The organism is Tsuneonella sp. CC-YZS046, assembly GCF_035581365.1.
GTDB lineage: Bacteria > Pseudomonadota > Alphaproteobacteria > Sphingomonadales > Sphingomonadaceae > JAWKXU01.
The window spans coordinates 112,911-168,884 of record NZ_CP141590.1 but is presented as its reverse complement, the minus strand read 5'-3'; the positions used below and the strand labels follow the sequence as shown (position 1 = coordinate 168,884).

The 55,974-nt window shown below is 62.4% G+C and carries 57 protein-coding genes (2 of these 57 running past the window's edge); 15 read left to right on the top strand and 42 right to left on the bottom strand.

Going from position 1 to position 55,974, the window contains the following annotated elements; genetic code table 11:
* The 5 genes in view from U8326_RS00870 to U8326_RS00850 are tightly spaced (at most 18 nt apart) and all read right to left on the bottom strand, a layout consistent with a single transcriptional unit that may run on beyond the window.
* Positions 1–13: the 5' end (the start) of an AMP-binding protein gene (locus U8326_RS00870; protein WP_324741784.1), read on the bottom strand. 1,499 nt of this gene lie to the left of the window's left edge; the window shows 13 of its 1,512 coding nt (coding positions 1–13); the start codon lies at positions 11–13; its stop codon lies off the left edge, out of view.
* Positions 13–1,191, bottom strand: coding sequence for an acyl-CoA dehydrogenase family protein (locus tag U8326_RS00865; RefSeq protein ID WP_324741783.1), 1,179 nt, complete (start codon positions 1,189–1,191; stop codon positions 13–15). The genes U8326_RS00870 and U8326_RS00865 overlap by 1 nt, the downstream gene beginning before the upstream one ends.
* Positions 1,192–1,209: 18 nt before the next feature.
* Complete coding sequence (locus U8326_RS00860) at positions 1,210–2,052, bottom strand: 3-hydroxyacyl-CoA dehydrogenase family protein (RefSeq protein WP_324741782.1); 843 nt, start codon at positions 2,050–2,052, stop codon at positions 1,210–1,212.
* Positions 2,049–2,819 (bottom strand): crotonase/enoyl-CoA hydratase family protein, encoded by a 771-nt coding sequence (locus tag U8326_RS00855; RefSeq protein WP_324741781.1) that lies wholly within the window; start codon positions 2,817–2,819, stop codon positions 2,049–2,051. The genes U8326_RS00860 and U8326_RS00855 overlap by 4 nt, the downstream gene beginning before the upstream one ends.
* Positions 2,816–4,036 (bottom strand): LLM class flavin-dependent oxidoreductase, encoded by a 1,221-nt coding sequence (locus U8326_RS00850; RefSeq protein WP_324741779.1) that lies wholly within the window; start codon positions 4,034–4,036, stop codon positions 2,816–2,818. Before U8326_RS00850 ends, U8326_RS00855 begins: the two co-directional genes overlap by 4 nt.
* A 266-nt stretch (positions 4,037–4,302) precedes the next feature.
* Between U8326_RS00850 and U8326_RS00845 the strand changes: the two genes are divergently transcribed.
* Positions 4,303–4,953: a TetR/AcrR family transcriptional regulator gene (locus U8326_RS00845; RefSeq protein ID WP_324741778.1), complete on the top strand. Its 651-nt coding sequence runs from the start codon at positions 4,303–4,305 to the stop codon at positions 4,951–4,953.
* Between the two features lie 48 nt (positions 4,954–5,001).
* Here the strand turns inward: U8326_RS00845 and U8326_RS00840 are convergent, their stop codons facing one another.
* The 6 genes from U8326_RS00840 to U8326_RS00815 all read right to left on the bottom strand — a co-directional run bounded on the left by U8326_RS00840 (position 5,002) and on the right by U8326_RS00815 (position 10,957).
* Positions 5,002–6,978, bottom strand: a complete 1,977-nt coding sequence (locus U8326_RS00840; protein WP_324741777.1) for a flavin-containing monooxygenase — start codon at positions 6,976–6,978, stop codon at positions 5,002–5,004.
* 75 nt (positions 6,979–7,053) lie between these two features.
* Positions 7,054–7,827: a cyclase family protein gene (locus tag U8326_RS00835; protein WP_324741776.1), complete on the bottom strand. Its 774-nt coding sequence runs from the start codon at positions 7,825–7,827 to the stop codon at positions 7,054–7,056.
* Positions 7,824–8,753 (bottom strand): 3-keto-5-aminohexanoate cleavage protein, encoded by a 930-nt coding sequence (locus tag U8326_RS00830; RefSeq protein WP_324741775.1) that lies wholly within the window; start codon positions 8,751–8,753, stop codon positions 7,824–7,826. Before U8326_RS00830 ends, U8326_RS00835 begins: the two co-directional genes overlap by 4 nt.
* A gap of 21 nt (positions 8,754–8,774) precedes the next feature.
* Positions 8,775–9,191 (bottom strand): nuclear transport factor 2 family protein, encoded by a 417-nt coding sequence (locus tag U8326_RS00825; RefSeq protein WP_324741774.1) that lies wholly within the window; start codon positions 9,189–9,191, stop codon positions 8,775–8,777.
* A gap of 60 nt (positions 9,192–9,251) precedes the next feature.
* Positions 9,252–10,052 carry an SDR family NAD(P)-dependent oxidoreductase gene (locus U8326_RS00820; protein WP_324741773.1) on the bottom strand — a complete coding sequence of 267 codons (801 nt, stop codon included), beginning with the start codon at positions 10,050–10,052 and terminating at the stop codon, positions 9,252–9,254.
* Entirely contained in the window at positions 10,049–10,957 is a 909-nt protein-coding gene (locus U8326_RS00815) for an alpha/beta hydrolase (RefSeq protein ID WP_324741772.1), read from the bottom strand. Before U8326_RS00815 ends, U8326_RS00820 begins: the two co-directional genes overlap by 4 nt.
* Before the next feature lie 562 nt (positions 10,958–11,519).
* Between U8326_RS00815 and U8326_RS00810 the strand changes: the two genes are divergently transcribed.
* Together U8326_RS00810 and U8326_RS00805 are read left to right on the top strand one after the other, a co-directional pair.
* On the top strand, positions 11,520–12,605 hold the full coding sequence (locus U8326_RS00810; protein ID WP_324741771.1) for an LLM class flavin-dependent oxidoreductase: 1,086 nt from the start codon (positions 11,520–11,522) through the stop codon (positions 12,603–12,605).
* A 17-nt stretch (positions 12,606–12,622) separates the two neighbouring features.
* Positions 12,623–13,630, top strand: coding sequence for an NADP-dependent oxidoreductase (locus U8326_RS00805; RefSeq protein WP_324741770.1), 1,008 nt, complete (start codon positions 12,623–12,625; stop codon positions 13,628–13,630).
* Positions 13,631–13,683: 53 nt separating this feature from the next.
* Here the strand turns inward: U8326_RS00805 and U8326_RS00800 are convergent, their stop codons facing one another.
* From U8326_RS00800 to U8326_RS00785, 4 genes are all read right to left on the bottom strand, one after another.
* A complete protein-coding gene (locus tag U8326_RS00800) occupies positions 13,684–13,941 on the bottom strand; it encodes a cytochrome C oxidase subunit IV family protein (RefSeq protein WP_324741768.1) in 258 nt (85 codons plus the stop codon).
* On the bottom strand, positions 13,941–14,537 hold the full coding sequence (locus tag U8326_RS00795) for a cytochrome c oxidase subunit 3 (protein ID WP_324741767.1): 597 nt from the start codon (positions 14,535–14,537) through the stop codon (positions 13,941–13,943). The genes U8326_RS00800 and U8326_RS00795 overlap by 1 nt, the downstream gene beginning before the upstream one ends.
* A 74-nt stretch (positions 14,538–14,611) precedes the next feature.
* Positions 14,612–15,346, bottom strand: a complete 735-nt coding sequence (locus U8326_RS00790; RefSeq protein ID WP_324741766.1) for a hypothetical protein — start codon at positions 15,344–15,346, stop codon at positions 14,612–14,614.
* A 37-nt stretch (positions 15,347–15,383) separates the two neighbouring features.
* Entirely contained in the window at positions 15,384–16,526 is a 1,143-nt protein-coding gene (locus tag U8326_RS00785) for an LLM class flavin-dependent oxidoreductase (RefSeq protein WP_324741765.1), read from the bottom strand.
* A 166-nt stretch (positions 16,527–16,692) separates the two neighbouring features.
* Between U8326_RS00785 and U8326_RS00780 the strand changes: the two genes are divergently transcribed.
* The gene (locus tag U8326_RS00780) at positions 16,693–17,340 is read left to right on the top strand and encodes a helix-turn-helix domain-containing protein (protein ID WP_324741764.1); all 648 of its coding nucleotides are present in this window, start codon (positions 16,693–16,695) and stop codon (positions 17,338–17,340) included.
* Here the strand turns inward: U8326_RS00780 and U8326_RS00775 are convergent, their stop codons facing one another.
* The 7 genes from U8326_RS00775 to U8326_RS00745 form a co-directional block, all read right to left on the bottom strand.
* Positions 17,341–17,748 carry a nuclear transport factor 2 family protein gene (locus U8326_RS00775; protein ID WP_324741763.1) on the bottom strand — a complete coding sequence of 136 codons (408 nt, stop codon included), beginning with the start codon at positions 17,746–17,748 and terminating at the stop codon, positions 17,341–17,343.
* Entirely contained in the window at positions 17,745–18,860 is a 1,116-nt protein-coding gene (ribB, locus tag U8326_RS00770) for a 3,4-dihydroxy-2-butanone-4-phosphate synthase (protein ID WP_324741762.1), read from the bottom strand. Before ribB ends, U8326_RS00775 begins: the two co-directional genes overlap by 4 nt.
* Complete coding sequence (locus tag U8326_RS00765) at positions 18,857–19,555, bottom strand: DUF2889 domain-containing protein (RefSeq protein ID WP_324741761.1); 699 nt, start codon at positions 19,553–19,555, stop codon at positions 18,857–18,859. Before U8326_RS00765 ends, ribB begins: the two co-directional genes overlap by 4 nt.
* Positions 19,556–19,668: 113 nt before the next feature.
* On the bottom strand, positions 19,669–20,439 hold the full coding sequence (locus U8326_RS00760; protein WP_324741759.1) for an enoyl-CoA hydratase-related protein: 771 nt from the start codon (positions 20,437–20,439) through the stop codon (positions 19,669–19,671).
* Positions 20,432–21,271 (bottom strand): enoyl-CoA hydratase/isomerase family protein, encoded by an 840-nt coding sequence (locus U8326_RS00755; RefSeq protein WP_324741758.1) that lies wholly within the window; start codon positions 21,269–21,271, stop codon positions 20,432–20,434. Before U8326_RS00755 ends, U8326_RS00760 begins: the two co-directional genes overlap by 8 nt.
* On the bottom strand, positions 21,272–21,748 hold the full coding sequence (locus U8326_RS00750) for a nuclear transport factor 2 family protein (RefSeq protein ID WP_324741757.1): 477 nt from the start codon (positions 21,746–21,748) through the stop codon (positions 21,272–21,274).
* A gap of 33 nt (positions 21,749–21,781) precedes the next feature.
* Positions 21,782–22,309 (bottom strand): nuclear transport factor 2 family protein, encoded by a 528-nt coding sequence (locus U8326_RS00745; protein ID WP_324741756.1) that lies wholly within the window; start codon positions 22,307–22,309, stop codon positions 21,782–21,784.
* 94 nt (positions 22,310–22,403) lie between these two features.
* Between U8326_RS00745 and U8326_RS00740 the strand changes: the two genes are divergently transcribed.
* Positions 22,404–23,063 carry a carboxymuconolactone decarboxylase family protein gene (locus tag U8326_RS00740; protein ID WP_324741755.1) on the top strand — a complete coding sequence of 220 codons (660 nt, stop codon included), beginning with the start codon at positions 22,404–22,406 and terminating at the stop codon, positions 23,061–23,063.
* Between the two features lie 103 nt (positions 23,064–23,166).
* Here U8326_RS00740 and U8326_RS00735 read toward each other — a convergent pair whose 3' ends face one another.
* The 5 genes from U8326_RS00735 to U8326_RS00715 form a co-directional block, all read right to left on the bottom strand.
* Positions 23,167–23,964, bottom strand: a complete 798-nt coding sequence (locus U8326_RS00735) for an SDR family NAD(P)-dependent oxidoreductase (protein WP_324741754.1) — start codon at positions 23,962–23,964, stop codon at positions 23,167–23,169.
* A gap of 14 nt (positions 23,965–23,978) precedes the next feature.
* Complete coding sequence (locus tag U8326_RS00730) at positions 23,979–25,262, bottom strand: cytochrome P450 (RefSeq protein WP_324741753.1); 1,284 nt, start codon at positions 25,260–25,262, stop codon at positions 23,979–23,981.
* A gap of 22 nt (positions 25,263–25,284) precedes the next feature.
* On the bottom strand, positions 25,285–26,370 hold the full coding sequence (locus U8326_RS00725) for a zinc-binding dehydrogenase (protein WP_324741752.1): 1,086 nt from the start codon (positions 26,368–26,370) through the stop codon (positions 25,285–25,287).
* 77 nt (positions 26,371–26,447) lie between these two features.
* A complete protein-coding gene (locus U8326_RS00720; RefSeq protein ID WP_324743654.1) occupies positions 26,448–27,542 on the bottom strand; it encodes an LLM class flavin-dependent oxidoreductase in 1,095 nt (364 codons plus the stop codon).
* Positions 27,543–27,641: 99 nt separating this feature from the next.
* A complete protein-coding gene (locus tag U8326_RS00715) occupies positions 27,642–28,736 on the bottom strand; it encodes an LLM class flavin-dependent oxidoreductase (protein WP_324743653.1) in 1,095 nt (364 codons plus the stop codon).
* Between the two features lie 238 nt (positions 28,737–28,974).
* Here U8326_RS00715 and U8326_RS00710 point away from each other — a divergent pair, with 238 nt between their 5' ends.
* Positions 28,975–30,609 carry a class I adenylate-forming enzyme family protein gene (locus U8326_RS00710; protein WP_324741751.1) on the top strand — a complete coding sequence of 545 codons (1,635 nt, stop codon included), beginning with the start codon at positions 28,975–28,977 and terminating at the stop codon, positions 30,607–30,609.
* 12 nt (positions 30,610–30,621) lie between these two features.
* Here U8326_RS00710 and U8326_RS00705 read toward each other — a convergent pair whose 3' ends face one another.
* The gene (locus tag U8326_RS00705; RefSeq protein ID WP_324741750.1) at positions 30,622–31,272 is read right to left on the bottom strand and encodes a TetR/AcrR family transcriptional regulator; all 651 of its coding nucleotides are present in this window, start codon (positions 31,270–31,272) and stop codon (positions 30,622–30,624) included.
* 80 nt (positions 31,273–31,352) lie between these two features.
* On the opposite strand from U8326_RS00705, the gene U8326_RS00700 reads away from it, so the two are divergent.
* Entirely contained in the window at positions 31,353–32,099 is a 747-nt protein-coding gene (locus U8326_RS00700) for a glucose 1-dehydrogenase (RefSeq protein WP_324741748.1), read from the top strand.
* 99 nt (positions 32,100–32,198) lie between these two features.
* Here U8326_RS00700 and U8326_RS00695 read toward each other — a convergent pair whose 3' ends face one another.
* The 7 genes from U8326_RS00695 to U8326_RS00665 form a co-directional block, all read right to left on the bottom strand.
* Positions 32,199–32,564: a metal-sulfur cluster assembly factor gene (locus U8326_RS00695; RefSeq protein WP_324741747.1), complete on the bottom strand. Its 366-nt coding sequence runs from the start codon at positions 32,562–32,564 to the stop codon at positions 32,199–32,201.
* Positions 32,557–33,672 carry an amidohydrolase family protein gene (locus U8326_RS00690; RefSeq protein WP_324741746.1) on the bottom strand — a complete coding sequence of 372 codons (1,116 nt, stop codon included), beginning with the start codon at positions 33,670–33,672 and terminating at the stop codon, positions 32,557–32,559. Before U8326_RS00690 ends, U8326_RS00695 begins: the two co-directional genes overlap by 8 nt.
* 222 nt (positions 33,673–33,894) lie before the next feature.
* On the bottom strand, positions 33,895–35,550 hold the full coding sequence (locus U8326_RS00685) for an NAD(P)/FAD-dependent oxidoreductase (protein WP_324741745.1): 1,656 nt from the start codon (positions 35,548–35,550) through the stop codon (positions 33,895–33,897).
* 294 nt (positions 35,551–35,844) lie between these two features.
* Positions 35,845–38,220, bottom strand: coding sequence for a TonB-dependent receptor (locus tag U8326_RS00680; protein WP_324741744.1), 2,376 nt, complete (start codon positions 38,218–38,220; stop codon positions 35,845–35,847).
* A 362-nt stretch (positions 38,221–38,582) separates the two neighbouring features.
* Positions 38,583–39,233, bottom strand: a complete 651-nt coding sequence (locus tag U8326_RS00675) for a TetR/AcrR family transcriptional regulator (RefSeq protein ID WP_324741743.1) — start codon at positions 39,231–39,233, stop codon at positions 38,583–38,585.
* A 192-nt stretch (positions 39,234–39,425) separates the two neighbouring features.
* Positions 39,426–40,193 carry a 3-oxoacyl-ACP reductase FabG gene (gene fabG / locus U8326_RS00670; RefSeq protein ID WP_324741742.1) on the bottom strand — a complete coding sequence of 256 codons (768 nt, stop codon included), beginning with the start codon at positions 40,191–40,193 and terminating at the stop codon, positions 39,426–39,428.
* Positions 40,190–41,860, bottom strand: coding sequence for a class I adenylate-forming enzyme family protein (locus tag U8326_RS00665; RefSeq protein ID WP_324741740.1), 1,671 nt, complete (start codon positions 41,858–41,860; stop codon positions 40,190–40,192). The genes fabG and U8326_RS00665 overlap by 4 nt, the downstream gene beginning before the upstream one ends.
* Positions 41,861–42,276: 416 nt before the next feature.
* Here U8326_RS00665 and U8326_RS00660 point away from each other — a divergent pair, with 416 nt between their 5' ends.
* Positions 42,277–43,896 carry an NAD(P)/FAD-dependent oxidoreductase gene (locus U8326_RS00660; RefSeq protein WP_324741739.1) on the top strand — a complete coding sequence of 540 codons (1,620 nt, stop codon included), beginning with the start codon at positions 42,277–42,279 and terminating at the stop codon, positions 43,894–43,896.
* Between the two features lie 18 nt (positions 43,897–43,914).
* Here U8326_RS00660 and U8326_RS00655 read toward each other — a convergent pair whose 3' ends face one another.
* The 5 genes from U8326_RS00655 to U8326_RS00635 all read right to left on the bottom strand — a co-directional run bounded on the left by U8326_RS00655 (position 43,915) and on the right by U8326_RS00635 (position 47,852).
* On the bottom strand, positions 43,915–45,105 hold the full coding sequence (locus U8326_RS00655) for a lipid-transfer protein (protein WP_324741738.1): 1,191 nt from the start codon (positions 45,103–45,105) through the stop codon (positions 43,915–43,917).
* Positions 45,102–45,536, bottom strand: coding sequence for a Zn-ribbon domain-containing OB-fold protein (locus U8326_RS00650; RefSeq protein ID WP_324741737.1), 435 nt, complete (start codon positions 45,534–45,536; stop codon positions 45,102–45,104). The genes U8326_RS00655 and U8326_RS00650 overlap by 4 nt, the downstream gene beginning before the upstream one ends.
* A gap of 11 nt (positions 45,537–45,547) precedes the next feature.
* Entirely contained in the window at positions 45,548–46,084 is a 537-nt protein-coding gene (locus U8326_RS00645; RefSeq protein WP_324741736.1) for a MaoC family dehydratase, read from the bottom strand.
* A gap of 40 nt (positions 46,085–46,124) precedes the next feature.
* A complete protein-coding gene (locus U8326_RS00640; RefSeq protein WP_324741735.1) occupies positions 46,125–46,625 on the bottom strand; it encodes a MaoC family dehydratase in 501 nt (166 codons plus the stop codon).
* A gap of 132 nt (positions 46,626–46,757) precedes the next feature.
* Positions 46,758–47,852: an aromatic ring-hydroxylating dioxygenase subunit alpha gene (locus U8326_RS00635; protein ID WP_324741734.1), complete on the bottom strand. Its 1,095-nt coding sequence runs from the start codon at positions 47,850–47,852 to the stop codon at positions 46,758–46,760.
* 278 nt (positions 47,853–48,130) lie between these two features.
* Here U8326_RS00635 and U8326_RS00630 point away from each other — a divergent pair, with 278 nt between their 5' ends.
* A complete protein-coding gene (locus tag U8326_RS00630) occupies positions 48,131–48,913 on the top strand; it encodes an enoyl-CoA hydratase/isomerase family protein (protein WP_324741733.1) in 783 nt (260 codons plus the stop codon).
* Between the two features lie 33 nt (positions 48,914–48,946).
* On the opposite strand, the gene U8326_RS00625 is transcribed toward U8326_RS00630, so the two are convergent.
* Both U8326_RS00625 and U8326_RS00620 read right to left on the bottom strand, forming a co-directional pair.
* Positions 48,947–49,234, bottom strand: a complete 288-nt coding sequence (locus U8326_RS00625; RefSeq protein ID WP_324741732.1) for an antibiotic biosynthesis monooxygenase family protein — start codon at positions 49,232–49,234, stop codon at positions 48,947–48,949.
* Positions 49,224–50,924 carry a class I adenylate-forming enzyme family protein gene (locus tag U8326_RS00620; protein WP_324741731.1) on the bottom strand — a complete coding sequence of 567 codons (1,701 nt, stop codon included), beginning with the start codon at positions 50,922–50,924 and terminating at the stop codon, positions 49,224–49,226. The genes U8326_RS00625 and U8326_RS00620 overlap by 11 nt, the downstream gene beginning before the upstream one ends.
* Positions 50,925–51,028: 104 nt before the next feature.
* Here U8326_RS00620 and U8326_RS00615 point away from each other — a divergent pair, with 104 nt between their 5' ends.
* The 6 genes from U8326_RS00615 to U8326_RS00590 all read left to right on the top strand — a co-directional run.
* A complete protein-coding gene (locus U8326_RS00615) occupies positions 51,029–52,168 on the top strand; it encodes an acyl-CoA dehydrogenase family protein (protein ID WP_324741730.1) in 1,140 nt (379 codons plus the stop codon).
* A 39-nt stretch (positions 52,169–52,207) separates the two neighbouring features.
* Complete coding sequence (locus U8326_RS00610) at positions 52,208–52,807, top strand: TetR/AcrR family transcriptional regulator (RefSeq protein WP_324741728.1); 600 nt, start codon at positions 52,208–52,210, stop codon at positions 52,805–52,807.
* Between the two features lie 71 nt (positions 52,808–52,878).
* Positions 52,879–53,352 carry a MaoC/PaaZ C-terminal domain-containing protein gene (locus U8326_RS00605; protein WP_324741727.1) on the top strand — a complete coding sequence of 158 codons (474 nt, stop codon included), beginning with the start codon at positions 52,879–52,881 and terminating at the stop codon, positions 53,350–53,352.
* A gap of 26 nt (positions 53,353–53,378) precedes the next feature.
* Positions 53,379–54,605 (top strand): thiolase family protein, encoded by a 1,227-nt coding sequence (locus tag U8326_RS00600; protein WP_324741726.1) that lies wholly within the window; start codon positions 53,379–53,381, stop codon positions 54,603–54,605.
* A 3-nt stretch (positions 54,606–54,608) separates the two neighbouring features.
* On the top strand, positions 54,609–55,001 hold the full coding sequence (locus tag U8326_RS00595; RefSeq protein ID WP_324741725.1) for a Zn-ribbon domain-containing OB-fold protein: 393 nt from the start codon (positions 54,609–54,611) through the stop codon (positions 54,999–55,001).
* Positions 54,961–55,974: the 5' portion of a long-chain fatty acid--CoA ligase gene (locus U8326_RS00590; RefSeq protein ID WP_324741724.1), read on the top strand. It continues 639 nt past the right edge of the window; the window shows 1,014 of its 1,653 coding nt (coding positions 1–1,014); its start codon is at positions 54,961–54,963; its stop codon lies beyond the right edge, outside the window. The genes U8326_RS00595 and U8326_RS00590 overlap by 41 nt, the downstream gene beginning before the upstream one ends.

The following is a 55,974-nucleotide window of genomic DNA, read 5'->3' as shown; positions in this document are numbered from 1 at the left end:
CCGGCCGCTCCATCAATAACTCTTGGGCAGGCCGAGGCTATGTTGCGCGATATGGTTCAGCACCATCTCGCGGCTGACCGGCGCTGTCTTGTGCATCCGCGCGACGAACCACAGGTCGGCAAGGCCATATTCGTTCGACATGCCATTGCCGCCATGGACCTGAATCGCCTGATCCAGCGCCTTGAGGGAGGAATTGGCGGCGGCAAACTTGGCCATGTTCGAGGCTTCGGCCGCATCTTCGCCGCTGTCGTAGAGTTGGGCAGCCCGCGCCGCCATCAGCCGGGCCTGCTGCACGCCGATGAATGCCTCGGCCAAGGGGTGGGCGATACCTTGATGCGCCCCGATCGGCGCTTTCCAGACCGTGCGGTCGCAGGCGTATTGCGCGGCCTGCGCCAGCGCGAAACGCGAAATGCCGTTGTTGATGGCCGCGACCGCGACCCGTTCCGGGTTTAGCCCGATGAACAATTGCTTGAGGCCGTTGCCCGGCTCGCCCACCAGCGCCTCTGGCGGCAGCTTGATGTCGTCGTAGTAGGTGAAGAACTGATCCTCCGCGACGGCGACGGCGCAGTCGATCTTGCTCCAGCTCAAGCCCTTCGCATCGGTGGGAACCACGAACAGCGAGAGCGCGGACCGCTCCGGCGTCGATCGGTCGGCATCGCGCGCGACCACCAGCACCGCGTCGGATTCATCGATGGCGGACGTCCAGTATTTCGTTCCGCTCAACACCCAGCCATCCGGCGTTTGCCGCACGGAGGTGTTGACGTTGTGAGTGTTAGACCCGGCATTCGGCTCGGTAATCCCGAAGGCCATGCGGCGCTCGCCGCTGGCAAGGCCGGGCAACCAGTCCCGCTTCATCTCCTCCGAGCCATAGGCCACGATCATCGGCGAGCAGATCGAGTTGATGACCATGGCCAGCAGCGGGCAGCCATGCGCCGACACTTCCTCGATGATGACATAATAATCGGCCATGCCGCCACCGCCGCCGCCGAACTCTTCCGGCATATGGACGCCCAGGAACCCCGCCTCGCCCAGCGCCTTCCACAGCTCATCGGCCCGTGCACCGCGTTTCACGATGTCCTGGAAATACCCGCGGCCGAACCCGCCCATGAGCTTGGCCACGCTCTCGCGCAGCGCGGGGTGATGATCCTGCGTATCGATCAGCGGCGTATAGAACATGTTCTGCGATGACATCGAGCGGCTAACCCTGCTTCATTGAGGCCAATGGAAGAAACCCTGGCCCGACTTCACGCCCAGCTTTCCTTCCGCGACCATTTGCTCGAGTATTTTTGGCGGCGCGAAGCGGGAGCCATGCGCCGCTTCCAGCGCGCGGGCCACGTCCAGGCGCACGTCCAGCCCGACAATGTCGCTGAGGCGCAAAGGACCCACCGGGTGACGATAGGCAAGCGTGGCGGCCCGATCGATCTCCTCTGCGCTGGTCACGCCGCTTTCCAGCATCCGCATCGCTTCGAGCGAGGCGATCAGGTCCAGCCGGCTGGTTGCGAAGCCCGGCACGTCGTGCACGACGAGCGATTCCTTGCCCATCCATGCAGCCAGAGCGCGGGCCGTTTCCAACGCATCCTCCGATGTCGCATCCCCCCGCACGATCTCGACCAGTTTGAGCGACCACACGGGGTTGAAAAAATGCATTCCCAGAAAACGCGAAGGATCGGGCACGGCCTCGGCAAGGCTGTCGATGGAAAGCGCGCTGGTATTGGAAGCGAGCAAGTCCGGGTTCCGGGCCGCCGCGCTTGCCAGCACCGAACGCTTGAGTTCGAGATCCTCGAACACGGATTCGATAATCACGTCGAAACCTTCGGCAAGGTCGGAAATCTCGCGGACACGTTCGATCCCGCGATCCAGCGCATCCGCCTCCGCAGACGAGAACTTGCCGCGTTTGACCGCGCCCGCGGCGGTATCACGAATTATCCCGCGCATGCGCTCCGCACGCTCGTCATCCGGTTCCACCACGGTAACGGCGCCACCCGCCTGCGCGCAGACATAGGCGATGCCGACCCCCATCGTGCCGCCCCCGATCACGCCAACCCGCTTCATTTGCCGCTCCAGATCGGAGCGCGCTTTTCGGCAAAGGCCCGAGCCCCCTCCCGCGCATCGTCCGAATTGATCGCGGATTCCGAAAGCGGGCGCTGCAGATCGAACATCCGCTCATCCGGCCAAAGCCGCGATTCCCGCATGATCCGCTTGGTCATCAGGACCGACAGCGGCGCATTGGCGGAGATTTCCCCGGCCAGTTGCAAAGCGGCCTCGAGCGCCTGCCCCGGAGAAACCAGCCGATTTATCAGGCCCCACTGGCGCGCTTCCGATGCCGGGATAGGCGCCGCGGTCAATGCATATTCCAGCGCTATTCCGGGCGGAATCCGCCTTCCCAGCCGCAGCAGGCCACCCGATCCCGCAACCAGCCCGCGTGCCGCTTCAGGCAAGCCGAATGTCGCATCTTCCGCCGCGACGATCATGTCGCAAGCCAGCGCGAGTTCGAATCCGCCGGCCAGCGCATAGCCTTCCACCGCCGCGATCAGGGGCTTGGCGGGCGGCGCTTCGCAGACTCCGGCAAAACCGCGCCCTTCAAGCTCAGGCCGTTCTCCGTCAATGAAGGCCTTCAGGTCCATGCCGGAGCAGAAATTGCCGCCACGGCCCGTAATGATGCCGGCCCGCAGGCCTTCATCGCTATCCAGCAGGTCGAGCGCATCGGCCATGGCCAGCGACACCGCACGGTTGACGGCATTGCGGCGATCCGGGCGGTTGATCGCCATCACCAGGACGGAACCCCGCCGTTCAAGCTCGACTGTCTTATCTTCGCTCATGAGCCTGCCCCAACCCTGTGCTTGGCCGAAAAAGCGTCGACTGCAGCCTGTTGTTCTGCGGCGAGATGTTCACGGACGGCGCGGGCATCGAGTTCGCTTTGGCGGAGGCGGCGGTTGGTCTTCTTGAAATGCGGGATCACGTAATCCCCGAAGATCTCGTAATGCCGCTTCTTGGCCCCCCACCGCGCCCAGTTGTGGTCGAACAGAAGATAGCAGCCGAACCCGCCGTTCGACAGTTCCTGCAGCTTCTCGATCTGCTCGATCGCCTCGTCATAGGTCCCGATCACCGCCGCGCCCGTCGACAGGGCCCAGTCGATATATTCCGACACCGTGCTGCCCGTCGGCGTCATCTGCGGGGTCGGCGTGGTGTGCTGCAGATAATCGCAGAACTCGCGCAGGCCGAACTCCACATCCTTCAGGGCCTGCTCCTTGGTGTCCGCCAGATGCATCAGCCCAACCAGCCGCCAGTTCTTCCGGTCCACCGTCTTGCCGCATTCCTTCGCCCGCGCCTCGGCCACGTCCCAATGCATCGCCAGCACATCCACACCCGCCTTCATCGTCGCCCCGATCGACAGCAGGCCCGCGCCATGCGTCCCCGCCAGCCGGGGACCAGAGGGCGAGACGATCGCCGCCGCCGCCACCTCGGGATGCGGGTCCTGGTAGAAGTCCAGCTGCAGCTTGGCGTTGACCAGCCTGTAGCGCGGCGTCTCGATGCTGATCGGCTCCTCGCTGGTCATCAGATGCATCAGCACCGCCGCATCCTGTTCCAGCGCATCGCGCTGCTCGGACGGATGGATGCCGATCATCCCCGCATCGGTCGCCAGCGCGCCCGGCCCCAGTCCCAGCATGACCCGACCGCGCGTCAGGTGATCGAGCATGGCCAGCCGGTCCGCCACCCACAGCGGGTTGTGATAGGGCAGCGAGACTACCCCCGTACCCAACCGGATATGGCGCGTCTGCGCCGCCACATGGGCGATGAACAGCATCGGATCGCCGATCGGCTCCGCACCACCCGAATGATGCTCACCGAACCACGCCTCGTCAAAGCCGATCGCGTCCGCCAGCTGCACGATCTCCACATCCCGCTGCAACGCATAGGTCGGGTTGTAGTTCACCGGCAAATGATGCGGCGGAATAAACGTTCCAAAACGCAAGCGATCGCTCATCCAGCACTCCTCTCCCGACACGCCGCCTTCGGGCGGCGATCCAGCGCTCATGCAGGCGCCGTTCCTTTTTCGAGCCTTCAGACTTGCGACCCGACATGCCATCCGGGCTACAACACATGTGTTGCAGCGTCAACCGCACAGTGGATCAAGCCAGTGCGTATTCCATGAAGTTCGCTGGCTTTTCCCGAGTATCCCGACTTGCCGAGGATATAAAAAGTTCTATCATTTATCCCTCCAGTGGCAACACGGACGTTGACAGGATCGGGTCGGCGCTTACCGGGCAAGATCGAGCAAGGGGAAGGACGATAGCAGAGGACATGGCCAAGCTCAGCGTGATCGAGCAGCGGCGCGCCGCCGTTGAGGCCGATCCTGTCGCCTATGAGGCAAGGCGCAAGGAAATTGCCGACGCGGCCGTGCGCGTGTTCGACCGCCTCGGCTTCCAGAAGGCGACGATATCGGCGGTGGCGCAGGAAATGAAGGTCGACCGCTCCACCCTCTATTACTATATTTCCTCGAAAGAGGAGCTTTTCGACGAAGTCGTGCGAACCGTCGTCGAGCGCAATCTGCAGCTGGTCCGCCGCATCGCCGAGAGCAAGGTGCAGCCACGGCGCAAGCTGCGAGACATGATTACCTCGGTAATGAGTTCCTACGGCGAGCATTACCCACTGTTTTACATATATATTCGGGAAAACCTGTCGCATGTCAGCGATGAAAGGTCCGAATGGTCGCAGCAGATGCGTGAAATGAACCGAGAGACTACAGAAGCGATGATCGCGGTGATCGAGGAAGGTTTTGCCGACGGCAGCTTCCGCAAAGTCGGTTCGGCGCGCGTGGTCGCCTATGGGATATTCGGCATCATCGGCTGGACCCATCGCTGGTTCCGGCCCGCCAGCAGCGAGGTCAGCGCCGAGGAGATCGGCAAGACCTACGCCGAAATGATCCTGTCCGGTCTCGAATCCCCCTATTGATCCGGCATCAGCAGGGCCGTTGAGGCACGGCAGTCGGGCGCATTGCCTCTATGTGGCGGCAGAACTTTCGACCGCCCTGCGCCCGGAGGCAGGGAAATCGGAGACAGCAAGGCAGTGGAAGTCCGCCAGATCGGCCCGTTCGGTCATCTGCCACACTTCCAATATGCGGAAGGGGTTGTTGACCACGATCCGGCCTCTGGAGTTGCGATAGTAACCGCTGACGTTGGGCAGCGTCCAGATCATCCGGGAATGGGCCTGATCGACCCGCTCGTTATAGTCTTCGTAGGTATCCCGCCGGACATCCACCACGGCGAGCGCGTTCTCGAACATCTGGTTGAGCAGCGACATTATGTAATGCATCTGCCGCTCGAGCACCGAGATCAGGCTGCCGCCATGCCCGAATTGGGTGTTGGGGCCATAGAGGCAGAAGAAGTTCGGAAAGCCCGGCACCACGGTGCCGAGATAGGCGCGGGCATTGTCCCCTTCCCATTCGGCGTGAAGCTCGCGCCCGCCGACGCCCTTCACCCGCATCGGGGCCAGCAGGTTGACGACATCGAACCCGGTCGCCCAGATGATCGCATCGGCTTCGTGCTCTCCCCCATCGCTGGTGAACACCCGGTCCTCGCCGACCTCGGTCACGCCGCCGATGACAAGGTGGACATTCGGCCGGGACAATGTCCGGAACCAGCCATTGTCGAGCAGCATCCGCTTCCCGAACGGCGGATAGTCCGGCAGGACCTTGGGCATCAGATCCTTCGCTTCGCCCAGTTCCGCTTCCATATAGGCGGTAAGCCCACGGCGGTGCGTATCGTTGATGGCGTTGATCGAATCCGAACGCCTCGTCCACTCGGGGTCCTTCTGCAACGCATCATAGAGCTTGTCGTTGAATGCCCAGCTGAGCCGGAGGCGATACCACCGGCGATACAGCGGCATCCGCTCCAGCAATTGCTGGAGCGGCTCGGGAATATCGCAACCGAATTTCGGGAAGGGGGCGACCCATTGCGGGGTGCGCTGCACGATCGTCAGCGCAGCGACCTCACCGGCAATCGCGGGCGCCACCTGCATCGCGCTGGCTCCATTGCCGACCAGCACCACCCGCCGCCCTTTCAGGTCCAGCCCCTCGTCAGGATAACGGGCCGTGTGCATGCTCGGCCCCTTGAAGCGCTCCATTCCCGGCAAATCGGGCAGACGGGGCTTGTTGAAGGCCCCAACCCCGCTGATCAGGATATTGGCGGCGAAAACCTCCCGTCCACCTGCGGCGTTGAGCGTGACCGCGCGCCATTTGCCTTCGCTCTCGAGATAAGTCGCTTCCTCGACCTCCAGCCCGAAGCGAATATTCCGGACGATGCCGTTGCGCTCCGCGAAATCCTTGAGATAGCTGTGGATTTCCCGGCTGCCCGCAAAATAGCGCGACCAGCGATAGGGCGCGAACGAGAAGGAGTAGAGATGGCTCGGCACGTCACAGGCGGCGCCGGGATAGCGGTTCTCGAACCACACTCCGCCCACGCTCTCGCCGCGCTCCAGAATGGTGTAGGGTATTCCCGCCTGGGCGAACGCCATTGCCGCGCATAATCCTGAAATACCCGCACCGACGATAAGCGCGGAAAAGCCCGGAGGTACGGCGGCCTTGCCCGCTTCCGAGCCGGAACCCGGTTCCGGCAGCTGCAATTCATGCCGGATCATCGCTGCATATTCGGCCGGGATCGTGTCCCCCAGCGAGACTCCCATCAGCTCGCACAGCAGTTCATCCGCAGGATCGGTCAATGCGGGCGGGCGGCCAGCGAACCAATCTTCTATCGCGGCCCTGGCGGCACGGCGGATTTCTTCCTGAACATCGCCCGGCAACCCGCCGTCGTCATTGTCGTCCAGGCCGCGCGTGCGCTCGGGCACGAAGCGCCCTTCGATCCACCGCCGGTCGCCGGTCAGCTGGACCAGCAGGCATGCGAGCGTGGGGATGTTGGCGACTGCCAAGGCCGCTTCCAGCCATTCGGCTGGCGGCGCACCGGGCGAAGCAGGATGGTTCATCGTTTCCCCACATCGATCATATGGCCCCGCCTCTTCGGCGAGGGTGACAAGGCCCGTTTCAAGCGGACGGACCGTTCAGTTCAGAATGGCGACGGCGCGGGTCCATCCGGCGGAGGCTGCCCGGATCTTCACCGGAAAGCAGGCGATGGTGAAGCCGGAGGGCGGAAGCGCTTCCAGATTGTGCAGCTTTTCGAGATGGCAATAGCCGATCTCGCGGCCCGCCTTGTGCCCTTCCCATATCAACGAAGCGTCGCGCGTTTCCGCATAACGCTCCCCGGTATAGGTGAAGGGAACGTCCCAGCTCCAGGCGTCGGTGCCGGTCACGCGCACGCCGCGCTCCAGCAGCCACATGGTCGCCTCGCGCCCCATGCCGCAACCGGACGAGACGTAATTCTCCTGCCCGTATCTCGCGCCCGCCGCGGTATTCACGACGACGATGTCGAAGGGCTGCAATTCATGCTCGATCCGCTCGATCTCCGCGGCCACATCTTCCGCAGTCACGATATATCCGTCCTCGAAGTGGCGGAAATCGAGCTTCACCCCGGGCCGGAAACACCAGTCGAGCGGAACCTCGTCGATGGTGATCGCGCGCTGGCCCTGATCCATGGTCGAGGCGAAGTGATAGGGCGCGTCGAGATGGGTGCCGTTATGGGTGTTGAGCTTGATGAACTCGATCGCCCAGGCTTCCGAATCCGGCATGTCCTCCGCCGCCAGGCCGGGAAAGAAGGCTTGCAGCCCTTCCACGGATTGCTTGTGGTTCACATATTCGATCTGCGGCCGGTATCCCACGGGATCGGAGGCGACTTCGTTTTCGACAGGTATCGAAAGGTCGATGATCTGCATGGTCAAAACTCCACTCTGTCGCCGCCCTTGAGGCCCAGCATCTGCCGGGCTTCGGCGGGCGAGGCCGGTTCCCGCCCCATTTCCCGCAGGATGCGGACGATCTTCTCGACCTGCTGCGCGTTGGAGGTGGCGAACTTGCCGCGCTCGATGAACAGGCTGTCCTCCAGCCCGACGCGGACATGTCCGCCCATCAGCGCCGCCTGGGTCAGGAACGGCATCTGGTGCCGCCCCGCCGCCAGCACGGACCACTGGAAGCTCTCCCGCCCGAACAGGCGGTCGGCGGTCGCCTTCATGAACATCAGGTTTTCCAGGTCCGGCCCGATGCCGCCCAGGATTCCGAAGATCATCTGGATGAAGAAGGGCGGCTCGACCAGCCCCCGATCGACGAAATGGGCCAGATTGTAGAGATGGCCCACATCGTAGCATTCATGCTCGAAGCGGGTGCCCGCATCCTTCATCGTCTCCAGGATGTAGGCGATGTCGCGGAAGGTGTTGCGGAAGATGTAGTCGTCCGAATTGACGACATAGTCCTTCTCCCATTCATGCTTCCAGCTCTTGATCCGCTTCGCCACGTCGAAGAAGGCGAAATTGATCGAACCCATGTTGAGCGAGCACATCTCTGGGTGGAATTTCGTCGCCGCCAGCAGCCGCTCGGCCACCGGCATGGTGGCCGAACCGCCGGTCGTCAGGTTGATAACCGCATCGGTGCGCTGCTTCAGGACGGGCAGGAACTGCGCGTAGACGTCCGGGTCGCCGGTCGGCATCCCGTTCTCGGGAATGCGCGCATGCAAATGCAGGATCGCGGCCCCGGCATTCACTGCGGCGATCCCCTGCTCGGCGATCTCGGCAGGCGTAACCGGCAGCGCATCCGACATGGTCGGCGTATGCGCCCCGCCAGTCACCGCACAGGTTATGATGACCTTGTCAGCCATCCGCCAGTTCCGCTCGTTCCATCAGGCCGGAACCACTTCCGACAGGGTCTGCCCGAAGCAATTGGCGCTCAACTGGTTGGGGTCCATGAACTCGATCAACTCCGCGACCTTGCCGTCCGCGATGCGGAAGACGAAGGCATAGTTGCGCTGCCGATACTGGCCGAACTTGGCCGGCCCTTCCCCATGGCCCAGCGCAACGCCCCGGTCGCCTTCCGCGATGATCTCCGTGCAAGTCACCACCGGGGGCGCGATGAACCGCTTTTCGAGCAGCGGCACCAGCTCCGAGGTGATCTGGTCAGGCCCAACATAAGTGCCCGACACCGGCGTGTCGCCGATGATCGTGTAGGCGCCATCGGATGCGAACATCCGGAACGCACCCGGAAAATCGCCGCTGTTCATCTTGTCCATATAGGTCTGGATCACATCACGGGTCGACATAGGCTTTCTCCCAATTTCTCGTCCTGCCCCTGCACCGCAGGTTCGGAAAACTTCAGTGGCTTATCGGTTGGCTTGCTCGATCTCCTGCCGCGACGGCGATGTCAGCATGGTATCGCCCGCGGTCATGCCGCCGTCGACCGGCAGCACCTGGCCGGTGACGTATCCGGCCTCGTCCGACAGCAGGAAGGCGATCACCTTCGCCACATCCCGGGGAGCGCCAAAGCGCCCCAGCGGAGTGCGGGCGAGCACGGCGCTGGCATAGCGCTCGACCTTCAGCACCCGCTCGGTCATCCCGGTTTCGATATAGCCCGGGCTGACCGCGTTGACCCTGACGTTGCGCCCTGCAAGCTCCACTGCCAGCGCCCGGGTCAGCATCGCCAGCCCGCCCTTGGCCGAGATATAGGGCGAGAGATTGGCGCCCGCGAAGTGGGCCATCACCGAGGTCACATTGACGATGGCGCCAGGCGCGCCGCCCAACTGGCGGACAAAGCGCTGCGACATTATCATGGCGCCGACAAGATTGGTATCGACCACCCGCTTCCAGTCATCGAGCGGGAAATCCTCGAACGGGCAGCCGATGGTGATGCCCGCGCAATTGACCAGCCCGGTCGCCACCAGCCCGTCATCGGCGAGCGACCGATAAAGCCCTTCGCACGAATCCGCGTCGGCAATGTCGAGCAGGGCTGCTCTCGCCCACCCCCCACTGCGTTCGATCTCTTGCGCGACGGCTTCGGCGGCGTCCCCGTGATAATCGCCCACGACCACACGGCTGCCCCGTTCGGCCAGGAGACGGGCGGTCCCCGCGCCGATTCCGGAACCGCCCCCGGTTACGATGACTGTCGAGTTGGCGGACACGCTCACGATCCCCGAGTATGCCGGTCCACGAACCGGGCGATCAGCGCCAGCCCTTCCCGCGCCTCCGGCAGCCGATCGGCATACAGCGTCCAGATATGGGCCATGCCTTCGCCCTCGAAGTAGGTCGCATCCACGCCCGCCCGCTGGGCCGCCTGGGCCGCGAGCTTGCCGTCGTCGCGCATCATCTCGATTTCGCCCGCGAGAATGAGGAGCGGCGGCAAACCGCTCCAATCGCCATAGAGCGGGGAAAGCTCGGGATCTCTCGGATCGCGGTCGCCGCAGTAAAGTGTGCCCAGAGCGCCGAGGAAATCGGTCGTGACCAGGGGATCATGCGGAATATTGGACTGATAGGATTCCCCGGTACGCGCGAAATCCGTCAAGGGCGAAATCGCTATGCCGGCCGCCGGAAGCGCGACGCCCTGATCGCGCAGTTTCTGAAGCGCGGCGAGAACCAGCCCGCCTCCGCCGGAATCCCCGCAAAGCACTATTTTTTCCGGAGAATATCCCTCCGACAGCAGCCATTTATAGACCGCGATGCCATCATCCACACCGGCAGGAGATGGATGATCGGGCGCAAGGCGATATCCGGCGAGCAGGACACGGCATCCCGTCGCGCCGGACAGATAGCCACCGAAGGAACGATAGCCCTTCGCCGAACCCACCACATATCCGCCCGAATGGAAATGCACGATCACGCGGTCCGGATCGGCGGACGGAGCATCGGCCCAGATGGAGCGGACTCCGTTGCAGGTCACCTCCGTGAACTTCGTGTTGCCGGGAATCGCCAATTGGCCCAGCCACTCCTCGAATATCCGCCGCAGATCCTCTATCGTGTAGTTCGGGTCCGCCAGCCAGGCGTCGCGCAATTCGCTGTTGAGGCGCAGGACGGCTTCGGATTCAGGGCTTGGCATTTACGCGTCTCTCTCCGCCTCGGGCCGCTCATGCCGGCGGCATCTGTTCTTCCATGCTACTGCGCAATTCCCCCTCCGCCCAACGGCCGGATGAGTCGAAAAACATAGCTAAGGGGCGCGAAATCCCTTGGCAAGAACTTTGAAACACACCTGTTGTAATTTTAAAACAGGCGCCCGGCCTTGCCGTATCCCGACTGCGGGCGGAAAATCTCAACGGCGGATGCAGCGCGCCCCACCGGCAGCATATGGCAGCCGGCAGAAACCCTGGCCCTGCCAATTGAGGCCAGCCGGACATCGGCCGCAATATTATTGTTTATATTTCAATATTATAATTTCAAAAATTCGATGCAAAATTCTCCTGCGCACATATTCGGCGCGGATCGGCCCACAGCCCGGGCGGGGAGACGCCGCCAGCCGGGCCATTTCGGTCCGCGCGCGAACGACAGACTTGCCAATCGCGACGCGGGATCCATTTCACAACAACTGTGTTGCAATGAAATTTCCAAGCGCTTATGCCTGTTCGCAGAAATAGAGGAACGAATCCGAAAACGGGAGTGATGCCATGGAAATCGGCCACCTGAATGTCATGCAGAACTGGCACAAGGATCTCAGCGATCAGCAAATGTTCGAAGGCGAGATTGATCTTGCCATCGCCGCCGATCGCCTCGGTTTCGATTCACTCTGGTGCGTCGAACATCATTTCGAGGACTATGGCCTCTGCCCCGACAATATCCAGTATCTCTCCTATCTCGCCACCCGAACCAGGAATGCGAAGCTGGTTCCGGGCGCGGTGATCCTGCCCTGGAACGATCCGCTGCGCGTCGCGGAAAAGATGGCCGTCCTCGAATATTTCGCGCCGGGCCGGGTCGCGCTGGGGATCGGGCGGGGTCTTGCCCGCCGCGAGTATCGCGGCTTCCGCGTCCCCATGGAAGAGGCGCGGGGCCGCTTCGAGGAAGGCGCCCGCCTGGTGCTGGACGCGCTCGACAAGGGCTACATGGAAAGCGATACGGAACTGTTCCAGCAGCCGCGCGTGGACATCCGCCCGCGGCCGCTGCGCGGCTATCGCGATGCGCTCTATTGCGTGGCCATGTCCAACGATTCAGCGGAAGCCGCGGCGGAGCTGGGCGGCTCGATGATGACCTTCATCCAGTTCGCCTTCGAACGCCACATGCCGATGATCGAACTCTATCGGGAACGTTTCCGCAAGGTTCATGGGCGCGAGGCGCCGCCGCCGGTGCTGACCGACGTGACGGTGATCCACGAGGACGAGGAAGAAGCCCGGCGCCTGGCTTACGAGCATATCGGCAATCACTTCATCGCGGTGACGGATCACTACGAATTCGCCGGCGATCACTTCAAGAATATCCGCGGCTATGAAAGCTATCAGGCCGGGGCAGACCTGATAAAATCGGCGGGACTGGAGGAATCTCAGAAGACTTATATCGAGGCGCAGAATTACGGCACCCCGAAGCAGGTCATCGAGAAATATCGCGAGCGGATGGAACTGGTCGGCGATTTCAACGCGATGCTGATCGTGTCGTCCGGCGGCATTCCGTTCCCCGTGGCGCAGAACAGCCTGAAGCTGTTCGCTGAACAGGTCATGCCGGAATTGCGCAGGATGAGCGCGCGCAGCCGCGTCGCCGCCTGACCCGGCAAAACCCGTCCATGGGTATCCCGACGCGTCAGGTGCAGCTTGCCCGGCAGCCGGAGGGGCAAATCCGGGCAAGCGACTTTCGGGTGGTCGAGAGCGCGCTGCCCAAGCCCGGCCCGGAGGATATTCTGGTCCGCAACGAATGGATGTCGGTCGATCCCTATATGCGGCTCGGCCTGGGCGACCGGAAAGGCTTCCTCGCCCCGCTGCAACCGGGCGAAGTGATGCAAGGCGCCGCCATCGGGATCGTGGAGCATTCCCTCGATCCCGCGATCCCGGAAGGTTCGCGGGTTCTCGGCAACATGGGCTGGCGCACGCGCTTCATCGCGCGGCCGGATCAGCTCACTCCCGTCAGTTCCGATGTCCCGCCGCACTGGCATCTCGGCATTCTGGGCCTCACAGGAGTGACGGCCTATCTGGGAGTGGAGGACGTGCTCGCCCCGCAACCCGGTGAAACCCTATTCATATCGGGGGCATCGGGCGCGGTCGGCTCGATCGCGGTCCAGCTCGCCAAGCTGCGAGGAGCGCGCGTGCTCGGAACCTGCAGCTCTCCCGAGAAAGCATCCTGGCTCCTGCAGGAAGCGGGCATAGACGCCGTATCCGACTACAGGCAGGAAACGACCGAAGCGTTCCTCGCCCGCGAGGCGACTGAGGGCGTGGACTGCTATTTCGACAATGTCGGCGGACCGATCCTCGAATGCCTGCTGGGGAAAATGAAACCCTACGGGCGCATTGCCCTGTGCGGGGCGATATCCCAGTATGAGGCTGGAGATTACCGGCGAGGGCCGGCCGATTTCTTCTCCGTGATCGAAAAGTCCCTGTCGCTGCGCGGCTTCAACGCCTTCCTCCTCACCCCACAGGAGAATGCGGACATCGTCGAATGGCTCAAGGCCCGGGCAGTGGATGGGCGGATCAGGCCCTTCGAAACGATCGTCGACGGCCTGGACAGGGCAGCCGAGGCCTTCGCAAGGCTTTTCAATGGCGGCTATCTCGGCAAGGTCATCGTGCAAATTCACGAATGAACCTGCCATCCCAGGCTTTCCCAGCCCTGGGATCAGGATCTGGGGTCCTGACCCTAGAGCAGGTGGCCGATCACCAGCATCATCGTGACCACCGCCAGCCAGATCGAATACATGATCAGCCAATAGCGCTCGGTCAGCCCCAGTTCCATGTAGTGCCGCATCACCAGTTCGGCCTTGGCGGCGGCGATGAGGAATATGCCGGCCACGGCCACCGCCCGCAGGCCAAGCTGTTCGGCAAGGACAATCGACAGCCCGGTCAGCGCCATCAGGATCAGCCAGATGCGGGCCGGAAGAGACAGCTTGCGCAGCATCAGAGCACTTCCGTCAGATAGAGCATTGGAAAAATGAACAGCCACAAGATGTCGACGAAGTGCCAGAACAGGCCCACATTCTCGATCTTGCTCGTATAGCTGGCGGTTCCCGCTTCAGCCGCCGCGCTTGCCCGGCAATGGCCGATGAACACCATTCCCCCGCACACATGGAGGAAGTGAAGCCCGGTGATCAGGAAATAGAAGGTGAAGAAGCCGTTGGTGGCGGGAGTGATCCCGTCAGCAAACTTGCCACCATATTCGATGAACTTGTTCGCTATGAAAAAGGCGCCCAGCAGCAAGGCGCAGGTCAGCCAGTTCCGGACGGCGGCAGGCGCATTGCGGCGCGCGGCATGAACCGCTTCGGCCATGCACCAGCTGCTCGTAAGCAGCGCCAGCGTGCTCAACAGCGCGACCCACGGCGTGAGCCGGTGTTGCGCTTCCACGAACACATCGTGCAGCCGGTGCCTTTCCGTCAGATAGACCAGGAAGAACATCAGGAAGACGATCATGTCGATGAAGACGAAGGTCCAGATGCCGTTCGTCCCCGGGCCGACATGCGGCCCGTCGGGATTTTCCCGCCTGTCGTTTTCAGCCACGTCCGGGCAATCCTGTTGGGCAAGGCTGCATTCCCCGGGGCGAATGCAGCCTTGCTCGGTAGCGGTTCAGCCGGTCAGGCCATGGCGAAGCCAGCCGCGATCCTTTGCTGATCGGGCGAGCGATACACATGCTTCAGCAGGTAGAAATTATACACCGCGAAATAGGCGAACAGCCAGGTGCCGAAGATGATCCAGTAGTTCCACAGGCCATCGACCGTGAACGGACCTTCGGTCACGAACGGCATGAACACCAGGGCGATGAAAGCCGCGCCGATGGCGATGGCGGTCCAGCCCGCCCAGGCCGGCACGATAGCCTGCCGCTTGTTCAGCACGGTCCAGAGCCCGACCCCGAACATCTGCATGGTGGTAATCATGTAGGTGCAATCGAAGATGATCCAGGTGAAGGTATGGGTCATCTTGATGACGTCCGCGTCGACTTGCTGCGCCAGCACCGCGCAGCTTGCCCAGATCGCCGAACAGAAGGCCAGCAGCCAGCCGGTCAGGATGCCGCCGGAAAGCTCCAGCAGGCTGAGCACGCCCATCGAGCCGCTTTCGTCCCGCATGGTCGCTGCGAGCAGGCAGGACCATATCGTGTAGAAAATGCCGAAGGTCGCCGCCCCGATCATGCCGATCGCGACGGTGGGCTGGCTGTAATATTCCGCGACCAGCTGCTCGCCCGTCATCGCCATCATGTTCGGCGGCGGAATATTCCTGCCAAGCACACCCCAGCACAGGAAATAGCCCACGACGAAGATCGGCCCGGTCCAGGCCACCCCGCGCTCTATGGCTCTCTTGGTAGATTCATCCATTTCCCACTCCCATCTATCTCCAAGGTCTATCTTGGTATTATGCGTCCGCTCCTTCCGGCGTCCGCTGCTGGTCCGGCAGCTTGATCCGGGGCGCGACTTCCTTCGCCGCCAGTTCCAGCGAGTGGAACCAGGGCGCGGGATCATCGTAATAATCGTGCGATTCGATCTGCAGCGTTCCCCAGCCGCCGCACTTCTCGAACAGCGCATTGAGCTTCTCGACGACGGTATCGGGGGAGCCGACAACGAATACATTGTCGACCAGGAACTCCAGATCGGCCTTGAGCGGGTCGATCCCGGCATCCTTGGCGAAGCCGTCCATCATCCCGAAGCGGCGCCAGATCGGGATCAGGTAGCGATCGAAGCAATAGCCGATCGGCCCTTCCATCACTTCCTTCTTCGCTTCGGCGTCGGTGTCCGCGACGAAGACGGTCTGCGAAACCGCGTGGCGCGCCCGATTGGGCGTGTAACCGGCCTTGATGTTGGCTTCGGAATAGACTTCCCAGTGCTTCTTCAACGCATCCAGGCCCGAATAGATCGAGACGGGCTTGAAGTTGCGCTCGCCAGCCAGCTTCATCGACGGCGAATTATAGCTGAAGCCCGTCACCGCGAATTCCGGGAAGGCGCCGTTCCACGGCGAATAATTGGCAAGCTTATGCTGCTCGTCCTCTTCCGTCTCGGCCGGCTCCTCTTCAGGGAAGCCCGCGTTCCAGAACTCGCCCTCGTAGAAGAATGGCTCGCGCTTCCAGATCTTCTCCATGATGTCGAGCGATTCACGGACCATCCGGTTGAGGTTTTCCGTCTTCTGAGCGTCGCCGCGAATGCCGTGCATATACGAGGCCAGCGGATAGGCCCCGGCCCCTATGCCCATGAAATAGCGGCCTTCAAGGATCTGCGAGAGCCAGCCCACCATCATCGCCAGCTTGGTCGGGTGCTGATGCGGCAGGATGTGGGCCATCGGCGCAAAGTGGATATTCTCGGTCTGCAGCGCGGCGGCCGCCATGATCAGCTCGGGGTTCGGGATATTTTCCCAGATTTGCGAGGCATGTTCGGAAATCATCATGCTGGTGAAGCCCGCCTTGTCGGCGGCTACCGAGCTTTGGACGCCCCATTCGAAGGTCTGCCGGGCAGTGCGGCCCGGGCGCATATAGGGATGGAAGATGAGGCCCGTTTCCATAGCCATCGCGAATCTCTCCTGATTTGATTTTTAAGCCATTTGGCTTAGACTATCCCAGGGGCAGCCCAAGTCAAGGCAAATCTACGCGCGCGTTGACGACCGCCTAACGGCTTCAAATCCTGCCGGTTTGCGGCCAAAGGAAGCGGAATCGCATGACAAAGGTTCGACGGAAATGACGGCAATCGCCGAAATACTCAGCAGGGAACTCGACAGCCGGACCAGGATGATTCTGGCCGCCGAAGTGCTGTTCGCGCGCGAGGGGATCGACGGCGTTTCCCTGCGCAGGATCGCCGCCAGCTCCGGCCAGAAAAACCATCATGCCGTCCAGTATCATTTCGGTTCTCGGGACGGGCTGGTCCAGGCCATCTTCGATTATCGGATGCAACAGATGGATGCCCGCCGCCTGGAAATGATCGCCCTGGCGGAACAGGAGCAGCGGCTGGAGCATCCGCGCACGATTGCCGAAGTGATCTTCCTGCCCCAGCTTGCGCTGATCGATAAGTTCGGCGACCACAGCTATGCCAATTTCCTGTGCCAGTATCTCCTACGCAATTCGGACGCGGAATATGGCCGCTTCGGCGGAAATCTACCGGACGGCCTCAGGAGAACGCTCAATCTCCTGCGGCAGAAGCTGAGTTTCCTGAGCGACAGCGCGGCGCAGAGGCGGCTCATCACCGCCTGCTTCATGTTTCTCAATCTGCTTGCCGTCTATTCCCGCGATCTGGAATCCGGCCGGGCGACCGAGGATTTCGAAAACGCGCTGGAAGACACCATGCGGCAGATCGTGGCGGCCCTTTTCCTGCCGCCGACCGGAGGCTGATCAATCCGGATCGAAGAATATCTGCTTCATGTGCAATGTGTCGCAATATTCCTTTACCGCGCAAATCCTGCCGTCGCGCAGCGTGACCAGCAGGTGATAGGTGTTTGCGTAAACCCGGCCATTATGGAGTTCCGCCTGGCTTTGAGCCTCGACCGCGACCTTGTCCCCTTCGGCGACCATGCCGGTCGGCCATATCTTCAAGGCGCCGGTCTTGTAGGCCGCCTTGGCCCCTTCCACCAGCGCGGCGAACTCGTCGCGGCGATAGGTCCCTGAGAGCCCAGCGATATTGCCGCCCACCCACCAGGTCGCATCCTCGGTCATCAGGGCGACCATGGCCGGCACGTCGCCCCGACTGAACGCCTCCAGCAGAGCCGCCGCGGCCGCCTTGTTCCGCTCGATCCCGTTCATGCGGCTTCTCCTGTTTCCTCGATGATCGGCGTCCGCCCCGTCACTTCAAGGCCGAAGCCCTCCAGCGCGGCCATCTTGCCCGAACTGGAAGTCAGCAGGTTCATGCGCGTGACGCCCAGATCGCGCAGGATCTGCGCCCCGATGCCATAGTCGCGAGAGCCGTAGCGGTTGCTGTAGTCCTGCCGCCCGCCCTGCACCCGGCGCGAGATCGATTCCGGATCGGGATCGCGCACGAAGACCGCCACCGAGGGACCATCGTGGCTGGCCAGCCGTTCGAGCATCCGCGACACGTAATCGCGATGGGCATGCTTGTATCCCAGCATATCGGCCGTCAGATCCACCTGATGAACGCGGACCAGCGTTTCGCCCTCCGGCCGGATATGGCCGCGCACGAGGGCAACATGCTCGGCCCGATCGATAAGATCGCGATACACCTGGATGAAGAAGCCATCCCCGAAATGCGTCTCGAACGGGGCCCTGACGACCAGCTGGACGAGCTTTTCGGATTTGCGCCGGTAGGCAATGAGATCGGCGATGGTCCCGATCTTCAAGCCGTGCCGCTCGGCAAAGGGAAGCAGATCGGGCAGGCGCGCCATGGTGCCGTCCGGATTCATGATTTCGCAGATCACGCCCGCGGGCATCAGGCCGGCGAGGCGGGAGACGTCCACCGCGGCTTCCGTGTGTCCGGCCCGGATCAGCACCCCGCCATCGCGCGCCACGAGCGGGAACACATGCCCGGGGGTGACGATGTCGTCCGGCCCGTTGGCAGGATTGATCGCGACGGAAATCGTCCTGGCCCGGTCGAAAGCGGAAATGCCGGTGGTGACGCCCTGCGCCGCCTCGATCGACACGGTGAAGGCGGTGCCATGCCCGGAACGATTGTCTCGCGACATCTGTTCAAGCTCAAGCTGCGCCGCGCGCTGGGCGGTTATCGCAAGGCAGATCAGCCCTCTTGCATGGGTGGCCATATGGGCAATCCGCTCCGGCGTCGCGAATTGCGCCGGTATCACGATATCCCCTTCATTCTCCCGGTCGTCCGCATCGACCAGGATGAAGGGCCTGCCGTTGCGGGCATCGTCGATGATGTCCTCGATCGTGGCGATACGGGTCATGCTTGCCCCCGGATTCTCTCGCTGGCACGGTCGCGCGGCGGCAAGCCCCGCGTGTGGTCGCGCACATAGCCGACAATATCCAGCGCGGTCCGATAGGCGGGATCGCTATAGCTGTAGCACGCACCCTTGCGTGAAGGCTCATCCGCCGAGGCGAAAGGCACCGGCCCATCGACCACATAGGCGCGGCCATGCGAAACGAACGCCGCCATCTGCGCCATGTGCCACAAGTCGCGCTCGAAGCCGGAGAAATTCTCGTCGGCCCAGCGCGTGAATCCGCCGAACAGCGATTGCCCGGCATGCTGCGCGGGCAATTCCAGGCATTCATGGAGGATCGAGAGGCGCAGCGCCATTTCGCCATTCACGGACAGATCGAGCGATTGCCGCCCGTCCGGATCGGGATCGGTCAGGGCGATTTCGATCCATTGATCCTCCACGCCGCGCTGGAGCGCGGAAATGCCCCAGGTCGTCAAGTCGATCAGGTGGGTGCAGTGCGGCCCGCGATTGAACTTGCCGGCAATGGCATAACGGCCATCGGCGATAGTGCAGCCGACAAACGCCTGCAGCAGGGCAATCGCGCCCTGGCAGGTCGTCTTGGGGAAGCGCCGCATCTCGGCATCGACGGCGATTACCCGGCGCCCGTCATGGCCGATCTCGACCACCATTTCATGGAAGTCATCGAACAAAGAAACCGTCATTCCGCCTGGGGAAGCGGTGAAGCAGATGCGGCGGCGATAGGCGCCTGTCCCATACTTCGGATTCGCCGGATAACGCGTCAATCTCTCACTTGTGGCGCGCCGTTCGGCCAAGTTCAGCGCCCCGTCCAAACCGGCTTGCGTCCCTCCGCCGCTGCTGCGTTGCGTTCGCGCACATCATCGCTTTCGGCATATTGCTCGATCTCTTCGAACCGGGTCATCAACGCCACTTCCAGCGGATAGCCAAGCCGCCCGAGCACCGCGGCCTTGGCCGCCTGATTGGCAAGCGGGGCGCATTTGTTGATCTTCGCCGCCCAGGCCGCAGCCGCTTCGGCCAGCCCGGCATAGGGGACGACCTCGTTGACCAGGCCATATTGCGCTGCCGACGCCGCATCGATCCGCTCTCCGGTCAGGATCATCGCCATGGCGATATGATGCGGCAATTGCCGGATCGCCCGGTGAACCACGCCACATTCGCCAATAATTCCATGCCGCGTTTCCGGCAGGCCGAACTGGGCGGTTTCGGCGGCGACGATGATGTCGGCGCACATCGCCAGCTCGAAGCCGCCGCCGACGCAGAAGCCCTGAACCGCGGCAACCATCGGCTTCCTGAGCGTGACCAGCGGCCCGCCGATCCCAGTGAGTCCCCCGGCCAGCGCCATCCGCGTCTTGCGTTCCGGCCCTTCCGAAACGTCGGCGCCGATACAGAAGGCTTTCTCGCCCTCGGCCGAAAGGACAGCGCACCAGATCTCCGGATCGTCATTGATCGTCTTCCAGGCCTCGAACAGAAGATCGTCCATCCCGCCAGTGATCGCATTCATGCCCTGCGGGCGGTTGAGCCTGACATGGGCGACATGGTTATCGACATGGAATTCGACGTCAGCCATCAGCTGATCCTTTTCTGTGTTTCTGAAATATCTGGGTGGAGCTTTCGCCCCGGTAATGGGCCACCACCGCCGCCAGCCCTTCATCGGCGATGCGCTGGCGCATGGCGAGCACCGCGGGTTCAAGATGCAATATGGCATCGCTCTCCGAAATGGCGTTCACCGCGGACAGGAAACCGGCGGCCTCCATCGCCCGGTTGATCGACTGCTTCTTGATGGTCAGCACCGCAGGCGGGATCATCGCGATCCGCCCGGCCAGCGCCTCCACGCAGGGCACCAGCTCTTCGGCCGGGACAGCGGCGTTGGCCCAGCCCCATTCGGCGGCGGTGCGCCCATCGACCCAGTTGCCAGGGAGGAATGCCAGCTCCTTCGCGCGCTTGGCCCCGACTTGCGGCACCCAGGCGGGCGCGACATAGCCGCCGCCCAGAGGTATCCCCGGTTCCCCGATCCGGGCATCCTCCGCAACCACCGTCATATCCGCGAAACACGGCATCTGCGCGGAAATGCCCATGCAGAAGCCATGGATGGCGACGATCACCGGCTTCGGATGTCGCCACATGGCGAGCCAGCGGTCGAGATTGCGGCGCAGGCGCGCCACATCCTCCACCGGCGTGCCGCCCGCGTTATACTCGCTCAGATCGGCGCCGGCGCTGAAGCCCTTGCCTTCCCCCCTGATGCCGATAACCGGCGCGCCTTCCTTTTCGAGCTTCACCAAAGCGGCGGTGAAGGCATCCAGCAGGGCCGTGGAGAAGGCGTTCGCAGCCTGAGGCCGGCTCAGCACGATCCAGTCGATCGAATCCCCGGATTCAATTCGGAGGGGGGCCTGTTCGCTCATTCAGTCACGGCGCCCAATCGGGTTGGCTGCCTTGACATGATAGTCGGTTGTCATCGTGGTGCGCAATTCGCGGCGCTTGAACTTCCACCGGCCATCCACTTTCACCAGCGTGTCGTGATACTGGCCGTAGAGGATGCCATCGGGCCGCTCCTTCGTATAGCGGTGGATCGCGACGAGAATGGTGCGGGTGTTCACTTCGGTGGGGGATATCCAGTCGATCACCGTGCCGGAATTATGGTGGCTCGTCCCCCTGAAGAAGGTGCCGATGCCGTCCAGCGTCTTCTTGTATTCCTCGATCCCCTTGGCGCCGAAATTGGGCGCATAATCGACCTCGCAATCGTCCACGAACAACTCGGCCATCTTCTCCGGCATATTCATGTCGAGATAATAGGCATAATCCGACAGGACACGCTGGATATCGCGCTCGTCCACCAGCTGCTGCAGCGCCTGTTCGTTGTTCACTTCCATTCCTTTCATCGCATTTCCAATCATCAGGATTTGGCCGCGCCGCTATGCATCGGGCATGGCTCGCCCCTTGCGCGGACAGTCGCTCGGCAAGGGCTGCGCACCGGGCCAGCGCACATTGAAAGCGCTGGTCAGCGAGGTTTCGACCTGCGACCATGGCGCCATGTGGATGGCCTTCATTTCGCGCCGGGCGATCCGCCAGCGCCCTTCCGCCCTGCGATACAGGTCGATATAGCGGACCGCACCGAAATATGTCTGCTCCCCGAGGCCAAGCTCGAGATGCGCACCGACCAGACCCGTCGCCTCGCAATCGCTCAGGAACTCGATCTGGACGTAGTTGGGAGTATGAACGGTTTGCCCCATGCCCGCCCTGGCGGCGCGGAGGAAGGCCACCACCGCATCGCGGGTTCTGTCGCCATCGAAGCCGGACGCGACGAATTCCGCATCTTCGGTGAAGCTGTCTCCGACAGCGTCGTAATCGTCATCGTCCACCGCCCGGAAATAGGCGGCGACCAGATCCTGCAATTCTGCCCTGTCCTCCAGCCGGCGAACACGTTCTTCCAATGTAGCCAAGGATTCGTCTCTCCCGGCCGGAATTATGGCGCTGGCCGACCATTCGGTCAACACGAAAGTTGACTGAATAGTCGCTTCGACTAAATGGGGCCAGATGATGCAGGACATTTCAGCCAGGCTGCGCGAACAGGCCATCGCCGCCACGCGCGACCTCCCGGAAGGCGAAGGGCTGGATGCCCTGGCGCGCGCGCTTGTCCGGCTGGGTGTGGCGGTTTCCGTCACGGCGCTGGACCGGCAAGCCATCGCCGAAGCTATTCAGGGTGCGTTCGACGCCGGCGCAAGCGTGGATCAGGTCGAGGAGATCATTGCCTTGGTATCCGGCCTCGGCGTTCACTCACTGATGATCTCGCAGGCCATGGTGCTCGCGGCGGCCGGCGAGCGCGGTTTGCTCGACCCCGGCAGTCCGCTCGATGCGGAACGCCAGGCGCTTTGGGACCGGCATGTCGGCGACGATGCGTTCTGGATCGGCTTCGAGCAGGAGAATCCCGGCTTTCTCACAGCCATGCTGCGGCTCTGCCCCGATCTGTTCAAGGCCTTCTTCGATTACTGCGCGGTGCCCTGGAAGATCGGCTCCGTCCGGGCACGGACCAAAGAACTGGTGGCGATCGCCTGCGATATCGCGCCGACCCACGCCTTCGGCCCAGGTTTCCGCCTTCACCTGAAGAACGCCATCGCGCTGGGCGCGACCCGCCGCCAGATCATGGAAACGCTCGATATAGCGGCCGAGGGACCCGGCCACGACGGGATCGCCTAGAGTGATTTCGAGGCAGGTGGAACGCCTGCCGGCTCGGAAATCACGGAAATCGAACGGGTGCAGATTCATTCCGGCTCAATAAGAACCGGAATGAATCCAGGGATCAGCCGGCTAGGCCTCGCCAGGCCAGCGCGCCGCCGTCGATCAGATAATAGGCGCCGTTGATGAAGGAACTGTCGTCGCAAGCCAGGAACACCGCCAGCTTTGCGACCTCTTCCGGCTCGCCCAGGCGCGGGATGAGATGCGCGCCGCGCAGGAATTGCTCGACCGCCGCCGGATCTTCCGCCGCTTCGAGATATTTCTCCAGCATGGGCGTGCGGATTGCGGCAGGCCCATAGCAATTGACCCGGATTCCGAATTTGGCGAGATCGGTCGCGCTGGCCTTGGTCAGCATCCGCACCCCGCCCTTGGTCGCACAATAGGCGCCAGCCATGGGATAGGAGACTTCCGCCCCGGTCGAAGCGACGTTGACGATGGCAGGAGCGCGCGCCTCCTTGAGGTAGGGCACCGCGTGCTTGGTGCAAAGCCACACGGCCTTCAGATTGATGTCGTTGACCAGATCCCAGATATCCTCGTCCAGTTCCTCGATCGAGGTCCGGGGGGTCAGGTCGCTCTCGTGAATGGCAGCGTTGGCATGCACCACATCGATCCCGCCGAACAGCCGCGCCGTTTCATCCATCAGCGCCTTGATCGACGCGCTGTCGCGCAGATCGACCCTGATGAACGCGGCCGTGTTGCCCTCCGCTTCGATCAGGCCGACGGTTTCCCGGCCGGCTTCCTCGTTGATGTCGGCAATGACAACCTTGCCGCCCTCGCGGGCCATGGCGAGCGCGCTCGTCCTGCCCATGCCCTGCCCGGAGCCGGTGACGACGCAGACCCGGTCGGCGAGACGTTCGCTCATTTTTCGCGATCCGCTTACTTGGTCGGCCAGACGAACGGCACGTTCTCGACCGCCGCCACAATGCCGGAGTGATAGATGGGATTGGCCCCTTCAGCGAGGCTGAACTCCGGAATGCGCTTGATCCATTCCTGAACCGTCACGGTCGCTTCCATCCGCGCGAGATGAAGCCCCGCGCAGCGATGCGGCCCGCCCCCGAAGGTCGTGTGCTTCGGCATCCGTTCCCAATCGAGCGTGAACGGATCGGGATTCTCATCCTCATCCAGCCCATGCAGCACGGTCGGCAGGAGAACCATGTCGCCCTGCTTCAATTCGACCCCATGGAAGGTCTGGTCCCTGGCGACCATCCGCGCCTCGGACACCACCGGGAAGCGGCGGAACAATTCCTCCACCCCGCGCCGCAGCTTCAATTCATCATTCCTGACCTCGGCGACCTTGTCGGGGTGACGGGCCAGATAGATCATCATGAAGCTGAGGAAATTGACCACGGTGTCGAGCCCCCCGAGGAGAAGCAGCGAAATCAGGCCCAGCGCCTTGTCATGCGGCATCGGCCCGCCATCGATCGTGCCGTTGACCATGGTCGTAATCAGATCGGTGCCGCTGCCGCCCTTGCGCGCTTCGATCACCGGCTCGACATACTCGAAGAAGCCTTTGTTCGCGGCATCCAGGCATTGCGCCATCTCTTCCGGCGTGTTTCCGCGCGGACGCGTCATGTCTTCGGCGAAGCGGGCCAGCTTCGGCACATCGTCGAGCGGCAGGTCGGCCATGGCCATGAACACATGGACCGGGAAGATATTGGCATAGTCGCGGGCGAAGTCACATTGCCCCTTGGCCACCAGCGGCTCGATCAGGTTGACGGCGGATTGGCGAACCATGTCCTCGACCTCGCGGATCCGCTTGGGATTGAGCCCGACATCGAGCAGCTTGCGGTATGGGGTGTGTTCCGGCGGGTCCATTCGCGTCGGCACCATCGCGTATTTCTCGCCCGCTTCCTTGGGAAGGAAGATCACATGGCTGGAGAACAGTTCGGGGTGCTCGTAGATCTCGCGGACCATTGGCCCGTCCATCGCGATCCAGTGCCCGCCGGTCAGCGGCGTCCATACCAGCTTCTCCGTGCCTTCGCGTTGCTGAAGCGCCTTCCATGCCTCGTGATAGCCCTCGCTGATGCCGTCGAGCGCATACATGTCGATATCGCGCACGAGGCGATCGGGGACATGGGCGGGCTTCGCCGCGCGCGCCTTTCCGTCGAGCGGCGGTTCGTAGGGCAGCGGCTTCGTTTCCATCTTCGTCATCTCGGTCATAATCTGCTCCTGAGATATTGGGTCAGGCGATTTCGGGATCGATCACCGCCTTGATGACTTCACCCTTGGCCGTGGCTGAAAGTGCCGTGGCTGCGGACCCCACGCCGAAACGATGGGTAACCAGTTCGGCCAGCGGAAGCCGTTCCTGGCAGCGCACCGCCGTATGCAGCGCCTGGTGGTAATGCCTGGGCTTGGGGAAGGTCGCGCCCGCGATCGTGAGGTTCTTGAGAGTTGTGTCGCGGGGGCTGATCGGCTGCTGGCCTATGGCGCCCCACAACCCCAGCACGATATAACGGCCGTGATTTCCGGTAAGGTCGACGCCTTCCGGGAAAGCCTGAAGCACGCCCGCCGCTTCCACCACCACCTCCGGTCCGTGCGGACCACAGATTTCGTAGACCTGGCGGCGGCGCTCCTCCGCGGAATCCTTCAGGGAAACGGTCGCGGTCGCGCCCAGCGCCCTGGCGACTTCCAGCCGCTTCTCATGCATGTCGATGGCCACGATCTCCCGCGCGCCGGCAAGCGAGGCGAGAAGTATGGCGGCAAGGCCGACCGGGCCGGCCCCCTGCACCACCACTGCTTCCCCGGTGCGGACCGGACCGCAGCGATCATAGCCGCGCAGCGCGGTGGGCAGCGCGCAGCCGAGCGAGATGACCGCGTCCACCGAAGCATGGTCGGGCAGGCGGTAGAACGCCAGTCCGTTCGGCAGCCACGCGAAATCCGCATAGCTTCCCCAATTGGGCTTTTCCGCATGTTCGAAGAACTGGGAATTCTCGCAGGGCGTCTCATCGAGAACCGTGCAGTTGTAGCACCTGTGGCACAACGCGATCGGCGCCCAATAGACCAGGTCGCCCGGCTTCACCGGCACGCCCGCGTAATCGGTGTCCACGCCAGGGCCGAGCTTCTCGATCCGGCCCACGCCTTCATGGCCCAGGATGATCGGGAACGGCATGATCCCGGCCTCACCAGTGAGGATATGGACATCGCTGCCGCAGACGCCCCCGGCAATCACTCTTACCAGAGCGCCGCCCGCTTCGGGATCGGGAATGGGAACGTCCCAGGTTTCGATCCTGTTGGGCTCCACCAGAACGCAGGCTTTACCGGTTGCCATCCTTCTCTCCTTCCAGACCGCCGCTTGTCCTTACATCCGGCGGTCGAGCGACGGCGCGGAGCCGCCGCTCCAATGCATCACAGCGGCATGTTGACCTTGGGGCACACCTCGCTGGCCAGGCGACGCAGCGATTCTTCCCAGGGCTTGGGATCGTCGATGCTGTCGTGCTGGTTGGCCACGATCTGCCCCCAGCCGCCGACCTTGTCCGCCAGCGCCTCCAGCTTTTCGATCACCCTTTCGGGCGATCCGCACAGGATGACGTGATCGATCAGGAAATCATCATCGACCTGATCGGGCGTGATGTCCCTGCCGCTGTCGGCGATGATGCCTTTGAACAGGCCGAACTTGACGTAGATTTCCTTGAGATAATCGTTCCAGGTCCGCATCAGGCCGGTCTTGCGGACCAGACGCTTCGCCTCCTCATCCGTATCGGCGATGAAGATGTCGCGGCAGACGCGGAAACGCCGGCGGTCAGGCGTGTGGCCGGCCTTTTCCATTGCCGTGGCCCAGGTTTCCCAATGGGCCTTCATCTGCGACGTGCCGCCGAAGAACGAGATCGGGCTGTAGTTGCGCGATCCGGCGAACTCCATCGACCTGGAACTTTCGGACAGGCCGGTCACCGCGATTTCCAGCGCTTCACGCCCACCGTAGGGGGAATTGTCAGCGATCTCGACCCAGTATTCCGGCATCGTATCCGGCCCCGGAAAGCCTGCCTTGAAATATTTGCCCTGCTCCCTGAATGGCTTGCCTTCCCAGACCCGCTCCATCAGATGCAGCGCCTCGAGCTGCATCGGTGCCAGTTCCATGATGCTGTCGAAACCGTGCAGAATGGCATCGGTGTGATGGCCGCCGGGCGCGACGCCGAGGAAATAGCGGCCTTCCATCACCTGGCTCAGCCAGCCGACGCGAACCGCCAGCGTCGCGGGATCGTGATAAGGCAGCAGATGCGCCATCGGGGCGAAGCGGATCTGCTTCGTGGTCTGCGCGCAGGCGGCGATGATCGCTTCCGGCAAGGGGATATTCTCCCAGGCCAGCGTGTAATGCTCGCCGATCATGAAGTCCGTATATCCGGCGTCATCCGCTATCCGGGCGATCTCCACGGCCCAGTCGAAGACCTGGCGCGAAGTCCTGCTCGGCGGATTGTAGGGAGTCATGAACATCCCGCATTGCATTGCCATTCTCTTTCTCTCCGATTGCGCAGGTGCGTGGCGGTGTGCACCTGCTTCTTATTTTCCGAACCGCTCCAGCCCTGCCCTCATGCGCCGAGGGGTTCAGACATAGATTCCCTGCTCGTCCTTGCTGGCGAAGCGCGGCGCGATCTTCGCCATGAATTCCTCGATTTCCTCATGGTTCTGCTGCGGTTCGAGATGACCCTGGCCGAACATCAGGAACAGTTCGTTGAACCCGAGCTTGTCATGCGCTTCGCCGATGCGATCCGCAATTTCGTCGGCCGAGCCGATCAGGACGTTCGGCATCCGCTGCCCATGGGGAATGAACCATTCATCCCAGAACCACTTGTGCTCATCCATCAGCGCCTGCTGCTTGTCCTTGTCGTTGGTCAGCATCAGGAAGCCGCCCCATGCCATGGCATCGCCGGGATCGGGATCGTGGCCGGCCTTGACCGCGCCATCCATCCAGCGGTCGCGCAGAGCCTTGCAGAACTCCAGATCGTCGGCCAGCACGATCGGCGTGCCGTTCTCCCTGGCCCACATGTCGACCGTGCGCATCGTGCCGGCAAAGCCGCCGTAGATGCGCGGGTGCGGGTCCTGGTAGCAGTGCGGGGCGATGCCGATCTCCCGCACGATGCCATCCGCATCCTGCCCCTTCCCGAACTTGGCATAGGCCGGATGCCCGGCGGACCCATCCTTGGGCGGGAAGTCCCAGTGCTTGCCGTGATGGCTGAACACATCGCTGGTCCACGCCTTCTTGATGATCTGGATCGATTCCTCGAACACTTCCCGGTTGAGCGTGTCCTGCGCGTCCCTGGCCTTGGCGTTGGCGGGCTGGGTGCAGCCCACGCCCTTGACCGAGGCATAGGCATCCACCCATCGCGCATGGTAGCCGCGCGTGAAACCCACATAGAGCCGGCCCTTCAGCATATGATCCAGCGTGGCGATCTCCTCCGCGACACGGACCGGATTATGCGTGGGCAAGGTATACCCCATGATGCCAGCCTTGAGACGCTGCGAATGGAGCCCCACAAACAGGCTGAACATCCCGGGATGATTGTTCGCTTCGAAGCCCTCGATCTGCAGATGGTGCTCGGGCTGGCAATAGCCGGCAAAGCCAAGCTCGTCGGCCTGCCGGACGTATCCCTTAATCTCCTCCAGAAAGCGCTGGTAGAGATCCTTTCGCTGACCGGCCATTCCCTGTTCGATTTCGTGACGCCGCCCGACGACACCCGTTTGCATGAGGTGGAATTTCAAAGCATCTTCTCCACACCGAGTCCCTTTATCAACGCATACGTTGATATGCGCATCGTATCGTTCCTGTCAACCATTCTGCCCATATGCGCTTTATCAACTTCAACGTTGACAGAAATGGCCCGGCCGCGCATTTTCAGATCAAGGCAAGGAATAAGATGCCGGGAATCGGAGAGAAGGAATGACTGCGTTTGAACGCTGGAGTGAGGTTTGCACGATCGGCGATCTCCTCATCCGAAGCGCAGCGAATCATCCCAACCGAAAGGCTCTGGTCATGCCGGAGTTCGCCATCACCTATCGCGAGCTTCTGGAAGAAGCGGCTGCGGTGGCCCGCGGCATTGTCGGGCTGGGCATCCAGCCGCGCTCGCATATCGGCCTGTTCTGCAACAATGGCCGCGAATTCGTGACCGGCCTGTTTGGCGCGCTGCTCGCCAATTGCGTGGTGGTGCCGCTGCATGCCCGGCACAAGGCCCATGAACTGGCCTATATCATCGACAATGCGCAGATTTCTCTGCTGTTCAGCGCTGCTGCCGACACACGCTATCTCGATTTCCGCGAAGTCCTCGGCAATGCCCTGCCCTCACTGGCGACCGCCAACCCGGGGCCGCTGGCAATTCCGGAAGCGCCGCATCTGCGCCATGTCGTCCTGCTTTCGGGCGACGCGGCAAACGGGTTCGTCGATCGGGCGGAATTCATGGATGCTGGCGCAGGCATCGACGCCGATCTGATCGATCAACTGCGCCGCCGCACCCGGCTCGATGACCTTGCCGCGATCCTCTACACCTCCGGCACGACAGCCAATCCCAAGGGCTGCATGCTGACTCACGAAGCCATGACGCGCGGCCCGGTCGAAAGGGCGGACAGCCGGTTCCGTTCATCCGACCATGACGTGACCTGGGGCGGCGGCCCCCTGTTTCACATCGGCTCTCTGGCGCCTTTCCTCGGTTCGATCGGCACTGCCGGGACATATCTGACCGACAGCTTCTTCGATCCCGACCGCGCGATTGCCCTGATGACGGAGCAGGGCGTCACCGCGTTCTGGCCGTGGTTCCCGGCGATCCTGCAACCGCTGATGGCGCATCCCGGCTTCGATGCAGCCACCGCCAGGGTCAGAACCATGCTGTTCATCGGCCCGGAATTGCTTGTGCGGGAAATACAGGACCGGCTGCCCCAGGCCGAAGTGCTGCAAGGCTGCGGCATGACCGAAACCGCAGGCATCTTTGCGATCAGCGATCCCGATGAAACCCGCGAGCAGCGCGCGACATCGCACGGCAAGGCCGTGCCCGGCGTCGAGGTGCGCATCATCGACATGGAAACAGGCGAGGATGCGCCGGATGGAACCGTGGGCGAGATACTGGTGCGCGGTTATTGCGTCACCAAGGGATATTACCGCGATCCGGCAAAGACCGCGGAAGCCATAGACGAGGACGGCTGGCTGCATACGGGCGACCTGTATTCGCGAAGCGCGGACGGCAGCCTGATTTTCAACGGCCGGGCCAAGGACATGCTGAAAGTCGGCGGAGAGAACGTCGCCGCAATCGAAGTCGAAGCGTTTCTGTGCAGCCATCCGGCCGTAAAGATCGCCGAGGTGATCGGCAGGCCCGATGAACGGATGGACGAAGTGCCCGTAGCCTTTGTCGAACTGCACCCAGGCGTCAGCGCGAATGAAGAGGAGCTTATCGGCCACTGTCGTGGCAAGATCGCCAGCTACAAGGTGCCGCGCGCGATCTATTTCGTGACTGCCGAGGAGTGGCCGATGTCGGCCACCAAGGTCAACAAGGTCGCCCTGCGCAAGCGCCTCGGCGAGTTCGTCTGAGCGGCCCGTGGATCAGCGCGGCCTCATCCCGTCGAGAAATATCCTTGCAAACGATCTCGACACCTCGTCCGCGCCATGCGCCCCGCCCGGCTGATACCAGCGATGCGTCCAGTTGAGCATTCCGAAGATGGCGTTGGCCGCGATCGAGACGGGGATATCGTCACGCATCTTTCCCGCCGCGATGGTTTCGGAAATCAATCCCATCACGATCTTCTCGAACTTGCGGGTCTGTCCGGCGAGTTCCTGCGCCCAGACGCTCTTCTCGCTCGCGATCCGATCCATTTCCTCCTGAATATACACATACATGTGCGGGTAATGCTCGTCATATGCCTTCATCAGCTGCTGGATTATCGCCTGCAGCTTCTCCAGCGAATCCAGCTTGTCGTTCTGGGAGATCTTCACGCATTCACGAATATTCTGGTCGACTCCGGTGCGCAGAATCTCCCGGAACAATTCTTCCTTGCTCCCGAAATAGTAATAGACCGTGGCCCGGTCCAAACCGGCCTTGTGGCCTATCTCGGCCAGGGTCGTGGCGCGATAGCCGCTCTGCTTGAACTGCTGCGCCGCGATTCGGACCAGCTCATCGCGCTTCGCGAGATAATCCGCGCTCCCTTCCTTGAGGGCGGATTCCCGACGTTTCGAAATATTGGATGCTTTCACCATGCGCTCGATCGCGGCGGCCGGGAGGCCGCCTCTCTCCCCCGAAATTAGCCGATCAACTTTCGACAAAGGCGATAAATGACATGAACAGGCTCAAAAACAAGGTAGCAATCATCACCGGCGCCGCTCAGGGCATGGGAGAAACCCATGCAAAGCTGTTCGTCGCGGAAGGGGCGAAGGTCATCCTGACCGACCTCAACGAGAAGGGCGGGCAGGCGCTGGCGGACAGCCTGGGCGAGAACGCCCTGTTCATCAAACAGGACGTCACGCGGAAAGCCGACTGGAATCGCGTCGTCCAGGAAGGCGAGGCCCGCTTCGGCACGGTCAATGTGCTGGTCGCGAATGCGGGGGTCATCGGCAAGGTGAGCAGCACGCTCGAATTCGCGGAGGAAGATTATCACTTCGTCTGCAACATCAACCAGACCGGCGTCTTCCTCGGCATCCAGGCGGTGTTGCCTTCGATGATCAGGGCCGGCGGCGGCTCGATCGTCAATATCTCCTCCATCGCCGGCATGGTCGCCTGCTACGGCCTGCCGAACATCGCCTATGTGGCGAGCAAGTTCGCCGTGCGGGGAATGACCAAGCGGGTCGCGGTGGAGTTCGGGGACAAGAATATCCGCTGCAATTCGATCCACCCGGGCTTTATCAAGACACCGATGATGGTCGAGGCGACCGACGAGGGCGGCGGCGATGCGCTCGGCATGATTCCCCTCAACCGGATGGCCGACCCCATCGAGGTTTCGAACCTGGCGCTGTTCCTGGCCTCTGACGAATCCTCGTTCATCACCGGCATGGAGCATGTGATCGACGGCGGCATGACCGCCATCTGAGTGGAGAGTGTCTGCTGCGCAGCGGGGGAAGCAGCAGCAAAGCCTCAGACTATGGCAAAGCCGCCAGCCACTGGGTGCGGATTCCCGCAATCATAGCGGCTAACGGGTTTCCAACTCGGCATGAGCGGCCACCAGCAGCTTCTCACGCCTTGCCTGCACGGCGAGGCTCATCCGTCCGGGCGACCAGTCCAGACCGTTGTCCGGGACCAGCGAGACGGATGTCACGCCCTGAAGCCGCCCAATCCTCTCCGAGCTTTCCTTCTTGAAGAAAGCGATCATGTGGCAGAACGGCGCGGTCAGGCAGAGCTGGATATGCACCTCCCCTGCCTCCGAAATGTCCAGCTGCTTGATCAGCCCCATCTCCACCAGCCCGAGCGGCGCGCCTGAAGCAACGCTGCACGGGTCCTTGATCTGGTCGAGTTCCGCGAGGATACGCTCTCGCAGGCCAGCCTGCGCATCAAGCATGAACCGCCTCGCCGACCTTCGCCTTGCCGTGCTCTATGGTCGATAGCGGCGGCTTCGGCGGTTCGCCGGGCTGGCGGGCAAATTGATCGCCCTTGATGCCCTGCTTTATCCTGTCGAGATCGAGCCGGTGCAGCCGGGCATACGTGCCGGCCAGGATATTCCTCTTATCCTCATTCGTGATCTGGCGGATCGGCTTGAACAGCCCGGCCTTGTCCAGCATCTCTTCGGGAAACTGGAAATCGCGGAACGCCTCGAGCGCGGGTTGCGGATGGCACAATGTGCCGCCGGAACCCCAGAACATGCGCCCAAGCATATCCGAGCCGCCAACCTTGCAAAGCCCCAGCAGCACTTCGGCGAAAGCCATCGGACGGCGTTCGATCAGGATATTCTGGATTTCCATATTGACCGCGATATTGCCGAAGCGCGCGAGCAGCCACGCGGTTTCCTCAAGGAAGGCCAGCCCGCCATGCACGATCTCGAAATTGAGATCGGGAAAATCGGTGGCGGCGGCTTCGATATCGGTCGGATTGAAGGCATCGCCGACCGAGAAGGGGCCGATCGGAACCGCCTTGTGGACGGCAACCGTGTCTATCCCGAGCTTCTGGGCTTCCTCGTAAAGCGGATAGGCGATCTTCGGATCGTCCATCCGGAAGCTGATGAACTTCTCGCCGGTCCAGCTGGTGGGATAGACCTTCATGCCCAGCGGCTTCCAGAGGCTCGCCTGCTCCTTGAGCATCGCCACCGCGTCCGGCCCCTTGAGCGGGTCCGCAAAGGCATATGCGCCGATGAAGCGCGACGGATATTTTTCCAGGGCTTCCGCAGCTTTTTCGATCGACGAATAGCCATCCTTGAAGGAAGCGAACAGCAGGGGATGCATGACCGCGACATCGGTGTCGCTTTCGGCAAAGAGCAGATTGGCCAGCCCGTCGACCTGCCAGTCGACGATATATTGTTCGCGATTCATGGCATAGCGCGGGTCCGGCGCATCAGCCCCGAGATGGTAGGCCATTTCCACCATCGCATCCGCGAAGATAGGCTCCGCGTAATTTTCCCTCACCTGATTGTAAGCGTGCGTCACCGCATCGAGTACAAAGAAGTCGCCAATCATCTCGCTCTCCTATTCTATCTATCTGTCGTGCCGCCGGTTTGCTCCGGCCATTATCCTTCGCAGCCCGCCAATCGGCCTCTGGCCGGTGCGACCATCATCGACCCGTCACGTTAACGACGACTCCAAATCGCTTATTCCACGATACCGTGGATTTTATCATCCTCAAAATGGAATGCGCAGCGGCTCTGATGCCGCTCGAAGAATGAGCGGCTTTCGCGAGAGTCATGCCGGTGCCTTCTCTCGCGAAAGCGTGAAGTCCCGATATCCGTTTTTCGCGCTGGCCCAGCTCAACTCGAGAAAGCGGGGCAATCCGCCGGCATAATACAACGGCTCCATTTCCCGTCCGGGCAGATTGTTCCCAAACCACCAGCTCGCCGTCTTCGGCAGGAGCGTGGCATTCGCGGACTCCACGATCTCCTTCTTCCAGAACTCCTCGGCTTCGGGCCTCGCCTCGATGCGCGTGAAGCCCTTGTCTCGCATATATTCGATGCAGGCGACCAGCCATTCGCCCTGATATTCGGCGGTGGAAGGGCCGTTCGTCCAGGCGGCGGGCGACTGCGGGCCGTAGATGAAGAAGAGGTTCGGGAAATTGGCGCTGGCGACACCAAGCGCCGTGCGGAATCCATCGCTCCAATATTCGGCGAGGCTCTGCCCATTGGCGCCGACTATGTCGATCGAGGCTGGCCCGCCATGGACCGCATCGAACCCGGTCCCGAAGATAATCATGTCAAGCGGAATGAATCCGGCCGCCGTTTCCAAGCCATCTTCGCGGGCGCGCAGGATCGAGTTCTTCTTCAGATCGACGAGTTCGACATTATCCTGATTGAACGCATCGTAGAACCACTGCTCCAGCGGCATTCGCTTGGTGCCGAAGAGATAGGGCGGTTTTTCCGGAGCAAGCGTTTCAGCGGTCTGAGGGTTCTTCACCCGGGCATGGACACGCTGGCGCCAGTAATCATAGGCGTCATTGCTGACGCGCTCATCCGCCAGCAGATCGCGGAAGGTGCCGAGCCAGGCGTAGAAGGCACCCATCTGCCACTTGCGCCGATAGTGCTCGAGCCTTTCTTCCGGCGTCAGATCGAACCACGAAACATCCTCGAACTGATAGTCGAACCCCGCAAAGGTGTGCCGGCGGGATTCGAACAGCGCCTTGTAGGTTTTCTTCAACTCGTCCTGCTCTTCAACCGAAAAGGGCCGTTGCTGAAGCGGGAGGGCAATGGCTGGCGTGCGCTGGAACAGCGTGAGTTTCCCGGCCTTGAGGCTCGCCTGTTCGGTCAGCTGGACCGCGCTGGACCCGGTGCCGATGATGCCGACATTCTTGCCGGTGAAGTCCACGCCCGCCTGCGGCCAGCGGCCGGGATGCGCGGTTTCGCCCCTGAATTTTTCGATTCCCTCGATCTGCGGATAATTGGGCTTTGAAGCGAAGCCCGTGCAGACGATCAGATAGCGTGCGCTGACCATGTCGCCCTTGTCGGTGGCAACCAGCCAACGCTGCGATTGCTCATCCCACCGCGCCTTTTCGATGCGAGTGTTGAGGCGGACATCCTTATCCAGCCCGAGTTTCTCGTCGACATAGCGGAAGTAGGCGCGGATTTCGGTCCAGGCCGGGAAGCGTTCCGTATAATTCCAGTCGCGCCACAGATCCTCGCGCGAATACTGATAGATCGGCGCCTCCGTATCGACCCGCGCGCCGGGATAGCAGTTCCAGTACCAGATCCCGCCGATCTGCTCGGCCATGTCATAGACCTTGGCGTTGAAGCCTTTCTCGCGAAGATGAATGAGCTGGTAAAGCCCGGCAAATCCGGCCCCGACGATCAGAGCGTCGATTTCCTCAACTGTCGCCTGCGGGCCATTTTCGAGTTCGGCTGTTGCCGGCATTCAGACATCCTCCATTTTTTCCACGATACTGTAGAAAAATTGCAGGGCGCGCGCAATCGCACTTTTGATACGATGCGAGATCGCATGGGGCTGGATCTGGAAGGCTGCGCGCCATGCCGGCAATCGGGAGGCTAGCGGGGCGGAGGCAGGCCCGAAACCGGGCGGCACTTGCGGCTTTTCAAAACGAACGGGGGACCGCTCATCCGTGTGACGAATGAACGATCCCCGCAAAGTTGAAGCTATGCGCTTTCGGCCGACAAGAGATGCTCTCGGCCAGATGTATATCGGGCTTTTCTAGAACTTGATCGTGGCTTCCACGCCATAGGTGCGCGGCTGCCCTGGCGTAAGCAGAACGGTGCCGAAAGCCCCGGCCGTATCATAGCCGAACGGATAATATTTCTTGTCGAAGATGTTCTTGCCCCAGAAGCGAACCTGCAGGTTGTTGCTGTTCCAGGCCAGACTGGCATTGACCAGCGCGTAACCCTTGCCCTGGACAAGGTCCGTCTGCCCTGCGGGAATGCCGTCAGTCGGGTCCGGGTCGCCGCCATAGAGGCCGGTCGGGTCAGGCCGGATATTATCGTTGAACGGATCGTAGAACACCTTGCTCTTATAAGCGACCTCGCCACTGAATACGATGTCGCCGCTGGCGACATTGCCCAAGGTCAGGTCGCCGCCGAAGCTGAGCGTCCATTTCGACGCGAACGGAATTTCATTCCCGCCGATTTCGATCATGCTGAGGGGCTGGCCGTTCTTGTATTTGGTATCGAGATAGCCCAGCGAACCGCGCAGGGTCAGTGCGGGGATCGGCTTAGCCAGCAATTCCAGTTCGGCGCCCTTCACCTTTGCATCGAGACTGCGCAGATAGGCGACGCCGCCGATGACTTCCTGAACCTGCTGCTTCTTGTAGTCATAGTGGAACAATGCGCCGTTCAGCTGCACACGGTCGTTGGCGAAGCGGGTCTTGAAGCCGAACTCGATGGAATCGAGGCGTTCCGGCTCGACGAAGTAGATCGCGTTCTGATCGATGAAGCCGTAGCCATTATAGGTTGCCGAACGATAGCCACGGCTGAAGCTGACATAGGTCTTGATCTCGTCGGTCCAGGCATAGTTCAGAATCGCGCGGCCCGACCAGTTATCGTAGCTGTTCTTGATATTGGCATCGTTGAACAGGAAGAACGGGTCCCCGAAGAGGTCGAGCTGCGTGCCCGGGAAATCCGTGTAGGGCGCCGAATAGGCGTCCAGGAAGTCCACATGATCCTTGGTATAGCGAAGGCCGGCGGTCAGAGCGAGCTTGTCGGTGATGTCGAAGGTGCCTTCGCCATACACCGCGAATGTTTCACGCTTCTGGTTGTAGCCGAACAGGACGTTGAGCGAGGTCGACAAGCCCGGGGCCCAATCGAGGACGCTGGTGGCGTCCGGAAGGAAATTGTAGGCCATGACCTCGTTTCTCGAACGGATGCTGTCCTTGCCATAATAGACGCCGAGCAGCCCCTTGAACCGATCGCTGTCATAGTTGACCCGGAAGTCCTGGCTGAAATCCTTGCCCTTCGACCCATAGATAATGAAATAGACGTCATTGTAGCTTGCATCATTGTCGATGTTCAGCTTGTAATCCGACTTGGTGTAGCCGGTGACCGAAGTGATCGACCAGTTATCGCTGATCTGGTAGTTGATGTTGAGCGAAAGCCCCCACGACTTGGTGATATATTTTCCACCCTTGTCGAATGAAACTTCATTGTAGCTGCAGCAGACATCGCCATTGGGAGTGATGCCGCCCTGACGGGTGCTGCCGACGATATCGGTCCCGCCGTTCCCGTTGGCGTCCATCCCGACCAATCCGATGTAATGCAACGGATAGCCCACCGGATCGTCCTTGGCGTAGTAACCGCCAATCTTGATATCCAAATCCTCATTGGGCTTGATCCGCAGATTGCCGCGCACGCCGATGGAATCGGAGGAACCGTAGCTGTCCGGGCCGTTTGCGCGGAAACCGGCATCAGGCTCCTTGAAATAGCCGTCACCCTTGACCCGGTTGAACGCCACGCGCACGCCTACCTGATCCTCGACCAGCGTTGCCTCAACCGCGCCCTGCAGCTTCCAGCGGTCATAATTGCCATAGCCGACGGTCAAATAGCCGTTCGCCTCGCCCAGTTGCGGCTGACGCGTATACATGCTGATCGCGCCGCCCGTGGTATTGCGCCCGAACAAGGTGCCCTGCGGCCCGCGCAGAACCTCGACCCGATCCAGATCGTAAAGCTGCAGGCCGTGGGTATAACGGAAGGTCTGGCTGACTTCATCGACATATACGCCAATCGGAGACGCCGTGTTTGCCGCGAACTCATTCGTCACGCCAACGCCGCGCATCGAGAAGTTCGGCGAGGTTTCACCATATTGCGAGCTGACCTGCAGGTTGGGAACCACCGCACCGAGATCGTTCGAGGAAGTGACGCCGCGCGATGCGAGCTGCTCCGAACCGATGGCGGAAATACTGACCGGAACGTCCTGCAAATTTTCGGCGCGTTTCGTGGCGGTGACGACGATTTCGCCAAGCCCGCCGGAACTACTGCTCGACTGGGCCATGGCGGGAGCCGCGGCGAGCGCAGCCGAACCCAGCAGGACCACCTTCAGCCCAACTCCGAACACACCACTGTTGTATGTTTCCATTTTCATCTCTCCTCCCCTTCTTCATGCTGCCCGCTTTGCGAGCGCAAGCTTATTGGCTTTGCTGCCTTCTAGATAACCTCCTTAAAGAATCGCGTCAACAACACTGCTGTTGCAAGGCATCGTCTCGATCCCGATCCTTTCGCGGACCGGGAGCGTTTGCAGAGGTAATCTTATTTGTTCCTACGATAGCCACTCCAAGCGATCACGTCAACGTTCTCGTTGAACAGACTGCCCAACTTCATTCCACGACTCCGTGGAATCGCTTATTGCTAACGTGCCGGGAGGGGAGACGCAACTCTCCTCTCTCCGGCGAGCAGGCTGCAGGAATGAATGGTTGTGTAGCTACCGGCGCTGGGCCGGTGCGACGGTCAGTAGGGTGATTCGAGGCCGCCCAGGACCAGTTCCGCGAAAGTGTTCCCGATTTCCTCGGCGCCACCTGAACGATTGGGATTGAACCAGCGATGGCTCCAATTGAGCATTCCGAGTATTCCGTAGGTTACCGTGCGCGCGGCCCCCATTCGGCGGAAACTTCCATCGGCATAGCCCTGCTCAATTATCTCGACGAAACAGTTCTCGATGTTGCGGTTCAGATTGCGCATATGAAGCGACCAATCCGATCGCTTGCCCTGCACCTTGGTCAGATCCTCGCGGACATAGATGTGTAGCAAGGGATAATTATCCACATAGGATGTCATGAACGCCATCAGCAGTTCGCGCATCTTCCGGCGCGGGCTGATGTCGCTTCCGGCAATGCGCTTCGCGAGCCGTTCGTTCTCCTCGAGCACGGACCGAACGACTTCATCGAACATGTCTTCCTTGGAAGAGAAGTAATAGTAGATCGTCGCGCGATCGACGCCGATTTCCGCCGCCACCGCGCTCAGGCTCGCCCCCTGGTAGCCGAGCCTGTGAAAGACCCGCACTGCCGCTTCGCTGATCTCAGCCTTGCGATTTTCGTAGGAAGCCCGCGCTTCCTTCCGTGCGCTGGAGCGCCGCCTTCCAATGACCGACTTCGTATCCAAACCTCACTCCAAACACCCAAAAGAACCAGGCCACCGGCACCCGCTATCCTGGCGCCGAAGTCACCGGCGGCCCAGGCATGTGCGGCATCGCATCGATGGAGCGCATGCAAGGTTTGCAGAGATAAGGCGATTTACGCAACCACCATCATGCGCGGGCAAGGGGCGCTGCTTTTCCGGGCGGCCCAGAGCACGCTAGGTTCGCGGCCCGCCAGCGACATACAGCACCTGCCCGGTGACGAAGGACGAGCGGGGATCGGCAAAGAACGCCACCGCTTGCGCAATGTCGTCCGGCTCGCCCGTTCGCCCCACCACGATGTCCCGCAGCATGAGCTGCGAAAGCTCATCCATGGTCATGCCGGCGCTGGCCGCGACGCCCCGCGTCATTTCCGTCACCACGAAGCCCGGAGCGACGACATTGGCGGTGACGCCATACGCGCCCAATTCGATCGCCAGCGTCTTGGTCAGCCCCTGAACGCCGGCCTTTGCCGCGGAATAGTTGGTCTCGCCGAACACGCCGAGGGCAGCGATGCTGGACAGGTTGACGATCCGCCCCCACCGAGCCTCGCGCATTAAGGGAGCAACCGCGCGGCAGGTCAGGAAGACCGACTTGAGATTGACGTCGACCACCAGATTCCAGTCATCCAGCGTCATGTTGGAAAGCGTGCGATCCTTGAGCACGCCGGCATTGTTGACCAGCACCGTGGGCGGGCCGAGCCTTGAAGCCACCTCGTCGATTGCTGCTTTGACCATCTCCTCGTCCGATACATCGCAATCGACCGCAAGGGCGCGACGCCCCGCCTGTTCCACCAGACCCGCGGTTTCCGCGCAATCCGCCGCGCGGAGATCGAGCAAGGCGATGGCATGGCCATCCTGCGCCAGACGCAGCGCGATGGCCGCGCCGATCCCCCGCGCCGCGCCCGTTACGATGGCGATCCTCTGCTGTGGCGGCTGACCGCTCATGCCTGCGCCCCCTGGAGCCTTTGCATAGCCATTTCGGCCAATAGAAACTTGCGGGGCCTGCCCGATGCGGTAACCGGGATCTCCTCCGCATCCAGGGGGATGTAGTGGCGCGGCACCTTGAAGCGCGCGACCCGTTCGCGCACGAAATGATCGAGCGCGCCCGGGTCGATCGTTTCACCTGGTCTGGCAACGACAAAGGCAACCCCCACTTCGCCCATCCTTTCGTCCGGAACGGGAACGATATGGGCCTGCAATACCGTGGGATGGCTCACCAGCACCGTTTCGACCTCCGACGGAAGCACCTGCTCGCCACCGCACCGATAGGATTCCTTCGTCCGCCCCAGCAGGGTGATGTATCGATCGGCGTCGATCCGCCCCAGATCGCCGGTCCGCAGCCACCCATCGGCGGTAAAGGCGGCGGCAGTCGCTTCCGGCTTGCGATAATAGCCGCGCGTCACGCCGATGCCCCTGGCCACCAGTTCCCCGATCTCCCCGACCGGCAGGTCGGCGCCGGTTTCCGGATCGACGACCTTGTAGTCCACCAGCCGGTTCTCGATCGCGGGATCACCGGCCGGCCCTACATTGCGCAGGCGGCCATTGGTATTCAGCAGGCGCTCCATCGGATCATCCGGCCGGGTGACGGTGGTGGAGGCCGTGGTTTCGGTCATGCCATAGCCGGTCGTTATCTCGCGGACCCCGAACACGTCGCGGATTTCCTGCCAGATGCGCTCGGGCGCGCGGCCACCGGACGCCAGGACGAAATGGAAGGACGAAAGATCGAAGCCGCGTTCGCGGGCAAGCTGAAGCATATCCAGCGTCATGGTCGGGATGAGCAGGGCATCGGTCGCTCGGTGGCGCTCGATCGCCTCAAGCATCGTTTCGGCATCGAATTTCAGATGCGGAATGAACGAACCGCCGACGAAGGGCACCGACAGCATCCCCTCCACGTAACCGAAGACGTGATACATCGGCAGGGCGAAGAGAATGCGGTGGCCGTCCTCGAAGGCACGCCCATAAGCCGATCCGAACGCCGTGCGGGTCAGCATGTCATGCGTGATCTCCACCCCCTTCGGATCGCCGGTCGTGCCGGACGTGTAGAGGATGTCGCACAGCTGGGTAGGCTCGACCTCCTCTCGCCGGAAATTGTCCGCATCGATCTCGAGTGCGGCGAATGGAAACGCGGCCTTTCCTGAGGAGCGCTCCGCCCCATCGAACACAATGAGAGTCGCGAGGTCCGGCAGGTTTTCTCCGCCGCCATGATCTTCCCAACCGGGCGCCAGCCTGTCGAGCATGTCGAGATAATCGAGTTCCCGAAAGCGGGCCATGGTGACCAGCATCGAGGCCTGCGATTGCCGCAGGAGATATTCCAGTTCGCGTTCGCGATTGAAGATATTGAGCGGAACCGCAATCGCCCCAATGCGCGAGATCGCGAATTTCAGGGCCACGAACTCCGGGTGATTGGCCATGATGCTGGCCACCTTGTCCGCCGGCCCGATCCCCCTTGCCTGCAGGCCCGCCGCAATGCGCATCGACCAGGCGGCCATGTCCGAATAGGTCCAGCTTGCCCCATCGGTTATGACATAAGGGCGCTCTGGAAATCGCTGCGCCGCTTCATCCAGGAGATCATGCAGGGTTCTCGATCTCCAGGGGGCATAATGCTGAGCCAAGGCAGCCTGCCGGGACGATACGCTTCCCACTTCCAAGACTTCAACTCCCATCCTGCGCACGGCAGTTCCCCGACGCTTGCCCAGCCCGCAAAGGCTCGCGGGGGGATACCACTTGCCTTCGGGTGCGGCAGCGCCGCCTTATTGCCCGAGGACGATCTACACCCGCCCCAATTTTGTCAATGGTATCGTGGAATTTCCACATTCCTTGCCGATACAGAGCAAGAAAGCCGTATCGGCCGGAGCTATCAGCCCCATCACGATGCTTCTCCTTCCTCGAATTTCCGCCCTTTTGTTGCCGCTCCGGCAATTTGCCAGACAATCAGGGAAATGCCTCGGTCAAACGCCAATTTTCCACATCATCGTTGACGTTCCATATGCATCGTGACAGAGCCGGACATATGGGAGCAGATCAGAGCATGGCTAAGAAAGTGGATATCGTGATTGTGGGGGCAGGCTTTGCGGGCCTGCGCGCGCTCTACACCTTTCGGAAGCTGGGCTATTCGGTCATCGTGCTGGAGCGTGACGAGGCGATCGGCGGCGTCTGGAATTTCAATCGCTATCCCGGCGCGCGCTGCGATGTGGAAAGCTACGATTATTCCTATCGCTTTTCCCCTGAGCTGGAACAGGAATGGCGCTGGAGCGAGCGCTATGCGACCCAGCCCGAGATCCTGCGCTACATCGATCATGTTGCCGACCGTTTCGATCTTCGGCGCGATATCGAACTGAACACCCTCGTCAGCGAAGCCCGCTATGACGCCGAGGCCGGGCGCTGGCGGGTGCAGGCGCAAGACGGCCGCGCCTGGGATGCGCAATATGTGATCCTGGCGCTGGGCCAGCTCTCGACGCCCAAGGATACCACCTATCCCGGCCAGGATCGGTTCGAGGGCGAGATCATCTACAGCGCGAAATGGCCGCGTGATCGGGAAATCGATTTTTCGGGCAAGCGGGTTGCGATTATCGGCACCGGATCATCGGGCGTGCAGATGACGCCGGTTATCGCGGAGCAGGCGGCCCATCTTGCCGTGTTCCAGCGGACCGCGAACTATTCCATTCCTGCGGCCAACGCCCCGGTTTCGGATCGCGAAGACGCCGAGGTGAAGGCGCATTACAGGGAACGGCGGGAACAGGCGCGCAATTCGCCGAGCGGACTGGGCTTCGTGCCCGACAATCGTTCCGCCAGCGAAGTTCCCGAAAAGGAACGGGAAGAAGCCTATGAGCGGGCCTGGAATCGTCTGGGCTTCGGCTTCGCGCTCGTATTCAAGGATATCCTGCTCGATGAGGCTTCAAATGCGACCGCATCCGACTTCATCCGCCGCAAGATCGCGGAACAGGTCGAAGACCCGATATTGCGGGACAAGCTTACCCCCAAAGGCTTTCCTTTCGGTACGCGGCGCCCCTCGGTGGACAGCGGATATTTCCGGACGTTCAATCGGCCCAATGTCGAACTCGTCGACATATCGGAGACTCCGATCGAGAGCTTCACTCCTACGGGCATTCGCACCAGCGCCGCCAAATACGCTTTCGATATCATAATCTATGCCACCGGCTTCGACGCCTTCACCGGCTCCCTGCTCCAGCCCGAGATCGTGGGCAAGGACGGGTTTACCCTGCAGGACAAATGGTCCGCGGGGCCAGTCAGCCATCTGGGCATCGCCGTCAACGGCTTTCCCAACCTGTTCATCATCGTCGGCCCGGGAAGCCCTTCGCTCCTGAGCAATGTGCTCCTTTCATCGGAAGAGCAGATCGACTGGCTGGCGGAAATGTTCGAGCATGCGCGCGCCAACGATATTCAGGAGATCGAAGCGACCGCGGATGCCGAGCGCGAATGGGTTGCCCATGTCAACGAACGGGCCAAGGAGACGCTCTATCTCAAGACGCCATCCTACTACATGGGAGCGGAAATGCCCGGCAAACCGCGTGTCTTCATGCCCTATTCCGGCGGGGTGAGATATTATCGCCGCATCCTGGAGAAGACCGCTGCCGACGGTTACAGCGGATTCGCCCTGCGCAGGGCCAGGGAAAAGACGACGATCTGACAGGGCATCCGGAACGCCTCAGCGGGTCAGTATCACCGAGCCGCCATTGGCGCCGAGGCCCAGCACCGCGGTCATCCCGACTTTCGCATCGGATACTTGATGCCCCTCCGCCTGGCCGCGCAATTGCCAAAGGACTTCCGCCACCTGCAGCAAGGCCTGGGCGGTCGTCGCCTCGCCAAAGGAGAGGAAGCCTCCGCTGGGATTGACCGCGATCTCGCCATCGATCGCCAGCTTCCCGTTTTCCAGCATCCAGTCGCCCTGCCCCGGCTCATAGAAACCGAACAGCTCCGGCCAGGCCAGGATATGCCAGGCGGTATTGTCTGCCATTTCAAGCACATCGATGTCTTTCGGCGCGACCCCGGCCATCTCGAAAGCCCGGCGAACCGCGCCCACGACCTCGCTGGTGTGGGGAATGCCTTCGCGCACCGTCGTCGCGATGGTCGGAATGCGGCGCGCGGGATCGCCGAACTGGCCTGAGCCAACTGCGCAACCGGCAACCCAAACGGCAGGCTTGCCCGAACGTTTCACGAAATCCTCGCTGCCCAGGATCACGGCGGCCGCCCCATCGCTTACCGGGCAGATCTGGAGAAGGTGCAGCGGATCCGCGACCATGGGCGACGCGAAGACCTCCTCCACGCCCACCGGATCGCGATACCGCGCATAGCGGTTTCCGGCTGCGTTCCTGCGCATCAGCACCGAGGCCTTGGCCAGCGTTTCCGCAGTGGTGCCATGATCGTGCTGCCTGCGCCGCGCTTCGATGGCCCAATAGGCAGGATTGGTCGCGCCCATGGTGACCCAGCGCAGGTAATCATTGTCGGTGCGGTCGTCCTTGCCGCCCGGCGGCCGGGGAATGAAACCCTTGGGCATCCGCTCCGCTCCGAGTGCCGCAACCACATCATATTGCCCGCTGGCGATCAGCGAATAGGCGGATTGCAGCGCAATCACGCCGGCAGCGCAGGCGCCGCCGACATTGATGCAGGGCATGCCCTGCTCCGCGACCGCCTGCACAACCTCATTCGCATGCAGGCCCCAGCCCATCCCGCCTTCGAAGCGCGATGAAGCCGCGGCCAGCGCCTGCACGTCCGGCCAGGCGACACCCGCATCGGCAAGCGCGGCATCCATCGCCTCCAGCGCGAGCTGCAGTTGCGGCTTGTCCGGCCATTTGCCCCAGGGATGAACGCCCGCTCCCAGCGCATAGACCGGCCTCATGCCCGATCTCCCGCCGCGGCGAACATGTAGGTGCAAACATCGCCCCGCTCCGCATCGCGGTATAGCGGCTCGACCGCGAGGCGCAGTTTCATGCCGATCTCGACTTCGTTCTCGCCGATCCCCGAAAGCATCCCCATCACGCGCAGACCGGCACCGAGATCGACCAGACCCAGCACATAAGGCGCCCAATCGTCCATGCGAAACAGGGGTGGCGGCTGGTAGCGCTGGATCGTGTAGCTGTAGAGCGTCCCCTCATCCGGCAGCAGCGTCCGCTCAAGGCGCTTGTCGTGGCAATCCGGGTTGGGGCAGCCCGGCATCTGCGGGAAGTAGAGCGTCCCGCAGCCGAGGCAATGCGAGCCGATCAGGCGCGGCCCACCCGGCCCCATTTCGACGAGGCCTTCCACCACCATCTCCGGATCGGCGCCGTTCATCGCAAGGCCGGTCAGAGCGAGAGAATGTCGCGGGTTTCGCGGAAATAGAGTATGCCGCTGGCCACATCCGTCACGGTCACTTCATGCCGGACATAGCGCCGGCCGCGCTTCTCGAACTTGTCGACGGCCCTGGTCGTGATACGCACCGTCGCGCCCACCGGGATCGGCTCCAGTATTTCGGAATCGTGGAAGGTGTGGATCGAACCGATCGCGAAGGGCCTGGTATGGTCGAACTGCACCGAAAGCACGAAGTGGGACACCAGCAGCGGCGGCACGATGGCTCCGCCGAACGGGGATTCGCCCGGAATGTGCCAGGTGTTCATCCGCCACCCTTCGTACCAGGGATTATAATCCTCCACCGGATCGAGATAGAGGATCACCAGTTCCGGGGTGAGGTGCAGCTCGCGCGACAGCTCATCGCCGATCTCCACCATATCCCAATAGGTTTGCGATTCCTGCTGCAGCCCTTCGATAAAGGCGCGCGTCTGCGCCTTCTGCACCGCCGTCATCGGCTTCAATTCGCCATCCTTGCCCGTCATCTCATCCACCCGGTTCTATCCCTCTCGCCCGATACCAGAGCGGCCGGCCTCAAACGCCGACATCCGCCTCGACCCAGCCGACCGTCTTCTTTTCGCCCGCCTCGTTCTCGCACCAGATATCGGCCCGAAAGCGGAAGCCGTTGCCCTTGGGCGTCTTCCCGGTGACAACACCGTGGGTGGTGACGACCTCCCCGGCAACGGTCGACGCGATATATTTGCAGACGATCCGCGCGCCCTTGAACATCGCCGCGCCGAAATGGTTGACGCACATCTCGGCGATATAGGCGGACGACATCTCGCCGGTCTGGATCGGATCGGACAGGCCGGTCGATTGCGCATATTCAGGGTCCCAGTGATTGGGATTGAAGCGGCCCCAGGCCCGGCTGCCCATCAGCTGGATCGCCGCCTTCTTCCTCAACGGCTGAAATTCAAAGCCCACCGGGGTTTCCGGCGTGATCGGCAACGAGGCAAGCAATCTCTCGCCGGTTTCGGCCATCCTGTCCTTCTCCCATTCCCTGGCCTTTCCGGCCCACCCGAAAGGTAATGGCACGTTGAACGCATATTCGTCAACGGTATCGTGGAAAAATTGGGCGCCAATGCCCAAGGGAGCGGATCGGCTGTCAGCTTATAGCGGGATAGAACAGCAGCATGGCCGCCTGAGATCGGGCGCAGCCCTCACCCTTTATTGTGCAACGCGCCGCGCGATCTCCGCATGGAAGGCGGTCAGGCGCCCTTCCGCCCGGTTGAACATGTAATCCTGCTGGCCCAGCGAATGGGCGACCTTGCCCCATCCGTTGATCACCCGCGCATCCTCCGATGCGACCGCGCGAAAGTGGTTCCAGTCATGGTCGTTTCGCTGCGCCCAGGCTTCCTCGCTCATCCCCTCCGGGCAGGGGCCGACCATCCCGTAAGCCACGAAATGCGTAGTGGTCGGCCCGACCGGGCAGATCGACCAGGTCTGCAGATGGGTCGGAAAATTGCTGTAGAAGGTGTTCGGGAACGCGAGATAGTGGGTGATGTGGGATTTCCGGTGGTCCGCATCCTCCGGGAAGCGGTCGGTCATCCCCTTCACCGGAATGGTCATCCAGCTGTGGGGATCGCAGATCCGCAGGCGGGCCTTGCCCCATTGCACGATCTGGGAAAGCGTCTCCTGATGGGTGAAGGGCACATGCCAGGTCTCGTTGAACGCATCGACCACGACCTTCCAGTTCGCCTCGAGCGTCAGTTCCAGGCGATAGCGGGTGTCGAACCGTTCGAGGCCGAACCAGTCCAGCTCGGCGCCGATCTCGCCGAGGTAAGTCCTGAGATCAGGCACATCGTCGGAAAGGCAGATCCATGCGAACCCGCCGAATACCTCCACCCGCACCGGCCGCGCGCGGATCGTCTCCAGACGGGCCGGATCGAATTCCTGCCTGAGCGGCGCGAAGCGCAGCTTGCCCGACAGATCGTAGATAAACCCATGCCAGGGGCACACGAAACGCCCGCTGGAACAATGCCCGGATTCCTCGACCAGCCGCGCGCCGCGATGCTGGCAGACATTGTGCCAGGCGGCCAGGCCGCCATCCTCCAGCCGGGCGATCACCACGGACTGGCGCAGCTCTTCCCAGATAACGTAATCTCCTGGCTTCGCGAGGTCCGCGAGCGGGCAGACGCGCAGCCATGTCTTGTAGAAGACCTCCTCGATCTCGCGCTCGAACCGCGCGGGATCGGTATAGGTGCGCGAGCTTACGACGCCAGGCGCGAGCGGATATTGCGCTGACCGTTCCGCCTTATCCATCTTTCCTCGTCCCTTTCGTGGCCCGGGAGCAACAGCCCTTGCGCTGGCCGGCGATTGGCCGGAGACCAGGGCCATGCCATCGACAGGCCTGACCCTAACAGCCTTGACTGACGGCTGCGAGTCCATATAAACAAATGATTGTTTTATTTCTAGCGCAAGGGGCGGAAAATAACAACCGGGATTGAATGGCGGCGAGACACAACCCGCCGCGGGATGCTGTAATATTGGATTGCCGGCAGGGCCGGACGTTGCGAGGGCGAGCAAGCATGGACGGAGGCATGGCACCACGGTTCGAGCGATACCGCGACCGGTATGAGAATATCGCGCTGAGCCGCGACGAGCATGGCATTCTCACCATGCGGCTGCACACCCAGGACGGCCCGATGGTCTGGTCGGCCTCGATCCACGAGCAACTGGGCTTCTGCTTCACCGACATCGGGACGGACCGGGACAACGCCGTTGTTGTGCTGACCGGCACGGGCGCCAAATGGTGCGAGGACATCGACGCGGCCAGCTTCACCCTGTCCAACAGCCGCGACTGGGACGTGATATTCTACGAGGGGCGGCGATTGCTGCGCAATCTGCTCGACATCGAAGTGCCCGTCATTTCCGCCATCAACGGGCCGGTGCGAATCCATCCGGAAATACCCGTGATGTCGGATATCGTCATCGCCGCCGAAACCACCGTGTTCCAGGATGCGCCGCATTTCATGTCCGGGATCGTTCCCGGCGATGGCGCGCATGTGGTCTGGCCGCATCTGCTCGGCCCCAACCGGGGCCGCTATTTCCTGCTGATGGGGGAGGAAATCCCGGCCGCGGAGGCAAAGGCCCTGGGCGTGGTCAACGAGCTTCTCCCCGCCGGCCAGGTGCTGGACCGCGCGCTGGAGATCGCGCGCTATATCGCCGCGAAGCCGCCGCTCGCCCGCCGCTATGCGCGCGTCGCGCTGACCCAGCGATACAAGCGCCTGCTGGAGGAAGGGCTGCCCTTCGGCCTGGCCGTGGAAGCGCTGGCCGCCGTCGATGCGCTGCCGACCGAGGGCCGGATGAAGGACGCGCAATAGGCTTGCGCGCCTCCGGCGCCGGCCCCGCCCTGCTCAGACGGCCTTGAAATGCTCCATGTTGGAAGCGCCGGCGAAGAACGGCCGGACCAGCGAGACGAATTCGCCGAATTCCTCCGTCTTGGTGAAATCGGTGTGGGATTCGACCCGATCCCATTCGAGGACCAGGATGAACTTCGCAGGGTCTTCCACCCCCCGGCCTGCCTTGGCGGATGCGCATCCCGGAGCGGCCGCCAGGATCGCCAGCGCCTTGTCCTTCAGAATTGCGGCAAGCTCTTCTTCCTTGCCTGCGACAACGGGAAATTCCGCGCGTTCAATGAACATTGTCTTCTCTCTCCTCGATCCTGCGTATCGCCAGCTTCGCCAGCCTGAATTTTTGCGGCCTTCCCGTCACGGTCAGCGGGATGTCCCCGGCTGCAAGCCACAGGACATGCCGGGGAACCTTGAACCGCGCAAGGCGGCGCGCGCAATGATCGAGTAATTCATCGTCATCCGGGCGGTCCCCCTCGCCCGCGACGACACACAGGCAGCCCACCTCGCCCATCTTGCCGTCAGGCACTCCGACGACCAGGGCCTGGGCGATGCCCGGATAGCCTTCGAACAGCAGCTCGATCTCGCGCGGCATGACCATTTCCCCACCACAGCGGAAGCTCTCCTTGATACGGCCCGTAAGGGTGAGACAGCCGTCATCCGAAAGACGGCCGACATCCCCGGTCCGCAGCCATCCGTCGGGCGTGAAGGCGGCCCGCGTTTCCTCCGGCTTGTTGTAATATCCGGCCGTCACGACCGGCCCGCGCGCCTGCAACTCGCCATCCGTATTGCACGGCAATGGCGCGCCGGTCCGCGGATCGACCACCCGATAGATCGCCACCCTGCCGCCTAGCTCCGGATCGCCCGCCGCACCCGCCAGCTTCTCGCGCCCGTTGGATTCGATCAGCCGCGCATCGCCATCTTCCGTATGCGTGCATACGGTGGATGCGGTGGTTTCGGACATGCCGTAGCCGGTGTGGACTTCCTTCGCGCCCAGAACCTCGCGTATCTCCGCCCAGATCTCCGGCGGATTGACGCCGCCGCTGTTGAACACGGCCAGCAGCGAAGGCGCATGGAATCCCCTTTCGCGGGCAAGCTCGATCAATCGTCGGGTCATCAGGGGGACGCAGATCAGATCGGTCGTTTCCAGCCTTTCCGCCCAATCCAGCATCTGCTCCGGCTCGAACACCGGATGGGGAACGATGGCGCCACCCACGAACAGGCTGGCGACGAAGCATTCGACGTAGCCGAACACGTGATACATCGGCATCGCGTACTGGATGCGCCGGCCATCCTCGAACGACCGGGTAAGCGCGGAGGAATAGGCGGCGCGCAGGACCATGTCATGGGTCAGCAACACCCCCTTGGGGCGGCCGGTGGTGCCCGAGGTATAGATGATGTCGGATATGGCCTGCCCATCCGCCACAGCCTCACGCCGGGCCAGTTCGGCATCGCTTTGCGGATTGGCCATGTCCGCCAGATCGCGCAGCGAAGGGGCGGCCCGGGAACAGGCCTCGCCGGTGGGCAGGGCGAAGAGGCTGCGCAGTTCCGGCAGGCCAGGGCGAATGGAGGCGAGGTCCGTGAGATAATCGTGCCCGCGAAACGCATCCATCGCGATCAGGAAGCGGCTGTCCGACTGGCTCAGCACATAGGCCAGTTCCTGGCTGCGCAGCAGGAAGTTCACGGGAACGCAGACCCCGCCCGCCCGCGCGATGGCCAGCTTCACCGGCACGAATTCCGGAAAGTTCGCCATGATAAGGGCGACATGCTCGCCCGGGCGCAGCCCGGCGGCGATCAGTCCCGACGCGATCCTGCGGCTTTCGGCCTGCACTTCGGCATAGCTCAGGACCCGATCCGCGGTGACGATCTGCGGGCGCCGGGCAAAATCCGCTGCCGCCCTGTCTTGCAATCCGGCTATGGTGAGCGGCAGCCACACCGGATGGCGCGCCTCGATTGCCCTGCGCCTTTCAGCCGGGTCTTCCACCTTGCCTCTCCATTGACCGGTCAGGGGCTTTATAATAACAAACGTTTGTTCATAGGCAATGCCTTTCGGCCGGTCCGGGCAAGGCTGCCTGCGGAGGAACAGGAATGGACTTCAGTTTCAACGACGAACAGCGGATGTGGCGCGATGTCGTCTACAGCTTCATGGACCGCGAATTTCCGCGCGAGGTTCTGCGCAAGCACGACCAGAGCCGCGAATTTCCCGAAGAGCTTTATCGCAAGATGGCGGCGGAAGGCTGGCTCGGCCTGCTGATCCCGGAGGAGCATGGCGGCCTCGGCATGGATCGGGACCCGGTGATGTTCGCCATCTTCTGCGAGGCGATCGGCAAGGACAGCCTGGACACGGCCGCCTGCATCATGACCTCCATGTTCACCGCGACCAACGTCTCCCGTCACGGGACGGAGGCGCAGCGCAAGCGCTATCTCGAGCCGTTCCTGCGCGGGGAAGCGAAGTTTTCCATCTCCATCAGCGAGCCGCAATCCGGCTCCGACGCCGCAGGGGCGCGCTCGACCGCCAGGCTGGAAGGTGACGAATGGATCGTCAACGGCAACAAGGTGTGGTGCTCCGGGGCGCACCTGCCCAACACCTGCATCGCGATGATGCTGCGCACCGGCCCCGGGCGCTACGATTTCAGCGTGCTGCTGATCCCCAATGACACGCCGGGCCTCGAGATCCAGAAGATGGACACGCTGGTGCGCCGTTCGCTGGGCACCACCTCCCTGTTCATGGACAATCTGCGCCTGCCCAGGGACGCCTTGCTCGGCGAGGTTAACAAGGGCTGGCAATATATCGGCGAGCATCTGGATTTCGAGCGCCTGTCCATCGCCTCCTCGCAGGTCGGCAATGCCCAGACCGCGCTGGACGATACGGCAAGATATCTCGGCGAGCGGAGCGCCTTCGGGAAGAAGCTCTCGGATTTCCAGGTGCTGAAGCACCGCATGGCCGAAGACCGCGCCCGGCTGTCCGCCGCCTGGTATCTCGTCTATGCCGCCGCCTCGCAGATGGGGCGCGGAGAAAAGGCAACGGCCCTGGTGGCGCAAGCGAAGCTGATCGCGTCGCAAACGCTGTTCGACATCGCATTCAACGGCATGCAGGCATTGGGCGGCTATGCGCAATTGCCCGAATACGACATGGAACGCTATTTCCGCGAGGCGAAGCACGGCATGGTCGGTGGCGGAACGAACGAGATCCTCAGGAGCATTGTCGCCAGGTCGATGGGGCTCTAGGCGATTGGATGGACGAGGCACGGGCGGAGTTTATTACCTATGGCTGATGCGCCTTCATCCGGCGGCACGCGCGGCTCTCGCGAGACGATCATGAATGTCGCCATGCAGCTCTTCGGCAAGCAGGGCTACACCGGCACGTCGATGCGGGATATCGCCAATGCGGTCGGTGTCCTCCCGGGCAGCCTCTACGCCCATATCCAGAGCAAGGAAGCCTTGCTGGTCGATATCGTCGCCGACGGCATCGGCCGCTTCATCGCGGCGGTGGAGCCTCATGCGAAGGGCCCGGATTCCCCGCTCGATCGCCTGCGCCGGATGATCGTGGCCCATGTCGAGGTGGTGGCCGACAACCCGGAACGCTCGCTCGTGGTCTTCCATCAATGGCGTTTCCTGGGAGCGGACAACCTGCCCGCCGCCATCGAACGGCGCCGCGACTATGAGCGCAGCTTCATCTCGGTGGTGGAGGAAGGCGTGGAACTGGGGCTGTTCCGGCCGGACCTCAACAAGCGGATCGCCGTGTTCACCATTCTGGGCGCCTTGAACTGGACGCCGGAATGGTTCTCACCCGGCGGCCCGCTGACGGCGACGCAGGCTGGCGCGCTCATGGCCGATACGCTGCTGGACGGCCTGCGGTCCCACTGATCGGGAGCGCTTGCCTGCTTGACCACAGGACTGCGGCAGCTTAATAAACAAATGATTGTTTGGAAGATGTGATGACTGGACGCAGCTTTACCGATCCCCAGCCGAAGTGGTTCGAGGATTTCGAACCGGGCGACACCATGACCACGCGCGGGCGCACGGTCGACATCGGCGATATCACCGCCTTCGCCGGCCTCACCGGGGATCATTACCAACTGCACACCGACGGCGCTTTCATGGAAAGCAGCCGCTTCGGGCAGCGCATCGCGCACGGCCCCCTGACCTTTTCCATCGCGGTGGGGCTGATCGGCCTGAGCGGATTCTACGGCGACGCTATCGCCGCGCTGGTCGAAATCACCGGACTGAAGGCAACGAAGCCGGTCTTCGCCGGAGACACCCTGCACGTGGTCGGCAGCGTCGAGGTGCTGGAAGCGAGCGGCCCGAAATACGGCACGCTGGGGGTGCGGTATTCGGTCCGCAACCAGAGTGGCGAGGAAGTGATGACCTTCCTCCAGACGATGCTGGCCAAGCGCCGGTCGTCTGAATGACCGGACAGGAAACGGAGAGGCGGCGGATGGCTGAAAACTGGACTTTACACACCTCGCCCGGGGCGGCCAACGACCCGGTCTTCGTCGGGGTCGGCGAAATCAGGACCGGCCGGTTTCCGGAACGCGGCTTCGTCGAGGCGCTGACCCGGGTGGCGATCCTCGCGCTCAAGGATGCGGGGATGGTCCCGCGCGACATCGATACCATCCTGCTGATCCCCAACCTGCATTCGGCGGCGGACCAGGCCGATCTGGTGTTCTCCCGCATGGTCGAGGAACTGGGTATCCACGGTAGCTGCAAATCCAGCTACATGGTGCATTCCGGAGGCTCGACCAGCGACAATGCGGTGCGCGCGGCCCATGGCCTGATCGCTGCCGGGCATGCCCAGAACGTGCTGGTCCTGCAATGCGAGCGCTGGGGCTCGGCCGACCTCAACGAAATGATCACCATGCTGTCGAAGAACGGCATCCCCGGCGAATGGGAATTGCCGACGGGCATCCAGTTCAACGCCATCGGCGCGATGATAACCCGCCGCTACATGCATGCCTCGGGCAGCACGCCGGAGGAAATGGCCGCGATTTGCGTAACCCTGCGCAACTGGGCCAATCTCAACGAGAACGCGATGTTCTACGAGAAGCCGCTGACGGTGGAGCGCGTGCTGTCCTCGCAGATGGTCGCCGATCCGCTGCATGCCTTCGAATGCCCGCCGATGGCGGATGGCGCCTGCGCCTTCGTCGTGACCAGCACGGAAAATGCGAAGAAGCGCGGCATCGGCCACGCCGTGCGCCTGGCGGGGTCCGGCGGCTGCGTCAGCCATTACTGCCTCAGCCAGGAACCCGACCAGGCCGTGCTGGGCTGGCCGCTGGCCGCCGAACGCGCCTGGAACCAGTCCGGCTGGGGTCCGCAGGATGCGGATCTGCTGGAAATCTACGACAGCTATGCGGCGGTGACCGCCATCGCGCTCGAAGGCATCGGCATCGCGCCCAAGGGCGAAGGTGCGCGCTGGATCGCCGCCGGCAATGGCGATCCGGGCGGCAGGCTGCCGCTCAACACCAATGGCGGCTTGCTGTCGGCCGGGCATACCGGCGTCGGCGGCGGCACCGCCCTGCTGGTCGAAGGCATCCGGCAATTGCTCCATCGCGCACCGCCGAAACGCCAGATCGAGGAATGCCGGCGCGCCATCATCGGCGGAACCGGCGGCAGCTACATGGATGCGCAGGTCCTGCTGCTCGAACGCACGAAACTGGGGGCCTGAGCGATGAACCTGCCCAAGATCGTTTCCGAATTCCGCGACGGCCTCGCCGCCGGCGAATTGCTGGTCCAGAACTGCAATGAGTGCGGCAAGCCGAACATGTGGCCGCGCTATGCCTGCCCGCATTGCCAGTCCGAAAATCTCGGCTGGCTGAAATCGGCGGGCAAAGGCACGCTGCACAGCTTCTGCGTGCTGCGGCAGGGCGCGCCCGAAGGCTTCGAGGCCGACATCCCCTACGCCATCGGCGTGGTGAAGCTCGACGAAGGGGTTCAGCTCGCGGTCCGCCTCCAGCCCGAAGGCGAGGAGGACTGGTCAGCCTATCGCTGCGACGACAGGGTCGAATTCGTAGGCAAGGAAGATGGGCGCGAATGCGCCCTCTTCCGCCGATCGGCAAGCTGACGGCGGCACGGTGAACAGCTTCGCGTTCCTCGAGAAGTCCGCCCGGCGCCGCCCGGATGGGCTTGCCCTACTGCAGGGAGAGGAACGGCTGACCTATCGCGAGTTTCGCGACCGGGCCCTTGCCATAGGCGGCAATCTGCTGGCGATGGGCTGCGAACCGGGCGACCGCGTAGCTTTCTGCCTCGCCAATTCACCCCGCATCATGGAAGTGATCTTCGGCTGCTTTGCCGCTGGGCTGGTCGTGGTGCCGGTCAATGCACGGCTGCATTCCCGGGAAATGGCTTATATCGTGCAGGATAGCGGCGCGAAGATCCTGATCCACGGGCCGGAATACCAGGACGGGATCATGGCCCACGCCGCCCTGTTCGGCACGGTGGCCCGCATCTGCACCGCGCCCGCCGAAGGAACGAAGCCATTCGCCGCGCTGATCGACCCGGCAGATGCCCTTGCCGCCGCCGTCGAAGCCGCGCCGGAAGATCTGTGCTGGCTGTTCTACACCTCCGGCACCACCGGCAAGCCCAAAGGGGCGATGTGGAACCACCGCATGGTCCGCTGCGTGATCATGAATTACCTGGCCGACCTGCACAATATCCAGCCGGGCGAGATGGTGCTGCATTGCGCGCCGATGTCGCATGGCAGCGGCATCGTCGCCCTGCCCGCCGTGGCGCGCGGCGCCGTCAACGCCATCACCGGCAGCGCGAGCTTCGATGTCGACAATCTGCTGTCCACGGTCGAGCAGCTGAAGGTTTCTCATATCGCCTTCATGGCCCCCACCCAGATCATCCGGATGCTGGAGGACCATGTGCCGGGCCGCCACGACCTCTCCAGCCTGCAGGCGATCTGCTACGGCGGCGCGCCGATCTATGTCGAGCAGCTCAAAAGGGCGATGGAGGCGTTCGGCCCGATCTTCGTCCAGCTCTACGGCCAGGGCGAAGCGCCGATCACGATCACCGGCATGAGCCGCGAACGCCAT

What these genes read in the sequence shown, in the direction of transcription:
- U8326_RS00865 (WP_324741783.1), bottom strand. Translation starts at nt 1,191, where the DNA reads ATGTCATCGCAGAACATGTTCTATACGCCGCTGATCGATACGCAGGAT.
- U8326_RS00860 (WP_324741782.1), bottom strand. Translation starts at nt 2,052, where the DNA reads ATGAAGCGGGTTGGCGTGATCGGGGGCGGCACGATGGGGGTCGGCATC.
- U8326_RS00855 (WP_324741781.1), bottom strand. Translation starts at nt 2,819, where the DNA reads ATGAGCGAAGATAAGACAGTCGAGCTTGAACGGCGGGGTTCCGTCCTG.
- U8326_RS00850 (WP_324741779.1), bottom strand. Translation starts at nt 4,036, where the DNA reads ATGAGCGCTGGATCGCCGCCCGAAGGCGGCGTGTCGGGAGAGGAGTGC.
- U8326_RS00845 (WP_324741778.1), top strand. Translation starts at nt 4,303, where the DNA reads ATGGCCAAGCTCAGCGTGATCGAGCAGCGGCGCGCCGCCGTTGAGGCC.
- U8326_RS00840 (WP_324741777.1), bottom strand. Translation starts at nt 6,978, where the DNA reads ATGAACCATCCTGCTTCGCCCGGTGCGCCGCCAGCCGAATGGCTGGAA.
- U8326_RS00830 (WP_324741775.1), bottom strand. Translation starts at nt 8,753, where the DNA reads ATGGCTGACAAGGTCATCATAACCTGTGCGGTGACTGGCGGGGCGCAT.
- U8326_RS00825 (WP_324741774.1), bottom strand. Translation starts at nt 9,191, where the DNA reads ATGTCGACCCGTGATGTGATCCAGACCTATATGGACAAGATGAACAGC.
- U8326_RS00815 (WP_324741772.1), bottom strand. Translation starts at nt 10,957, where the DNA reads ATGCCAAGCCCTGAATCCGAAGCCGTCCTGCGCCTCAACAGCGAATTG.
- U8326_RS00810 (WP_324741771.1), top strand. Translation starts at nt 11,520, where the DNA reads ATGGAAATCGGCCACCTGAATGTCATGCAGAACTGGCACAAGGATCTC.
- U8326_RS00805 (WP_324741770.1), top strand. Translation starts at nt 12,623, where the DNA reads ATGGGTATCCCGACGCGTCAGGTGCAGCTTGCCCGGCAGCCGGAGGGG.
- U8326_RS00800 (WP_324741768.1), bottom strand. Translation starts at nt 13,941, where the DNA reads ATGCTGCGCAAGCTGTCTCTTCCGGCCCGCATCTGGCTGATCCTGATG.
- U8326_RS00790 (WP_324741766.1), bottom strand. Translation starts at nt 15,346, where the DNA reads ATGGATGAATCTACCAAGAGAGCCATAGAGCGCGGGGTGGCCTGGACC.
- U8326_RS00785 (WP_324741765.1), bottom strand. Translation starts at nt 16,526, where the DNA reads ATGGCTATGGAAACGGGCCTCATCTTCCATCCCTATATGCGCCCGGGC.
- U8326_RS00780 (WP_324741764.1), top strand. Translation starts at nt 16,693, where the DNA reads ATGACGGCAATCGCCGAAATACTCAGCAGGGAACTCGACAGCCGGACC.
- U8326_RS00775 (WP_324741763.1), bottom strand. Translation starts at nt 17,748, where the DNA reads ATGAACGGGATCGAGCGGAACAAGGCGGCCGCGGCGGCTCTGCTGGAG.
- ribB (WP_324741762.1), bottom strand. Translation starts at nt 18,860, where the DNA reads ATGACCCGTATCGCCACGATCGAGGACATCATCGACGATGCCCGCAAC.
- U8326_RS00765 (WP_324741761.1), bottom strand. Translation starts at nt 19,555, where the DNA reads ATGACGGTTTCTTTGTTCGATGACTTCCATGAAATGGTGGTCGAGATC.
- U8326_RS00760 (WP_324741759.1), bottom strand. Translation starts at nt 20,439, where the DNA reads ATGGCTGACGTCGAATTCCATGTCGATAACCATGTCGCCCATGTCAGG.
- U8326_RS00755 (WP_324741758.1), bottom strand. Translation starts at nt 21,271, where the DNA reads ATGAGCGAACAGGCCCCCCTCCGAATTGAATCCGGGGATTCGATCGAC.
- U8326_RS00750 (WP_324741757.1), bottom strand. Translation starts at nt 21,748, where the DNA reads ATGAAAGGAATGGAAGTGAACAACGAACAGGCGCTGCAGCAGCTGGTG.
- U8326_RS00740 (WP_324741755.1), top strand. Translation starts at nt 22,404, where the DNA reads ATGATGCAGGACATTTCAGCCAGGCTGCGCGAACAGGCCATCGCCGCC.
- U8326_RS00735 (WP_324741754.1), bottom strand. Translation starts at nt 23,964, where the DNA reads ATGAGCGAACGTCTCGCCGACCGGGTCTGCGTCGTCACCGGCTCCGGG.
- U8326_RS00730 (WP_324741753.1), bottom strand. Translation starts at nt 25,262, where the DNA reads ATGACCGAGATGACGAAGATGGAAACGAAGCCGCTGCCCTACGAACCG.
- U8326_RS00725 (WP_324741752.1), bottom strand. Translation starts at nt 26,370, where the DNA reads ATGGCAACCGGTAAAGCCTGCGTTCTGGTGGAGCCCAACAGGATCGAA.
- U8326_RS00720 (WP_324743654.1), bottom strand. Translation starts at nt 27,542, where the DNA reads ATGCAATGCGGGATGTTCATGACTCCCTACAATCCGCCGAGCAGGACT.
- U8326_RS00715 (WP_324743653.1), bottom strand. Translation starts at nt 28,736, where the DNA reads ATGGCCGGTCAGCGAAAGGATCTCTACCAGCGCTTTCTGGAGGAGATT.
- U8326_RS00710 (WP_324741751.1), top strand. Translation starts at nt 28,975, where the DNA reads ATGACTGCGTTTGAACGCTGGAGTGAGGTTTGCACGATCGGCGATCTC.
- U8326_RS00705 (WP_324741750.1), bottom strand. Translation starts at nt 31,272, where the DNA reads ATGGTGAAAGCATCCAATATTTCGAAACGTCGGGAATCCGCCCTCAAG.
- U8326_RS00700 (WP_324741748.1), top strand. Translation starts at nt 31,353, where the DNA reads ATGAACAGGCTCAAAAACAAGGTAGCAATCATCACCGGCGCCGCTCAG.
- U8326_RS00695 (WP_324741747.1), bottom strand. Translation starts at nt 32,564, where the DNA reads ATGCTTGATGCGCAGGCTGGCCTGCGAGAGCGTATCCTCGCGGAACTC.
- U8326_RS00690 (WP_324741746.1), bottom strand. Translation starts at nt 33,672, where the DNA reads ATGATTGGCGACTTCTTTGTACTCGATGCGGTGACGCACGCTTACAAT.
- U8326_RS00685 (WP_324741745.1), bottom strand. Translation starts at nt 35,550, where the DNA reads ATGCCGGCAACAGCCGAACTCGAAAATGGCCCGCAGGCGACAGTTGAG.
- U8326_RS00680 (WP_324741744.1), bottom strand. Translation starts at nt 38,220, where the DNA reads ATGAAAATGGAAACATACAACAGTGGTGTGTTCGGAGTTGGGCTGAAG.
- fabG (WP_324741742.1), bottom strand. Translation starts at nt 40,193, where the DNA reads ATGAGCGGTCAGCCGCCACAGCAGAGGATCGCCATCGTAACGGGCGCG.
- U8326_RS00660 (WP_324741739.1), top strand. Translation starts at nt 42,277, where the DNA reads ATGGCTAAGAAAGTGGATATCGTGATTGTGGGGGCAGGCTTTGCGGGC.
- U8326_RS00655 (WP_324741738.1), bottom strand. Translation starts at nt 45,105, where the DNA reads ATGAGGCCGGTCTATGCGCTGGGAGCGGGCGTTCATCCCTGGGGCAAA.
- U8326_RS00650 (WP_324741737.1), bottom strand. Translation starts at nt 45,536, where the DNA reads ATGAACGGCGCCGATCCGGAGATGGTGGTGGAAGGCCTCGTCGAAATG.
- U8326_RS00635 (WP_324741734.1), bottom strand. Translation starts at nt 47,852, where the DNA reads ATGGATAAGGCGGAACGGTCAGCGCAATATCCGCTCGCGCCTGGCGTC.
- U8326_RS00630 (WP_324741733.1), top strand. Translation starts at nt 48,131, where the DNA reads ATGGCACCACGGTTCGAGCGATACCGCGACCGGTATGAGAATATCGCG.
- U8326_RS00625 (WP_324741732.1), bottom strand. Translation starts at nt 49,234, where the DNA reads ATGTTCATTGAACGCGCGGAATTTCCCGTTGTCGCAGGCAAGGAAGAA.
- U8326_RS00615 (WP_324741730.1), top strand. Translation starts at nt 51,029, where the DNA reads ATGGACTTCAGTTTCAACGACGAACAGCGGATGTGGCGCGATGTCGTC.
- U8326_RS00610 (WP_324741728.1), top strand. Translation starts at nt 52,208, where the DNA reads ATGGCTGATGCGCCTTCATCCGGCGGCACGCGCGGCTCTCGCGAGACG.
- U8326_RS00605 (WP_324741727.1), top strand. Translation starts at nt 52,879, where the DNA reads ATGACTGGACGCAGCTTTACCGATCCCCAGCCGAAGTGGTTCGAGGAT.
- U8326_RS00600 (WP_324741726.1), top strand. Translation starts at nt 53,379, where the DNA reads ATGGCTGAAAACTGGACTTTACACACCTCGCCCGGGGCGGCCAACGAC.
- U8326_RS00595 (WP_324741725.1), top strand. Translation starts at nt 54,609, where the DNA reads ATGAACCTGCCCAAGATCGTTTCCGAATTCCGCGACGGCCTCGCCGCC.